This window comes from Mycolicibacterium chlorophenolicum (genome assembly GCF_001044235.1).
Taxonomy (GTDB): Bacteria; Actinomycetota; Actinomycetes; order Mycobacteriales; family Mycobacteriaceae; genus Mycobacterium; species Mycobacterium chlorophenolicum.
In genome coordinates this window covers 1-41,540 of the sequence record NZ_JYNL01000006.1, presented here as the reverse complement: position 1 = coordinate 41,540, position 41,540 = coordinate 1, and the positions used below count along the sequence as shown (strand labels likewise).

Genomic DNA, 41,540 nt, shown 5'->3' with positions numbered 1-41,540 from the left:
CCGCACCACCAGGGCCGGCTACGACCATGCAGCCTCACCCGACCCACCCGGGTCACAGCCCAACGTAACAACACGAAGTAACTGCAACTACGAACTTAAGGACGACCTGTGGGTGAAGCGAAGCGGGACAACGTTCTGCTCGTGCACTGGCACGACCTCGGTCGCTACCTCGGCGTCTACGGCCACCCCGACGTGACCAGTCCCCGGCTCGACGCGCTGGCCGCCGAGGGCATCCTGTTCACCGACGCCCACGCGACCGCGCCGCTGTGCTCGCCGTCGCGGGGCTCGCTGTTCACCGGTCGCTATCCGCAGAGCAACGGGCTGATCGGACTGGCCCACCACGGCTGGGAGTACCGCGCAGGCGTACGCACCCTGCCCCACATCCTCGCCGAAAATGGTTGGCATACTGCCCTTTTCGGGATGCAGCACGAGACGTCCTTCCCCTCGAGGCTCGGCTTCGACGAGTTCGACGTGTCGAACTCGTACTGCGAGTACGTCGTCGAGCGGGCCAGGAGCTGGCTCGCCGATCCGCCGGACAAGCCGTTCCTGCTCACCGCGGGCTTCTTCGAAACCCACCGGCCCTACCCGCACGACCGCTATGACCCGGCCGATCCCGCAACCGTGGACCTGCCGGAGTTCCTGCCCGACACCGATCCGGTGCGTCAGGACCTCGCGGACTTCTACGGATCGATCGCGGTCGCCGACGCCGCCGTCGGCCAACTGCTCGACACGCTCGCCGAGACGGGACTCGACCGCACCACCTGGGTCGTGTTCGTCACCGACCACGGCCCGGCGCTGCCCCGCGCGAAATCCACGCTCTACGGGGCGGGAACCGGCATCGCGATGATCATCCGGCCGCCCCGCGACGCCGCGGTGGCGCCGAGGGTCTACGACGAACTGTTCAGCGGGGTCGACCTGCTGCCCACGCTGCTCGACCTGCTCGGCGTCGAGGGGCCCCCCGAGATCGAAGGGCTCTCCCACGCAGGGCATCTGGTCGAGAACGCGACGCACACCGACCCGGTCCGCACGGCGGTGTACACCACGAAGACCTACCACGACTCGTTCGATCCGATCCGCGCGATCCGAACCAAGGAGTACAGCTACATCGAGAACTACGCGGCCCGGCCGATGCTGGACCTGCCGTGGGACATCGCCGACAGTGCACCGGGCCGTGCGGTCGAACCGCTGGTGCAGACGCCGCGGCCGGAACGCGAGCTCTACGACCTCGCCGCCGATCCGACGGAGTCCCACAACCTGCTCGCCGCGCAGCCCACCGGCAAGGCAGAGGCCATCGACAGAGCGGAGGCGATCGGCAGCGACCTGGCGCTGATGCTCAACGACTGGCGGCAGAAGACGGGCGACGTCATCCCGTCGGACTTCGCGGGTACCCGGATCGCCGCCCGGTACACCGAGACGTATCTGCTGGTGCGTGATCTCGAAATCCCAAGTCGCAGAGCGAATGCCGCCGAACGCGGAATCGTCGACCAGCCGCGATCGGGGCAAGAGTTTCCCTCAGCGTGATTGCAAAATCCGAGGGTGCGCAGCGCTGAAACCTCAGGCTAAGCTCACGCGCATGTCAGCCTCGACGGCATATCTGGTGCTCGCCTCCCAGCGCAGTGGCAGCACCCTGCTCGTCGAGTCGCTGCGCGCCACCGGCGTGGCCGGTGAACCGGGCGAGTTCTTCCAGTACCTGCCGACCACCAGTCAGTCGCCGCAGCCGCGGCAATGGTTCGAGGGCGTGCAGGACGAGTCGATTCTGCGGCTTCTCGATCCCCTCGACGAGGGCAAACCGGATCTCGCTCCGCCGGAGATCTGGCGGGACTACATCCGCACCGTCGGCCGCACGCCGAACGGCATCTGGGGCGGCAAGCTGATGTGGAACCAGACGCCGCTGCTGCTCCAGCGCGCCGAAGGACTGCCCGACCGGTCGGGCACCGGGCTGCTCGCCGCGATCCGCGACGTCGTCGGCACCGATCCCGTCCTCATCCACGTCTATCGTCCCGACGTTGTCTCCCAAGCGGTTTCGTTCTGGCGTGCGGTGCAGACCCGGGTCTGGCGCGGCCGGCCCGACCCGGTGCGCGACGCGCGCGCCGAGTACCACGCCGGCGCCATCGCCCACGTGGTCACGATGCTGCGCGCCCAGGAGGAGGGCTGGCGCACCTGGTTCGCCGAGGAGAACGTCGCGCCGATGGACGTGCCCTATCCGGTGCTGTGGCGCAACCTCACCCAGGTGGTGGCGTCGGTGCTGGAGGCCGTCGGCCAGGATCCGCGGCTCGCGCCGCCCCCGGTGCTGGAACGGCAGGCCGATCAACGCTCCGACGAGTGGGTGGACCGGTACCGCGCCGACGCGGAGAAGGAAGGCCTGCCCACATGAGCCCTGACACCTACGACACCGTCCACGTCGACGAGCTGCGACTGCTGGAGGCCGAGGCGGTGCACATCATCCGCGAGGTGGTCGCCGAGCTGGAACGCCCGGTGCTGCTGTTCTCCGCGGGCAAGGACTCGATCGTGCTGTTGCGGTTGGCGGAGAAGGCCTTTCGGCCCAGTGCCCTGCCGTTCCCGGTGATGCACGTCGACACCGGACACAATTTCGCGGAGGTCATCGAGTTCCGCGATCGGCGCGTCACCGGCGAAGGACACAAGCTGATCGTGGCGTCGGTGCAGGAGTCGATCGACGCCGGGCGTGTTCCCGATCCCGGTCCGGGTGCCTCCCGCAACCGCCAGCAGACCCGCACCCTGCTCGATGCGCTGGAGGCGGGCGGCTTCGACGCCGCTTTCGGCGGGGCACGCCGCGACGAGGAACGGGCCCGCGCCAAGGAACGCATTCTGAGTTTCCGTGACGAGTTCGGCCAGTGGGATCCCCGCGCGCAGCGTCCCGAGCCGTGGTCGCTGTACAACGGCCGGATCCGCAAGGGCGAACAGGTGCGGGTCTTTCCGCTGAGCAACTGGACCGAGTTGGACATCTGGCGCTACATCGAGCTGGAGAACCTCGAGCTGCCGTCGATCTACTTCGCCCACGAGCGCGAGGTGTTCGAGCGTGACGGCATCCTGCTGGCCGTGTCGGAGTATGCCGGACCCACCGACGGGGAGACGGCCGCGGTCGAATGGGTGCGCTACCGCACCGTCGGCGACCTGACCATCACCGGCGCCGTCCGATCGCGGGCCACCACGATCGACGGCGTGATCGCCGAGATCTCCGCGGCCACGGTGTCCGAGCGCGGGGAGACACGCGCCGACGACCGGACGTCGGCGGCGGCGATGGAGGACCGCAAGCGCGAGGGGTATTTCTGATGAGCGCTCGCGCGAAGAAGCGAGGATTCTGATGGGAACACGCCAGCTGCTGCGGATCACCACCGCCGGATCGGTGGACGACGGCAAGAGCACATTGATCGGACGGCTGCTGCACGACACCGACAGCCTGCCGCTCGACCATCTCGAGGCCGTCACCGACGCCGAGGGCATCGCCGACCTGGCGGCACTGTCGGACGGGTTGCGCGCCGAGCGGGAGCAGGGCATCACGATCGACGTCGCCTATCGCTTCTTCTCGACCGACACCCGCAGCTACATCCTCGCCGACACCCCGGGCCACGAGCGCTACACCCGCAACATGTTCACCGGGGCGTCCAATGCACACGTCGCGGTGCTGCTCGTCGACGCCAGGGCCGGGGTGCTGCGGCAGACCAACCGGCACGCCAGGATCGCGAACCTGTTGGGCATCAAGCACTTCGTCGCCGCCGTGAACAAGATCGATCTGGTCGACTTCGACCGCGAACGCTTCACCGAGGTCGAGGCGGAGCTCCAGAAGGTGGCAGCCCGGCTCGGCGGCGCCGACCTCACCGTCATCCCGATCGCCGCCAAGCACGGCGACAACGTGGTGCACCGCTCGGAGCACACCGGCTGGTACGAGGGTCCGACGCTGCTCGACTACCTGGAGTCGGTGGAGCTCTCCGCGCCGCACGCCGAGCCGCGCAGCCTGCGGCTGCCGGTGCAGTGGGTGTCGCGACCGACCCCCGAACAGCGCCGCCGCTACACCGGACGGCTCTCGGGCGGCACCCTGCAGGTGGGCGATGCGGTGCTCAGCCTGCCCGCCGGCACTCGGTCGACGGTCACCGTCGTCGACACCTTGGACGACGACCGCACCACCGCCGTTGCGCCGCTGTCGGTCTCGATCGAGCTGGCCGACGACATCGACGTCGGACGCGGCGACGTGTTCGTCAGCGGGGATGACGACGCAGCGCTGCCGGTGCTGGCCCGCGAGCTCGACGCGACCGTCTGCTGGTTCCGCGACAGCCCCCTGCGCGCGGGTGACCGGCTCGCGCTCAAGCAGGGCACCCGCACGGTGCGCGCCACCGTGCAGGCCCTGCATTCGCGGCTGGACCCCGAGACCCTCGACGACCTGGACAATCCGGTCGAGTTGGTGCTCAACGACATCGGCTCGGTGACGCTGCGGACCAGTTCGGTGGTGGTGGCCGATCCGTACGCCGAGAACCGCGACAGCGGCGCGTTCATCCTGATCGACGAGACCACCAACGACACGGTGGGCGCGGGTACCGTCTCCGAGCCGCGCGAGGTCAAACCGGGCGAGCAGACCCGCAACGACATCCGTTGGCACCCTTCGTCATTGGAGCGGGAGTACCGGCGATCGGCGACCGGACAGCGGGGTGCCACGATCTGGTTCACCGGTCTGCCCGCGTCGGGCAAGTCGACGATCGCGGTCGCGGTGGAGCGCGCGCTGGTGGACTCCGGTCAGGTGGCCTACCTGCTCGACGGCGACAACATCCGCCACGGCCTGTCCGACGATCTCGGCTTCTCGGCGGGCGATCGTGCCGAGAACATCCGCCGGGTCGGTCATCTCACCCGGCTGTTCGCCGACGCGGGCGTCGTCGCACTGGCCTCGCTGGTGTCACCGCTGAAATCGGACCGCGAGATCGCCCGCGCGCTCAACGACGCCGCGAAGCTGCCGTTCATCGAGGTGTACGTGGCGACCCCGCGGGAGGAGTGCGAGAAGCGCGACCCGAAGGGTCTCTACGCGCGGGCCCGCGCCGGGGAACTGAAGGGCCTCACGGGGGTGGATGCTCCGTACGAGCCGCCCGAGGACGCGGACCTCGTGCTCGACACCACCGCCGCCGACATCGACGCCCTGGTCGCCCAGGTGATCGAGCTGCTCGATCAGCGCCGCTGAGTCAGCGCACCTGCGCCACGACGAAGATGCGGCGGAACGGGAAGAAGGTCGTACCGTCGGCCCGCCGCGGATAGGCGGCGGCCAGCATCGGGATCAGTTCGTCCCGGAACCGGTGCCACTGGTCCTCGGAGAGGCGGGCGCGCACGGGGCGCAGCGAGGTGCCGTGGATCCACTCGAGCACCGGATGGTCGCCGGTCAACTCGTGCACATAGGTGGTCTCCCAGACGTCGACCGCACACCCCGCATCGCTGAGCAGGCCCGCGTAGCCGACCGGTGTGCGCACCACCTCGGGTGTGTCGAAGGGCAAGTCGTGCAACAGTTCTGCCCAGTGTGCGCGGTGGGCGAGGTCCCGCACCGCGGTGTGGGACGGGGCCTCGAAGTTGCCCGGCACCTGGACGGCGATCCACGCTCCGGAGCCCAGTTGTCCGGCCCACCGGACGAGTAGCTCGGGGTGCTCGGGCACCCAGTGCAGCGTCGCGTTGCTGATGACGACATCGGTCTCAGGCGTGGGAGCCCAGTCCCGGACGTCCCCCACGCGGGCGTCCACCCCGCGACCGCGCGCCGCCTCCACCATCTCCGGCGAGGAGTCCCAGGCCTCGACCACCGCGTCCGGCCAGCGCGTCGTCAGATCGGCGGTCAGATTGCCCGGCCCGCAGCCCAGGTCGGCGATGCGACGGGGTGCGTCCGCCCCCACGCGTGCCAGCAGGTCGTAGAACGGCCGACCCCGGTGGTCGGCGTAGGCGAGGTAGACGGCGGGGTTCCACATCGTGACAGTGTGGCAGTGCCGGTGTGCGCGCGGTTAGCATGCTGGGCGTGGACTCCACCGTCGCGTCCCCGCAGGAACCCGACGAACTGCCGCTGCCGGTTCCCGACGTCCCCGGGGCGGACGCGACCCGGCGCGGACTGCCGCGAAGGGTCGATCTGACGCTGCGCCAACGGCTGATCGTCGACTCGTCGGCGCTCGCCGACGTGGCGCTGCGCACCTCGATCGCGTCGCTGCTCAGCGTCACGATGGCACCGTCGGTGGCAGGCGCGCTGCGACGCTCACAGTCGGCCGCCGAGCGCGAGCACCTGGCGTTCTACGCCGAACTGGCCGCGGCCAAGGACCCTGAGCTGGCGTTCCCGGCTCCGACGTCGCTGCCGCGAGTGGCGTCCCGCCCGGCCAATCCGGTGGCCGAGTGGGTGGCGCACGGCAATGTGCGCAACATCCGGTTCGACAGCAGCTTCACCGCCGTGAACCCCGCGCTGCGCGAGCAGTGCGCCGGGTTCGTCCGCAACAACGTCGTGCACGCCCAGCACTGGCGCCACGAGGACGGCCCGCGGCCCACCCTGTGCCTGATCCACGGGTTCATGGGCTCGGCGTATCTGTTCAACGGTCTGTTCTTCTCGTTGCCGTGGTTCTACCGCTCGGGCTACGACGTGGTGCTCTACACGCTGCCGTTCCACGGCCGCCGCGCCGAGCAGTACTCCCCGTTCAGCGGGCACGGCTTCTTCGCGCACGGGTTCGCGGGCTTCTGCGAGGCGATGGCGCAGGCCGTGCACGACTTCCGCTCCGTACTCGACTATCTCGAGCACACCGGGGTGGACCGCATCGCCCTGACCGGCATGTCGCTGGGCGGGTACACCGCGGCGCTGCTGGCCAGCGTCGACGACCGCATCCAGGCGGTGATCCCGAACGTGCCCGTCGTGATGCCCGATCGCACCGTGGACGAGTGGTTCCCGGCGAACAAGGTCGTGGCGCTGCGGAACTGGCTCGCCGGCACCGACTCGTCGCTCACCGAGGCGGCGCAGATGTACTCGTCACCGCTGAACTACCGGCCGCTGCCCGCCAAGGAGCGGCGGCTCATCATCGCCGGTCTCGGCGACCGGCTGGCGCCGCCCGAGCAGGCGGAGATCCTGTGGAAGCACTGGGACCGCTGCGCCTTCCACTGGTTCCCCGGCAACCACGTGCTGCACGTCAGCCAGCCCGACTATCTGCGCCGGATGACGCGCTTTCTCGGTCCGTTGATGTTCGACTGAGCTGCGGACCGACGGGCCAGTGCAGATCCGCGAGCACCGCGGGCGGCACCGGGACCGGCGTGGCCGACAGCCGGCTCCCGGACGCGGGGTGCATGGCCGTGAGCGCAGGCAGATGCACACCGCGCTCGAGCGCGAGGCCGGGGAGCGCGGACCCGGCGTCCGGCTTCTCGGGCGTGCGTACGGCGCAGGCCACGGTGACCTCGGGATGCATTCTGCCGCCGGTCAGTTGGAGCACCGTCCAGATCTCCGTGGACCCGGAGGCCCACAGTGCGGCCAGCGTGTCGGCCAGGTCGTCGTCGGCGGCGATGCGGTAGGCGGCCAGAACGCCCCGGTCATCGCGCATCCCCCGCCACGTCTCCACCGCCTGCGCCGACACGGGCCCCACGGGGGCGTCGTCGACGACGACGCGCCCACCGAGTTCGCGCAGATGGTCCGCGAGGCGACGGGCCGCCACCGCCACCGTCTCGTAGACCGGGATCGATGACGAACGCGCCTGCAGCGCAGCGATGTTGCCCGCTGCGGCGAGGGTGAGTCCGATCCAGCTGGTGCGGACCCCTCCGATGTCGCGGCTGACCACGCGCACCGAGTCGAACCGAACACCATAGCGGTCCAGGTACGCGGCGACGATGCGCACGGGCAATGCGGTCACCTCACCGGACTCCACCCGCAGCGTGACGGTGGCGGACTCCGGGGACGGGCGGTCGGACTCGTCGTGACCGCGCCTGCGCCACAGCGCGATCCGCCGGCCGAGCAGCGTGGTCAGGAACAGTCCGCGCCACCGGGTGAACACCACGGCGACGACGGCCACGGCGACGCCGAACAGCCACCAGTCGGTGGTCGACCGCCACGGGTAGGCCATCGCTGCCGGGAGCACGGCGAGCAGCGCCAGGGTGAGGCGGGGGATCATGATGTCGCGTCCTTTCGTGTCGCACGCACGCCGATCACACAGAGCACCAGGAGAATCAGCACGCCCAAGCCGCTGAACGCGACGATGAGAGGCAGCGGATCCCGCGGTGGAGGCGGGGCGGGGGCCGCGAGTTGTCTCACGGCGGCGTCGGCGGCGGTGACCGGTGCGTCGACCGGCACGTCCCACGTCAGTGCCGCCACCGGGTCGACCACTCCGGCGCCGACGAGGTTCGACGGTGACCGTGCCGCGGCGCGTGCGGTACCGGTCAGCCTGCCCGTCACCTCGTCGGCGCCGAGTGTGGGAAACCTGCTGCGCAGCAGCGCCGCCACGCCGGCCACGTAGGCGGCGGCGTATCCCGTGCCGCGGGCGGGGGTCAGTTCGTCGCCGGCGGGGAGGCCGTTGGCCAGCGCGAGCGCCGGGTCGTTGCTCACCGAGGTGATGTCCTCGCCGGGTGCGGCGATCCCGATCCACGGGCCCGCCGCGGTGAAGGAGGACGGGCGGCCGTCGGCCGTCACGGAGCCGACCGCCAGCACGTACGGCTGCCACCAGGCCGGCACCGACAGGCTCGACACGCTGTCCCAGTTGCGCGAGTCGGACGGTCGGGCCGGATCGCTGAGCGGATTCGCCTGGCACGCAGCGGTTCCGGTGTCCCCGGCGGCCGCGACGATCACCGCGTCCTTGTCGACCGCCGCGTACCGCAGCGCGGCACCCAACTCGGCCTGGTCGATGTTCCGGTCGGCGGGCAGGCAGATGGCCGTGGGAATCGTGATGACGCGTGCGCCCAGATCGGCGGCGCGCACGACCGCACGGGCGAGGGCCTGCACCTCGACGGTCGCCCGGGCGAGGGCGGGGTCGGCTCCTGTGGCCCGCGGGGAGTACCTCGGCGAGTTCTGCCGGATCGACAGGATCCGGGCCGCGGGGGCGACCCCGGAGAAGCCGTCGGGCCCGGGCTGTCCCGCGATCAGGCCGGCCACCAGCGTGCCGTGTCCGTCGCAGTCGGTGAGACCGTCGCCCGCCGCGACGAAGTCCCCGCCCGGATCGACGTCCGGCAGCCGCGGACCCGGCGTCACGCCCGTGTCGATCACGGCGACGAGTTGGCCCTCTCCCCTGCTGTGTTGCCAGGCGTCGGACAGGTGGAGCGAGAACGGGTTCTGCGCCGTCGCAGCCGGGTCGGTCCCGGGGACCACCCCGCTGCCGGCGCAGGCGCTGCGCTGTTGCGTCCCGCCGACCGGCCCCGGGGTGCCGCTGGGCGGGGCGGCGACCGGATCGACCTGCGGCGGCGGGATCGCCCCGGCCGGCGGCGCGGCCGCCGCGAGCGCCAGCACCACCGCCAGCGCGGCGCCGGACCGTCGAAATCCCCTGCGCACCATGTTCTAGAAGCCGTTCACGACCCAGGTGAACAGGCCCACGAGGTACGCCATCACCGGGATCAGGGAGGCGTCCAGGCCCGCGGCGACGAACCCCAGCAGCCGCCGCGCCGGCAGCGAGTACGTGTCGGCCCGGGCGATCCGCGGATTCAGTGCGGCCACCACCCACGCCGCGACGAGTCCGGTGAGCACGGCGAGCGTCCACCAGGCCGCCACCTCGTCACCGGTGACGGCGAACGACACGAGCACCACGGTCGTGACCAGGAACGAGTGAACGAGCAGCCAGGCCTTGCATGCGGCGGAGTCCCACACGCGTGCCCGCAGCGCTGCGGCCGCCGCCAGCGCGACCACCAGGTACCACGCCCACGCAGAGGCGCCGCCGCCGTGGAACGCCGGCCACAGCAGCGCGGCCGACCCGGCGACGGCGAGCAGCACGCCTGCGGCCAGGAACCCGGTCTGGTGCGCATCGGTCGCGCGGACACGGCGCGGCAGGTCCTCGAGCACCCGCAGTGGCAGTGCGGACGGCGCCGGGTCGCCGGGCGCGGGAAGCGTGGGTACCGGGAGGCGGGCGCAGAACGCGGACAGCTGCGCGGCCTGCACCGTGAGGAGCAGCGCGGCCAGGATCAGGGCGCACCCGAGCTCGGTCGGCGGCAGCGTCCACAGTGCGGCGGCGGCTGCGGCGGGAAGCACGCCCAGCGCCGTCGCGGCGGTGGCGGTGAACAGCGCCAGGGCCCGCTCCCCCAGCGTGATGCTGATGATCGACCAGGCGGCCACACCGGCCGCACCGAGCACGACGGTCGACGGACCGAAGTCCCCGGGCACCGCCAGGGCGAACGCGGCGCCGACCGGTGGCAGGGCGGCGACGGCCAGCGCTGTACCCAGCCGCGGTGCCCGCGGCCTCGCCGTCAACGCCGCCACGACGCCGGCTGCCGCCACGGCGGCCACGACGAACAGCCCGATCGCCTCCCCGGTGGCCGCGCGGTGCGCCGCCGCGAACGCGGTCGCGATCAGCATCAGGCCCGTCACCGCGGCGGTGGCGCCGCGCCGGATGTCCGCAGTGCCCCAGGGGCGTTCGCGGGAGGCCGAGAAGATCACCGCCGCGTCGGCGATGTCCTCGACGATCCGCGGTGCCGGCGGACCGACCGGGACGGGTTGCAGTGCCAGCAGATCCCCGTCGACCACACCCACGGTGGTCAACGTCGCGTCGAGGCTGAACGGGACGCCGCCGATCGGCGCCAGGCTCACCGGCACGGCGGCACCCGCAGCGTCGTCGGCCGGAGAGACCAGACGCTGCACCGCCGGGATGAGTTCGCGCAAAGGCAGTTCGGCGGGCAGCGCGATGTCGGTCATCCGCGCGCCCCCGCGGTCGTCGGTGGTGAGCACGGCGACGCGCACGATCGGCATCACCGCGTTGCGAGAGGTGGCGATGCCGTCGTCGGCTACAGCGGAGGACATGGTTGCTTCTGCCTTTCGTCGAAGTCTCGGGTGACGGGGTGGTCGGGGAACCACGGCCCGTCGGGAAGTTCGGCGGTCAGGCGCTCGACCGCGGCGGCGATCGCCGGGGCGGAACCGGGTGCGAACGTCGAGATCCATTCGCCGTCGAAGGCTTTCGAGGGACTGACCAGGACCCGGCCCCGTGCGGTGTCCACGATGCTCACACCGACGTCGGTGCTGACGCGGTGGCCGTCGCGGTGCTGCCCCGCGATCACCTCCACCGACGTGCCGCCGTCCTCGAACGCGGCCACCACCACCGGACGTGCGGACGGCGGGATGCCGAGGTGGTCCAGCAGGGCGTGGACCGGGGCGCCGTTGCGGATCTTCTGGTCGGCCGCGGCGCCGGCGCGCGCCGGCAGCGAGAACGGGTCGAAGCGGGCGGGCGGCGCACCGGTCAATCCGGCCGTCAGCGCCGGAACCAACGCCTGCGGGTGGTCGACGTCGACCGCGCTGAAGGTGACCAGGCTGCCGCTGCGCAGCGCGACGACGGTGCCCGAGGCGTCGCGGACGATGATGCCGCGCAGCATCGCCGCGCGAAGCGCGACGTACCGGAGCTCCAGCCACTCAAAAGGGCGACACACCAACCGGATCCAGCGTGCCACCGACGGCTCGACGGCGCCGTCGGGGCGCAGCACCCCCATCCGGCTCAGCGTGTCGGTCTGGTGCCTCTCGAACTCCGCGCGCTGCGACAGATCGGTGTACGGCGGCGTGATCGCGAGCACCCACGGGAAGGATCCGGCCCCGAGAACGTCAGCGAGGAACCAGGCGCCGTCGGCGCTGAGCTCGACGGCGTCAGTGCCCACGAGCCCGGTTCAGCCCCACTTGGCACCCTCGGCCTGGTCGCGCGCCGCCATCGAGGTGGTGTTCATCTCGTGCGTGTTGGCCATCGCCTGGTACGCGCGTACCAGTTCTTCGAGGCTGGTGTTCCACTGCGCCTGCCAGGCCTGGTAGGTCATCCCGGTGTCCCCCTGCCAGGCACCCCGCAGTGCTGCCTGCTCACTGGCGACGTCGGCGCCGACGGCGTGCAGAGCGGCTGCGTAACCGGACATCTCGCCCGCATGGGCCAGCATCGCCGGATAGTTGTACATGATCTGCGACATGGCGGTTCTTCCTCTCGTGCGGGCGGGTCAGACGGCGGTGTAGGTGCTCGCGGCGGCGGCGTCCTCGGCGACATAGGACCCGGCCGCGTCGCCGACGTTGGCCTGCGCGAGGTCGAGCAGGGCGTTGATCTTCGCCGAGACCTCGACGAAGCGCGCGTGTGCGGCCTGGAACGCGGCCGAGGACTCACCCATGTGGAAGGCCTGGGCGGACTGGGCCGCCTGTTCGGCCTGGGAGATGGTGCTGCGCATCAGGGCCGCCTTGGCGCCGAAGGCGATCTCCGAGGCGATCAGCTGCGGAATGTGAGCGTCGAGCAGGCTCATGGGTTTTCCCTTCGGTGGTGGTGGTGTTCCTCGGGTGGAGGTTCGTCGGCCGCCGGGTCCCACGACGCCGGCAGCATCGGGCTCGTGGGCCCGCCGCCGAACGGATCGCCGGCCAGCGTGGTCAGGCCGGCCGCCTCGACCGCACCGGTGTCGAGGGTGCCGGCGAAGCCCATCGGTCCGGCGCCGCGCAACGAGGCGGTGACCGGCGGCTCGTCGGCACGGGCATTGTCGCGCCCGGGTCCGTCCTCGGCGTCGAGGTAGGCATCGGCGTACCCGCGGCCCACCACGTCGTCCTTCTGCCGTCGGCGTCGGCGGCGCCGCTCGGCGGCAGAGGCGGCGATACCTGCCGCAGCCGCGGGGATCGCGGCGGCGGGAGCCTGCGCGCCGGTGCGGTCACGCACCGTCGGGGTGACACCCCCGCCCGGATCCTGACCGGCGACGACGTAGGGCGCGAACGGCGCAGCGGCGGCGGCCGGGGCGGCGGCGGTCGAGACCGGGCCGCCGGTCACCGTGTTCACCACGGTCGCTGCCGTGCCCGCCGGTGCGGGTGAACCGAAGGCCAGCGGGGCCGGCTGCTGCTGCTCGGCACGCCCCGGGGGCGCCTGGGTGGCCGGCGCCTGCTCGGCGGGGGTGTCGGCGGGAGCGGCGGGCAGCTGGTCGAGCAGCTGCGCACCGACGCCGAGCACGATGGCCAGCGTGGTGGCCGCCAACGGCAGCAGGAACAGCGACGGGTACAGGATCGAGGCGCCGATCCATGACACCGCCTGGTAGACGACGGCCAGCAGGAACGGCCCCCAGGTCACCAGCGCCTGCGCGGGGTTGGTGAGGAAGTCGGTGATCAGCGCGATGGTGTTGCCGATCGGGTCGCGCAGGAAGTCGAAGATCGGCTCGAAGAGGAACCGCAGGATCTCACCGTAGGCCCGGATCAGGTCGGCGATGACGTCGCTGAGGTCGAACGCGGCACCGGCCTGCGCGGCCTGCACCTGCGCGGCGGCACCCGACGTGTCGGCCGCCGCCCGGCCCGCTTCCCCCACACCGGGCAGGAGTATCGACGGTGCCGGCGTCGCGGTCGGGGTCGCGGCCAGTGCGGCGCCCGACACCGCCTGGTAGGTGCCCATGGTGGTGGCGGCCTGGATCCACATGCGCACGTAGTCGGCCTCGTTGAGCGCGATCGGAATCGTGTTGACGCCCAGGAAGTTCGTCCCCACCAGGACGGCGTGTGTGGCGTGGTTCAGCGCCAGTTCCGGCAGTGTCGGCATGGTCGCCACCGCGCTCGCGTAGGCCGCCGCGGCCGCCTCGTGCTGCGCGGCGGCGGCCGCACTGTCGGCGCTGCGTTGCGCGAGCCAGGCCAGGTAGGGGGTGTGCGCCGCCAGGTACTGTTCCGAGCTCGGCCCCTCCCAGCCACCCGCCTGCACGGCGGCCAAGACATCGGTGAGTTCTGCGGCTGCAGTGGAATATTCGGCGCTCAGGGAATGCCATGCCGCCGCCGCGGCGAGCAGCGAACCCGGACCGGGTCCGCTGCTGAGCAGCGCCGAGTGCACCTCGGGCGGCAGCGCCATCCACACGGGGGCGGTCATGTCAGCCGCGCGCCGTCAGGTAGGCCGACGCGGCCATCGCGTCGCCACTGGCATAGCTGATCGCGGACTCCCCGACGCCGACGCCGGCGCGCCCCAGTTCGGTGACGCCCTGCGCGGCGGCCGCCTGGTGCTCGGCGCCGTGCGCGCTGAGACCGGCGGCGGTCTGCAGCGACACCGGGTCGGCGGCGGGCGGGACCACGGCGGTGACCGCAGGCGCCGCGGCGGCGTGCACGGCCGCCATCTTGGCCGCGAGCGCCTCGACGGCCGCAGCGGCCGCGGTGAGACCTTCGGGGACCACGCGCAGCGTCATCTACAGTTCCTTTCCTCGGTGCGCCGAATGTGTGCCGGAAGTCGATGAAACCGCCTCGGCTGCAAGCAGATCGACGAGCTGGACGAACGTCGGGGCATCGGAGTGGTTGTCGTCGTCGAGCAGCAGAGCGCGGCCGGCGGGGAGCCGGTGGAACCGGTGCCCGCGGATCTTGCCGCTCTCCTGTGGGTGACCGGACAGCATGAGCGTCGTCGCCTGCAGGTCGTTGAGTCGGCGCAGCAGCGGCGCGGTCATCACCGCGTGGGCCGCACCGGCGGCGCGCGCGGTGACGATCACCCGCAGGCCGAGATCGGAGGCCTGGGCCAGCAGCCCGATCAACGCCGTCCACGGCCGCTGACCGACGAAGGGACCGCCGATGGCCGGCCCGTCCGGGATCTGGTCGACATCGTCGATGATCAGATAGTGCAGGTGGCCGTCGCCACCGGCGCGCCGGAAGTCCCACCCCTGCAGCTGCTGCGCGCTCAGACCCGCAGGGGGCCTGCGCTTCTCGAGCAGTGCCGACAATCCGAGCATCGCGGGCAGGATCCGGTCGATGTTGGGGGTGTACTCGTTGTCGGGGAAGAGCGGCTCGTCGACGAGCTGCAGGCGCCGGTCGATGACCGTGAACGCCACCTGATCCGGACGCGAACTCTCCCGCAGGGTGCGGATGAGATGACGCAGCAGCGTGGTCTTGCCCGTCCTCGCGTCACCGAAGACCATCAGCAGCGGGTTGGCGGCGAAGTCGACGGTCACCGGTGCGAGGTCCTCCTCCCGCGCCCCGATGACGACGCGTTCGGGCGCCGGGTAGAGCGGGCCGAGCTCGCCGGGTGACAGGCTCGTCGGCAGCAACCGCACCGGCGGTGCGCTGCGGCCCGGGTGGCGCGCATTGAGCTGCGGGATGGTGTCGAGCGCGGGTCGGGCGAACAGGAAGTGTTCGGCGGCCATGGTGAGGCCGCGGCCCGGCTGGTCGGCAGGCACGCTGTCGGCGGGCCGGCGCAGCGCACCGGCGACCCGCACGTTGCTGTCGCGCGCGTCGGACAGCTTGAGCTCCAGCCGCAACCCGAGCCCGTCGCGCATGGCCAGCGGCACCTCGAGCCAGTTCGGCGTCGTGACCACGACGTGGATGCCGTAGGCCAGCCCGGTGTTGACGAGCTCGGTCACCCTGGCCAGCAACGGGTTCCGCGTGTTGAACGTGTCCGTGTTGTCGCGGGTGAAGGCGTACAGGTTGTCGATCAGCAGGAAGACCTCGCCGTATCCGTCTTCGTGGTCGGTGCGCTCGGCGGCGCCGCGCTGCCGGCGCGCCCGTAGCAGCTGATCGAGTTCGCCGAAGGTGCGCCGGATGCGTTCGGGTTCCAGCGGGGAGGCCACGCTGCCGACGTGGGCCAGGTCCTGAAGGTCGCGCAGCCGTCCGCCGCCGTAGTCGAGGCAGTAGAACGTCACGTCGCCGGGGGCGTGCAGGGCTGCTGCGGACATCACGAAGGTCTGCAGCGCGGTGGATTTCCCGGACTTGGGGCCGCCGTGGATCACGACGTTGGCCGCCGCGGACGTGGCGTCGAACACCAGGGGGTCGCGACGCATCTCGAAAGGCCGATCGATCTCGCCGAGGGGCCAGCGCCACCGCTGTTCGCGGACACCGGCCCGGGCGAGCAATCCCTCGAGGGGGATCGGCTCGTCGAGCGGGGCCAGCCACAGCTTCGGCGCGCGGGGACCGTAGCGGGCCAGTTGGGCGCCGATCGTGGCGATCAACTTGCGCGGTGTGGGCACCTCGACGTCGGCGCCGTCGTCGACGATCACGGTGTCGGGCTCCGGCTCCACCCGGTCCGCGGTGAACAGCTGAGGCTGCGGAATCGCATGCACGACAACGGAACGGTCGACCCGCGGCGGCTCGTAGATGCCGTCGACGTACGTGCTGCGGAACTTGACCGGCCGGGCGCCGGGGGCGGGCACGAGGTAACCGACCCCTTTGTGGTTGCGGCCCGGTTCGATGTGGAACGCGTCCTCCACGCCGATGATCTGGCGTGACACGCTCGGGCTCGCCACCTTCAGCCCGATCCGGTACGACGTGTTCTTGTCGATGTCCTTGATGCGGCCGACGTCGAGGGTCTGCGACGCGAACAGCAGGTGGATGCGGAACGAGCGGCCCTTGCGGGCGATGTAGTCGAACAGCTCGGCGTACTCGGGGTGGTCCGCCAGCATCAGCGTGAACTCGTCGGCCACCACCAGCAACGTCGGCATCGGCGGCAGGTCATGCCCGTCGGCGATCGCGTTCTCGTACTCGGTCACCGAGGTGAAGGCGCTGCCCTGCACCCGGCGGCCCGCCTCCTTGAGCGCGTGCTCACGCCGGGCCACCTCGCCGCGCAGCGTGTCGGCGAATCGGTCTGCCAGCGAGCGCTTCTCGGCCATGTTCGAGATCACGGCGACGACCTGCGGGAAATCGCGGAAGATGTCGGCGCCCGCTTCGCCTTTGAAGTCGGCGTAGATGACGATCAGCCGGTCGGCCGGATGCGTGGTCAGCAGCGCCAGCAGGATCGCCATCAGGGTCTGCGACTTGCCCGAACCCGTCATGCCGATCATCAGGCCGTGAGGGCCCATGCCGCCCTCGGCTTCGTCCTTCAGGTCGAAGATCAGCGGTTCGCCGGTCGCGGTGACACCGATCGGGACCCGCAACTCGTCGTCCCGATGGCGGGGCGCCCACAGCGCCGCGACGTCGAGTGCGGACGCATCCCGGATGCCGAGCAGTGTCGTGAAGGTCGCGCCGCCGGTGGTGGCGGACCGGCCGTGGCCGGGCTGCGAGTCCCACCGGGACAGGCGGCGGGCGAGGTGCCGCGCATCGGCCGCGCCGAGCCGGTCGGCGGTGTCGATGAAGGGTGCCCAGTCCCCGTTCTGCCAGCGCTGGATCCGACCGTCGACGATGTGCAGGATCGGTCGTTCCGGGTCCGAATACTGTTCGCGGTGCGGCTCTTCGGCGGATCGATGGATCACGGTCACGCCTGCCAGGCCGCGGCCGACGAACGCGGCCGGGTCGGCGTCCGGGTCGTCGAGCACGACGAGAAGGTGTCGGGCCTCGGCGGTCCCGTCCCCCGTGAACGCGGGCCGGCCGGTCAGCGCCGGCGCCAGCGTGCGGTGCAGTTCCGCGGCGTCGGTCGCGAGGTGACGGGCCGGGCCGACCCCGTCGGCCTGGCCGGGGATGTCGGCGTGCGGCAGCCACTTCAGCCAGGACCAGGCATAGGATTCGAGGGCGGCGCCGGCGAACGCGATACCGAGGACCGACGGGTCGTGCCACGTCATCGCCTGCGCGATCCAGGCCCGCAGCGCCGCGGCGACCTCGTCGGGGTCGCCGAGGACGGTGATGCGCGCGGTCGCGGCCAGGTCGATCCCGGCGGGGGCGGCGTGCAGCGTCCGCTGGGTGTCGAACAGTCCGCGAAGAGTACTGTGCGACAACGGTTCCAGGTCGATCTCGTCGGCGGTGTCGGTGACCCGCAGGGCCGCATCGAGCGCCTGATCGTGCAGACCGGCGCGCAGCACCAGGTAGTCGGCGTCGTGCGGGTCGCGTTCCCACTGCCGGCGGGTGCCCGGGACGGCGGACAGCGCGACGGGATCGGGATGCGACCACTCCAACGCCGCTCGCTGCTCGTCGGCGTGGGCACGGACGTTGTCCCGGACCACGGACAGGTACCGCAGATAGTCGGCCCGTTCGGCGTCGACCTCCTCGGTGCGCATCTTGTTGTCCGAGCCGCGGTAGAGCGCGGTGGCGGCCAGCAGCAACACGAACGGGAAGAACAACGTGGTCGGTGAGATCAGCCGCAGGCCGGTCGCGACCAGCGCGACGATCATGCCGACGATGAGGATCACGATCAGATAGGGCAGCGCCCGGCGCAGCAGCGAGGGCGGCACGACGCGCGGCAGTTCCGGTGGCGGTTCGATGGTGATCGTGCCCTTGCGGGTGACCGGCGGCGGCACCCGCTTGCGGTGCTCGAAGATCAACCGGCTCATGGGGTCTCCATCCGGGCCGGCGCGGGGTCGGGCGCCAGCGAGTCGTGGGCGAGCAGCGCGTCGGTGCGCGACAGGGTCGGTCCCGCCGCGAACTGCGAGAGCACCGCCCAAGGGATGGGCAGCGGCGCGGACTGCAGCCCCAGTGCCGCGGCGGTGTCCTCGCCCTCGATGCCGAAGCGCACACCGGTGTCGCTGACCCAGAACTGCGCACCGGCACTGTCGACGAAGTAGCCGCGGCCCGGGGGCAGCACCACCCTGTCGGCGGGGCCGCCGGGCGTTCCGGAGCTCACCAGCTCCACCGCGCGTTGCCCGTCGGGAACGGGCAGCGCCGCCCCGTTCCGCAACGTCAGCGAACTCGTCTCGGCCCCTTCGGGTTTGGCCCACGACGCGCAGATCACCGGGGCGGACGCGGTATCGGTCAGAGTGACCGGATCGGACGGGTACGCGCTGAGGTCGATGCCGCGGGCGGCCGGCAGGCGTGCCACGTCGTCGGCGCCGAGGCGGGGCGGCTGGTCGAGGCCGTAGGAGTCGGTGTTGCGCAGGATCGCGGCCACCACCGGTGAGACGGGCTGCAGTCCGTCGGCGAGGACGACGTAGTGCCGCAGCGTGTTGTCGGTGTCGTAGGAGACGACCACGGCGCCGACGGGCGCGGACACCGGCAGGGACAGTGGGGACGGGGCGCCGGCACCGGGGATGACGGGCGCCCTCAGCGGCGGGGCCTCCGGGATGGCGTTGAACAGTCCGGGCGCGATCGGCGCCGGTGCCGTGTCCGTGTCGCCGAGCCCGAGACCGCCGGTGACCGCGCGGTCGGCGAGATCGATCGCGCTGCGCCTGCCGTTCCACAGCAGCCAGGTGCGGCCGTCGTTCTCGGCGAGCACCGCGTGGCCGCCGGGCAGCGCGGCCGCACGTTCACCGCCCTCGGCGGGCGGGCCCGCGATCACGGTGACACCGGTCGACGAACCGGTCGCCGCATCGCACACCGACCAGTACGCATCGCGCGTCTCGTTGGGGGACATGCGTTCCGGCGCGCCGGGGATGCCGAGCATGTTGCCGCGCGGGAACCGGTCGAGCTCACTGGTCTTGACCAGGGCCGGGTTGTCGGGCCTGCCGGTGATCAGCCGCGCCGAGGTCAGGTTCAGCACCGGGTGCAGCTGGTCACCGAGTTTGACGTAGAGCGCCGCGGTCTCCCTGTCGGCCAGCACCGGATCGGTGCCCACCGCCCCACCGGGGCGGATCAGCGAGAACAGGAAGCAGCCGATCAGGCCGGTGACCAGGATCAGCGCCCCGACCAGCACCGCGCGTGACTGGCTGCGCAGCGGGTCGACGAGCATCCGGGTGTCGTGCAGCGCGACGCCGGAGGCGATGCGGCGCATGACGAATCGCCATCCGGTCACCTGGTGACGGGTGACGAAGCCGCGCCGGCGCGCGGCGGGATCAGGGTTCTCGCGGGCCGGCGTGCGCGAGGTGAACGAGCGCCGGTCGGGCTGCGGTGAGGTCACGGCGCCATCGTCAATCCGAGTCCGCGCAGCAGTGGCTCGGCGGAAGCGGCGACGTCGGCGGCGGTGATCGTCATCAGATCGTCGTCGGTGAAGTCGTCGGATTCGGCGTGGTCGAGCCGGTATTCGCGCTCCTCCTCGGAACGTTCGACGAGGTTGCGCACGAACCGTCCGTTGCCGGCGATGTCGAGGCTGCGCCGCTGCACCCCGTTTCCGTCGGGGGTGGTGGCCTGCGCGAGGTGGGCGAACAGGCGTTCCATGTCGGCGCGGGCCTGCTCCTCGAAGCGGGAGTCACGCTTTTCGGCCATCCGCGTGGCGATCTCGACGAGCTCGGCGGCCGAGTAGGAGGGAAAGTCGATGCTGCGGGTGAAGCGGGAGCGCAGCCCCTCGTTGGTGTCGAGGAACATGTCGAGGTCCTTACGGTAGCCCGCGACGATGACGACCAGGCGGTCGCGGTCGTTCTCCATGCGGGCCAGCAGGGTGTCGATGGCGACCAGCCCGAAGTCGTTCTTCGCGCCGGTGGACACCAGCGCGTACGCCTCGTCGAGGAACAGCACGCCGTCGAGCGCGCTGTCGATGATCGCGTTGGTCTTGGCCTCCGTCTCCCCGATGTGCTGCCCGATCAGGTCGGCGCGGTGCACCTCGCGGACGGTCTCCTTCTTGAGCAGGCCGAGTCCGCAGTAGATCTTGGCGACGACGCGGGCGATGGTGGTCTTGCCCGTTCCGGGAGGGCCGGCGAACACCAGGTGGTTGGTCCGCTGGGCCACGGCGAGGCCGCGATCCTGACGCCGGATCGCCATCGCGACAGAGCTTTTGAGGCGCGCGACCTGATACTTGACCTCCTCGAGGCCGATGAACTCCGCGAGTTCGGCCTCGGCCTCGGCCAGCAGGTGCGCCTTGCGGTCCTTGGCGCCCGGGTCGACGAAGTCGGCCTCCCCCGGCTCGGTCTGCGGATCCCATGGGTTGCTGCGGGCCTCGATGCGGGCGGCGGTGGTGGTGAGGATGCCGTAGGTCCCGTCGGACAGCGCGTCCTCGATCGCGGTGTTGTCGGGGTTCGCGGCGTAGAGCTCCTGCAGCAGCTCGAGGGCGTCCTCGTCCTGCCCCTGCGCGCGCAGGCACAGCGCCTTGGCGAACGCCCCGTCGACCGCGGCCAGGGCGATCGGCCCTTCCGGACGGTCGAGGTGGGACAGGGCGGGAGCGAACATGCCCAGCCGGGCCAGCGCGACGCCGAGGGTGATCCGCGCGGCGTGGCGGTAGGTCTCGTCGAGCGACTCGTCGGCCACCACCGGCGTGAGCAGCCGCACCACGTCGGCCCAGCGCGCCGTCCGGTGGTGCAGCACCACCCGGACCCAGCGGGCCGGCAACCATCCGGGTCGGCGCCCGAGCAGCTGACCGACGAGCTGGTCGGCATCCGCGTAGCCGGCGGCGTCCCCCAGACAGACGGCGTAGGCGAGGGCGAAATCATCGGCAGTGGTGGCACGCAAGCGCAGGTAAAGCCCGGTGTCGTAAGCGAATCCGAGTGCCCCGGGGGCGAGCCCGGTCTCGCGCTGCAGAGCCCCGGCCGAGGCACGGGTCTGCCAGACGTTCTCGATGACTCGCGGCGAGACGTCGCCGGCGGCGGCCAGTCCCGTCCAGGCGTCGCACTGATCGTGGGCCATCCTCGTCAGCGCGCTGAAGCCGGCCCGGGCCGCGCTCAGGTCAGCGGGCCGGCGCCGCTCGTGCACCGACAGGCCCAGCGCGCGGCAGCAGGTGGCGAAGCGGCTGACGACCTCGGGGTCGGGCCGGGACGTGAGGACCGCCACCGGATCACCGGCAGCCGCGAGCGTGTCACGTCCCATGTCTCCCCGTTGGTTATGGTTGCCTTAGCTAACTCGCGCTGAAGTTAGCATTGCATAACCTCACTGTCGAGAGGCACGGGGTGCGACGGCCCGGTGAGCCGGGTCACCTCGTCAGCGCGGCTTGACCGCCCTGACCAGGCTGGTCGTGCTGATCATCGAACCCGCCTCGGAATCCGGTGCGGGCACGGGCCGACCGAGCTCGGCGAGCAGCGCGGGAAGCGGCACGGCCGTGGCGTTCCATCCGCGCTCCCCGAACCACTGCGCGGCGGGCCGATGCTGCTCGTTGTAGACGAGGGTGAAGAACGAACCCTCCTCGCCCCGGGCGCGTTCCTCCTCGCGGGCCGCACGGAACGCCTCACTGTCCATCGGGGTGGATTCTTCGACCGCGACCTCACTGCCCGGCGCGGACAACGCAGCGATGCCGGCGAACAACTCGTCCTGGGCGGCGGCGGGCAGATAGATCAGCAGTCCCTCGGCGATCCACGCCGACGGCTCCGACGGATCGAAGCCGGCATCGCGCAGCGCGCGCGGCCAGTCGTCGCGCAGGTCCACCGGCACCTCCACGCGGGCGGCCCGCGGCGTGGCGCCGTAGTCGGCGAGCACCTGGCGCTTGAACTCCAGCACCCGGGGCTGGTCGAGTTCGAAGACCACGGTGCGCGCCGGCCACCGCAGCCGGTAGGCCCGCGAGTCCAGACCCGCGGCCAGGACCACGATCTGCCGGATATCGGCGGCCGCGGCGGCGGTGAAGTAGTCGTCGAAGAACCGGGTGCGGGCAGCCTGGTAATCGACGAACCGCTCGCCCCACGGTGTCGCGAGCCTGTGGTCGGGCGCGGACCCGTCGAGCAGCGCCGCCCATTCACCGCCGACCGCGCGGCAGAACACCGCCGCGAAGGCGTCCACCGCAACGGGATTCGTCTTGGCCGCCTCCAGCGCGCGGGCGGCCGCGACGAACAAGGCCGTCGAGCCGACGCTGGTGGTGATGTCCCAGGTGTCGTTGTCGCTTCGCACCGGACCGGTTATACGCCCCGATCCTGACAGGACTCAGACCAGCGGGCGGCCGGTGCGGATCCGCCAGTCGACGTCTCTGAGCAGGAGGTTGAAGGGGAACTCCCGCACCACCCGCGGCGAGAAGGCCGTCACGGTGCGCAGTACCGTGATCAGCCGGTCGAACCGCTTCTGGCGCTTGGCATCCCAGGGCAGCCGCATCTCGTCGCGGAAGCGCTGCGGCAGGAAGCCGGTGGTGATCAGCAGGGCCGCTTCCTCCGACCAGCGTTGCATCGGCCCCGGCAGGCGCACCCCCCGCACGCGCGACGCCGCGATGGGATAGAGGTACTCCCGCACGGTGTCGTCGATGTGCACCTTGTCCAGCGACTCCTGCCAGTAGCGGTCGAACGCCGCGCGGTCGGCCGGCCACATGTCCTCGGGCACCTGCAGCATCGTGCCGAGCTTGCGGCCCTGCACGAACAGCTGGTCGGCGGTGTCGTCGTCCAGTTCGCCCACGAAGAGCCGGTGCACGTCGACGACCCCCTTGTACAGGCACGCCCCGACCCACAGCTGCAGGTCCTTGTCGAATGCGTGGTAGGAGACCGGGCTGGAATCGAGCGAGTACACCTGCGCGTGCGCCCGGTTGACGGCGCGCCGGAACGCGGCCTTCTGCGCGTCGGTGCCGTTGGTCGAGACCGCCAGGTAGGTGAAGGTGGTCCGCGCTCGCTTGATCGGGTGCAGGTCGACCCGGCCGCTGTGGACACGGCTCTCGAGGACGCCGTACCCCACGCCGGGGCGCGCGAGCTGCATGATCACGTTCGCGGGACCGGCCAGCAGCCCGAGTCCGAGCATCCCGTCGCCGGTCGTCGTCGCCGTCTTCGAATCGTTCACCGTCATCGACCGCTCCTCTCGCACCCACGCCGAAACTGCGAACGTGCGTTTCCTGATTCTGGTCGCGACGTCGGCCGGGTGTCAAGATGGGGTATGGCCCAGCTCCGCCCGTACCGCGGCGTCGATGCGCAGCAACGGATGGCGCAGCGTCGGCAGCGGCTGCTCGAGGCCGGTCTCGATCTGCTCGGCGGCGGACCCACCCCCGCGGAACTCACGGTGCGCGCGATCTGCGCGCAGTCCGGCCTGGCGGCCCGCTACTTCTACGAGAGTTTCACCGACAAGGACGCGTTCGTGGCGGCGGTGTTCGACCGCGTGGTGGGCGACATCGCGAGCACCACCCAGGCCGCGATGGCGGCCGCCCCGCCCGCCGAGCAGAACCACGCGGCCATGGCCAACATCGTGCGCACCATCGCCGATGATCCGCGGGTGGGCCGGCTGTTGTTCAGCGCGCACCTGGCCAACCCGGTGGTGGTTCGCAAGCGTGCCGAGTCCGGTGCCCTGTTCGCGCTGCTGTCCGGTCAGCACGCCAGCGCCGGGCTCGACATCGAGGCCAACGAGCGGATCGCGGCCGCCGCGCACTTCGTCGTCGGCGGGGTGGCGCAGACGCTGAGCGCGTGGCTGGTCGACGATCTGCGAGTCACGGCCGCGCAGTTGGCGATTCAGCTCGGCACCCTGATCGACCAACTCGCCGACCCGCGCCTCTACACCGACGACGGATAGCCAGAGGTACCGCTAGCGGTAATCACGTTGGCGGCCAGCGTCCATGACACCAGCGGTCGGGTCGGTGAGGGTTGTGGTGGAGGAAGTTCCACCGCAGGAGGATCACCATGACGACACCGCCGACCCCCTTCACCACGTCCCTGCACGAGGGCGACATCGTCGAGGAGAACGACTTCGGTTCGATGCGCCGCGTCAGCGCCGAGCACCTGCCGGTGCTCAAGAACCTGTCGATCAAGCGCCTCGTCCTGAACCCGGGTGCGATGCGCACCCCACACTGGCACGCCAACGCCAACGAACTCACCTACTGCGTCGCCGGCACCGCGCTGGTGTCGGTGCTCGACAACCACAGTAGGTTCAGCACCTTCATCGTCACCGCCGGCCAGATGTTCCACATCGACTCCGGCGCACTGCATCACATCGAGAACATCGGCGACGGCGTCGCCGAGTTCGTCATCGCCTTCCGCAACGAACGGCCCGAGGACTTCGGTCTGGGCGCGACCTTCGGGGCGTTCACCGACGCCGTGCTGGGCAACACCTACAGCCTGCCGGCCTCGGACCTGTCGGTGCTCCGGCGCAGCACCGTCGACCGGAAGTTGGCCGCCCGCAGCGGCGCTCCCGAGATTCCCGCCGTCGCCCACTTCGACGATCCCCACACGTTCGACATCGAGGCGCAAGCGCCGGGTCTGAACTACGCCAGCGGGTCGGCGCGCTTCGCCCGCGATCAGTTCTGGCCCGCCCTCAAGGACATCTCGATGTACAGCCTGCGCGTCGCCGAAGACGGTATGCGGGAACCACACTGGCATCCGGTCACCGCCGAGATGGGGTATGTCCGGCAGGGTCAGGCCCGGATGACGATCATGACGCCGGAGGGACGTCTCGACACCTGGACGATGAAGGCCGGCGACATGTACTTCATCCCGCGGGCCTACCCGCATCACATCGAGAACATCGGCAGCGACGAGTGGCACTTCCTGATCTTCTTCGACCAGCCGTTCCCGGCCGACATCGGTTACCGGGCGTCGGCGAGCGCCTACAGCCGCGAAGTGCTCGCCGCGACGTTCGAGACCCACATCGACGATCTGCCGGACTTCCCGTTCACCCCGGCCGATCCGCTGATCGTCAGCCGCGTCAACCCGGTCGACGCCTGAGCGCCGGCCGCGCTCAGCCGGCGGGGCGCACCACGTGGTTGCGCACGTGCTCGAACACCACCTCGGTGCGGACGCCGGCGACCTCGCGGCGTTTGGTCAGCGAGTCGAGCACGAAGTCGCGCAGCGCCTCGGTGGACGCCACCGCGACGTGCACCAGCAGATCCTCGGTGCCGGTGGTGACGAACAGCTGCAGAGTCTCCGGAAGCTGCCGGACGAAATCGCGGAATCCGTGGATCACCTGGCGTGACTGCGGGCGCAGACGCACGGTGATCATCGCCTGCACCGGGCGGCCGAGGGCGGCCGGATCGACCGTGTAGTGCACCCCGCCGAGTACGCCACGATCGCGCAGCGCGCGGACCCGCTCCAGCGTGGTCGACGGTGACACCCCCAGAGCGGCGGCCAGGTCGCGGTTGCTGCGCCGACCGTCTGCCTGCAGCGCCGCCACGATCGCCGAATCCCATTCGTCCATGCCCCGAGTCTGACATGCGGGTCCCGAATTATGTTCGGCAAAGGGGAGCCAGCGCCTGTTTTACCTCTATCTTCGGCCACTATGACCGAATCAGTGATGGACACAGCGGTGATGCGCCGACCACTGCATCCGACCAAGATCGCCGTCGTCCTGCTCGACACGCTGCCCACGTGGCAGAAGCTGAACGCGACCGCGTTCCTGGCCAGCGGGATCGCGGCGACCGCCGAGGAGTGCATCGGGTCGCCGTACGAGGATGCCGACGGCACGCCGTACACCCCGATGTTCGGGCAGCCCGTCCTGGTCTTCGAGGCCGATGCGGCGCGGCTCTCGCGCACGCTCGACCGTGCCCACCGCCGGGGGATCGTCCCGGCCGTCTTCACCGCCGCGCTGTTCGGCACCGGCAACGACGAGGACAACCGGGCCGAGGTGGCGGCCCGCGGGCGCGCCGATCTCGACCTCGTCGGCCTCGCGGTGCGGGCCGAACGCAAGACCGTGGACAAGATCGTCGACGGGCTCACGCTGCACCGCTGACCGGACCGTGCTTCGTCATCGAAGCACTAGGCTGACGGGATGGCGGAGTCCCTGAATCCGGTGCAGATGCACACCTACTTCGCGTTGACCGAAGCGGTGAGCCTGCTGCAGTACGCGGTACGCCAGCAGCTACAGGCCGAAGGCGGGCTCAGCTACGTGCAATTCGAGATTCTCGCCAAACTGGCCACAGCGGATGGGCGCGCGCTCACCATGACCGATCTCGCGGACGGGGTGGTGTACAGCCGGTCCGGCCTGACCCATCAGGCGGGACTGCTCGAACGCGACGGGCTGATCACCCGGCGGGCCAGTCCTGACGACCAGCGTGCCACGGTCGTCGACATCACCGAGGCCGGCCGGGAGCGGGTCGCCGCGGTCCTGCCCGGCCACATCGACGTGGTGCGCGAATTGCTGTTCGAGCCGCTGTCGGAGCGCGATGTGCGCACGCTGGGCACGCTGATGACCCGCGCCCGCGACCACATGCGGTCACGGCCGCCACGCTCGGCGGCGCCGCGCAGATCCAGGCGCGCCGGCTGACGTCAGGGCTGCGCGGCGGCGGGCACCCGGCGATCGGCCGCGGTCTTCGGCGTGGCCATCGCGTCGTCTGAGGTGAATTTCTTGGTCCAGCAGGCGAATTCCAACGTGATGCCGTCGGGATCGAGGAAGTAGAACGAGCGCACGTAGACGCCCGGGTGCAGCGTCGCCGACACCTGCGCCGGGCTCTCGTCGTGGTTGAGCACCGGACCGACCCGCACACCTTTGTCCTTGAGCTTCTGCCGGTAGGCGTCGAACTGCTCGGCCGGCACGTGGAACGCCAGATGGTTCATCGTGCTCACGGCGCTGACGATGTCACCGATGCCCGGGATCGCCTCCGGCGAGGAGATGCCCGGCACCCGGTCGGGCGCGTCGGCGAACCAGAAGAACGCGACGCAGTCACCGTTGCCGGCGTCGAAGAAGAAATGCTGGCCCATCCCGCCGGGCAGATCCAGCGACTTGATCAGCGGCATGCCCAGCACGTTGCTGTAGAAGTCGACGGTCCTGGCCATGTCCGAACACACCAGCGCGACGTGGTTGATGCCGCCGAGGTGGAATTCGGTGTTGGTGTTCTGCGGCTTGATCACGATCACGCCTCCCTCGATCAGCATCGAATCTAACATCGGCGAGGACAGCAGACCGACGAAAAATCGCGCAGAAGGCCGGACATCGATGAGCGACACCACCCGCGAGTTCGTCGGACTGGACTCGACCACCGCGCACCGTGCGGGCTCCGGCGGACATCCGTGCCAGGGCCTCTACCACCGGGGGGCGGGGCCGCGACCCACGGTGGCGGTGATCGCGACGCACTATCAGATCGACTTCTCCGAGCACTATCTCGCCGAGCACCTGGCGGCGCGGGGTATCGGCTTCCTGGGCTGGAACACCCGCTTCCGTGGCTTCGAGAGCAGCTTCCTGCTCGACCACGCGCTGGTCGACATCGGCGTCGGGGTGCGCTGGCTGCGGGAGGCCCAGGGCATCGAAACCGTGATCCTGCTGGGCAATTCGGGTGGCGGCTCGCTGATGGCCGCCTATCAGGCCAACGCGGTGCACCGCCACGTCACCCCGCTGGCGGGCATGCGGCCCGCCGCCGGACTCGACGACCTGCCCGCCGCCGACGGGTACGTGGCCAGCGCCGCACATCCGGGCCGCCCCGACGTCCTGACCGCCTGGATGGACGCCTCCGTCGTCGACGAGAACGACGCCGTCACAACCGATCCGGATCTCGACCTGTTCGACGATCGCAACGGTCCGCCCTACTCCGCGGAGTTCGTGGCGCGCTACCGCGCCGCCCAGATCGCCCGCAATGACGCGATCACCGACTGGGCGGAGGCCGAACTGACCCGGGTGCGGGCCGCCGGATTCTCCGACCGTCCCTTCACCGTCATGCGGACGTGGGCCGACCCCCGGATGGTCGACCCGACCCTCGAGCCGACGGGGCGGGAGCCCAACTCGTGTTATGCCGGCGTACCCGCCAAGGCCAACCGCTCCACGCACGGGATCGCCGCGGCCGCCACCCTGCGCAACTGGATCGGCATGTGGAGCCTGCGGCACGCGCAGACCCGGGCCGAACCGCACCTGAACCGCATCGATTGCCCGGCGCTGGTGATCAACGCCGAGCGCGACACCGGTGTCTATCCGTCGGACGCGGCACGGATCTTCGACGCGCTGGCCTCGACCGACAAGACGCGGTGCTCGATCGACACCGACCACTACTTCACGACGCCGGGGGCGCGCGAGGACAAGGCCGATACGATCGCCACGTGGATCACACGCCGCTGGTGAGAGTCCTGGCCCACTTCGTTCCCGGTGACAAGGTGTCGGCTTTCCTTGCCCCGCACAAGGATTGGCTCGACATCCGGTACTGCGCCGAGGACGACGACGCGACGTTCTACCGCGAGTTACCCGAGGCCGACGTGCTGTGGCACGTGCTGCGCCCGTTGTCGGCGCAGGACATCGCCCAGGGCGCCCGGCTGCGCCTGGTGCACAAGCTCGGTGCAGGGGTGAACACGATCGCCGTCGACGCTGCCACCGAACGCGGGATCGCGGTGGCGAACATGCCGGGCGCCAACGCGCCCTCGGTCGCCGAAGGCGCTGTGCTGCTGATGCTCGCCGCGCTGCGGCGCCTGCCCGCGCTCGACGCCGCCACCCGCGCCGGCACCGGATGGCCGTCGGACCCCACCCTCGGGGAAACCGTCCGTGACATCGGTGGCTGCACGGTCGGACTGGTCGGCTACGGCAACGTCGCCACGCGCGTCGAGCGCATCGTGACCGCGATGGATGCCAGGGTGGTGCACACCAGCACCCGCGACGACGGCACGCCCGGCTGGCGCAGTCTGCCGGACCTGCTGGCCGAGAGCGACATCGTCTCGCTGCACCTGCCGCTCACCGACGCGACGCGAGGCCTGCTCGGGCGCGAGGCACTGGCTTCGATGAAGCCGGACGCCGTGCTGGTCAACACCTCCCGCGGACCCATCGTCGACGAGGACGCGCTGGCCGAGGCGCTGCGCGCCGGCACGCTGGCCGCGGCCGGACTGGACGTGTTCGCGGTCGAGCCGGTCCCGGCGGACAACCCCCTGCTGACGCTGGACAACGTCGTGCTCACCCCGCACGTGACCTGGTACACCGCCGACACGATGCGGCGCTACCTCCAGGTCGCCGTCGACAACTGCGAACGACTCCGTGACGGACGGGACCTCGCCAACCTGGTGAACCAGGTGGCGGGGTAACCTCGGACCAACCAACCGGTTAGCCAGCAGCCCAACGGAGGGTCCGCCATGCCCATCGCCATCCTCGAAGAGCACAACGACCTCGCCGACTCCGTGCGGTCGTTCGTCGCGCGCGTCGCGCCGTCGGAGGTTCTGCACGAAGCGCTCGAGAACCCGATCCCCAATCCGCCGCCGTACTGGAAGGCCGCTGCCGAGCAGGGACTGCAGGGTGTCCATCTCTCCGAGGACGTCGGCGGTCAGGGCTTCGGAATCCTCGAGCTGGCGATCGTCGCCGCCGAGTTCGGCTACGGCGCGGTCCCCGGCCCGTTCGTCCCGTCGGCCATCGCGAGCGCGCTGATCGCCGCGCACGACCCGAAAGCCGAGGTGCTCACCGGCCTCGCCTCGGGCGAGGTCATCGCCGCCTACGCCATCGACTCCGGCCTGACCGCGACGCGGCACGGCAACGGACTGGTGATCCGCGGTGAGGTCCGCGCCGTACCCGCGGCCGCGCAGGCGTCGGTGCTGGTGCTGCCCGTGGCCATCGAATCCGGTGAGGAGTGGGTGGTTCTCGACGCAGACGCGCTCGAGATCGAGCCGGTGCCCAGCGTCGACCCGCTGCGGCCAGTGGCGCACGTGCGCGCCAACGCCGTCGAGGTCGGCGACGAGCGGGTGCTGAGCAGCGTCAGCCGCGACCTCGCCCGCGCACTGATCACCACGGTGCTGTCGGCGGAGTGCATCGGTGTGGCCCGCTGGGCCACCGACACCGCGTCGGAGTACGCCAAGATCCGCGAGCAGTTCGGCAGGCCGATCGGCCAGTTCCAGGCCATCAAGCACAAGTGCGCCGGGATGATCGCCGAGACCGAGCGCGCCACCAGCGCCGTGTGGGACGCGGCCCGCGCGATCGACGAAGAGCTGCAGGGCAATTCCGAGACGGCGTCGTCCTTCGAGTTCGCCGCCGCCGTGGCCGCGACGCTGGCGCCCGTCGCCGCGCAGCACTGCGCGCAGGACTGCATCCAGGTGCACGGCGGCATCGGCTTCACCTGGGAGCACGACACCAACGTCTACTACCGGCGCGCGATCGTGCTGGCGGCCGCGTTCGGCCGGCACGCCGACTACCCGCAGCAGGTGGTCGACACCGCGACGTCGACCGGCATGCGATCGATCGACATCGACCTGGATCCCGACACCCTCAAGCTCCGCGAGGAGATCCGCGCCGAAGTCGCTGCCCTGAAGGCGATTCCGAAGGAAGAGCGCAACACCGCGATCGCCGAGGGCGGTTGGGTGCAGCCGCACCTGCCCAAGCCGTGGGGGCGGGCGTCGAACCCGATCGAGCAGATCATCATCGCCCAGGAGTTCTCCACCGGCCGGGTCAAGCGGCCGCAGATGGGCATCGCCGCGTGGATCATCCCGTCGATCGTCGCCTACGGCACCGAGGCGCAGCAGCAACGCTTCCTGCCGCCGACGTTCCGCGGCGAGATGATCTGGTGCCAGCTGTTCAGCGAGCCCGGCGCCGGCTCCGACCTGGCGAGCCTGACCACCAAGGCCACCAAGGTCGACGGCGGCTGGCGCATCACCGGCCAGAAGATCTGGACCACCGGTGCGCAGTTCTCCGCATGGGGTGCGCTGCTGGCGCGCACGGACCCGAGCGCGCCCAAGCATCAGGGCATCACGTACTTCCTCCTCGACATGAAGTCCGAGGGCGTCGAGGTCAAGCCGCTGCGCGAGCTGACCGGCAACGCGATGTTCAACACCGTGTTCATCGACGACGTCTTCGTGCCCGACGACATGGTCCTCGGCGAGGTGAATCGCGGCTGGGAGGTCAGCCGCAACACGTTGACCAACGAGCGGGTGTCGATCGGCAGCAGCGAGCCGCCGTTCCTGGCCAGCCTCGACCAGTTCGTCGACTTCGTCCGCGACGGGCACTTCGATCAGATCGAGCAGAACGAGGCGGGCCGGCTGATCGCCGAGGGCCACGCCGCCAAGCTGCTGAACATGCGCTCGACGCTGCTGACGCTGGCGGGTGGGGATCCGATGCCCGCGGCCGCGATCTCCAAGCTGCTGTCGATGAAGACCGGACAGGGCTACGCGGAGTTCGGGGTGTCCTCGTTCGGCACCGACGCGGCCGTCGGCGATCACGGGCAGCCCTCGGGGAAGTGGGCCGAGTACCTGCTGGCCGGGCGTGCGACGACGATCTACGGCGGCACCTCGGAGGTGCAGCTCAACATCATCGCCGAGCGGCTTCTCGGACTGCCGCGCGATCCGTAAGCCGCGTTTCCGGGCCGGCCAGCCGGGAACCCCGCAGTCATGACCAACGACCGCGACTTCGCCGAGAAGCGGTTCGACAGGCCGGGGTCGACGGGCGCGGCGGTCGCCTACACCGCCGTGGTCGTCGCGCTGGCCGCGCTGGCGTTCGCGTTCTTCGCGTTCGGCGCCCGCGACTCCGTGTACGCCGCGTCGCTGGTTCCGGCGTTCCTGTTCCTGGGCGGCCTCGGCGCCTTCCTCCGCACCTACCGCGAGTGGAAGGCCGAGCGCGGATGGGCGGCGTGGCAGGGCGCCGGCTGGTTCCTGATGCTGCTCATGCTCGTCACCCTCGCGGTGCCGGGCTCGGCGATCATGGCCGGCGCCGTCGAGTGACCGCCCGTCAGGGCAGGATCGCGTCGACGTAGCCGCCGTCGACGCGCAGCGCACCGCCGGTCGTCGCGGAGGCGAACGGCGACGCGAGGTAGACGACCATGTTGGCGATCTCCTCGGGCTCGATGAGCCGCTCCAGCAGGGACTGCGGGCGGTGCAGCCGCATGAACTCCCGCTGCGCCTCGTCCCACGGCAGGGACTTGTCGACCAGCTGATAGACGAAATCCTCCACACCGGCGGTGTGGGTAGGCCCGGCGATCACCGAGTTGACCGTCACCCCGCTGCCCGAGGCGTCCTTGGCGAATCCGCGCGACAGGGCCAGCAGCGCCGTCTTGGACACGCCGTAGTGGATCATCTCCGCGGGCGTCACGACAGCCGAGTCGCTGGCGATCTGCAGCACCCGGCCCCAGCCGCGCTCCACCATCCCCGGCAGGTACAGCCGGATCAGCCGCGCGGCCGACAGGACGTTCACGTCGAAGTAGGTGCGCCACTGCTCGTCGGTGATCTCCCGGGCCGGCACCGCACCGAAGATGCCGAGGTTGTTGACCAGGATGTCGACGACGGGCACCTCGTCGTACACGGCCTGCGCCCCGTCGGCGTCCGCCACGTCGGCGGCTACCCCGACGACGTCGCCGTCCAGCCCGGCGACGGCGTCGTCGACGCGATCGCGATTACGGCCGTTGACCACCACCCGCGCGCCGGCCCCGGCGAGTCCCTTCGCGATGGCGAAACCGATGCCCTGCGTGGACCCGGTGACGAGCGCGGTCTTACCGCTCAGATCGATGTTCACGAAGGGGTACTACCACCGGACGGCGCCGGCTATTCCGCGTCCATCTCCCGTAGCTCCCGCTTGAGGATCTTGCCGGTCGGGTTACGCGGCAGCTCGTCGAGGAAAATCACCTCGCGGGGCACCTTGTAGCGGGCCAGATTCTCCCTCACGTACGCCTTGATCGCGTCCTCGTCGATCGAGGCGCCCTCGGCCTTGACCACGAAGCAGCGCAACCGGTGGCCCCACTCCTTGTCCTCGACACCGAGCGCGGTCGCCTCGACGACCTCGGGGTGCCCGCTGACGAGATCCTCGACCTCGGCGGGGAACACGTTCTCGCCGCCGGACACGATCATCTCGTCGTCGCGGCCGCTGACATAGAGCAGACCGTTCTCGTCGAAATAGCCGACGTCGCCCGACGACAGCAGGCCGTCGATGATCTGCTTGCCGCCGCCGCCGGTGTATCCCTCGAACGGGAAGAAGCTGCCGACGAAGATCCGGCCGACCTCACCCTGCGGCAACTCGTTGCCGTTGTCGTCGAAGATCTTGACCTTCATTCCCTTGACCACCGGGCCGACGGTCGCCGGATTGATCGAAAGATGTTGCGGCCCAGCGATGGTCGCGAACGACACCTCGGTCGAGCCGTACAGGTTGTAGATCACCGGGCCCAGTTCCTTCAGCGCCCGGGTGGCGAGTTCGGCTCCGAGCTGCGAGCCGGACACGAACACGATGCGCAGCGACGACAGGTCGGGCTTCGGCGAGGTCTTGTCCAGCTCGTCGAGCATCCGCGACAGCATCACCGGCACCACGACGCACGCGGTGGCCCTGTGCTTCTCGATGTCGGCGAGCACGGTGGCCGGCTTGAATCGCCTGCGCAGCACCAACGTCGAGCCGAGCATCATCGCGATCGTGGCGTGCAGGAAACCCAGCGCGTGGAACATCGGCGCGGGCAGCGAGGTCACCTCCCCGCCCTTGAACGGCACCGAGGACAACACCCCGCCGACCGGGGCGAGCGACGGCGGGGCGCTGCGGTTGGCGCCCTTCGGGGTGCCGGTGGTGCCGCTGGTCAGGATGATGATCGAGGAGTGCCGCGACACCTTGGGCGGTGGATTCGAACTGGTGCGCGCGATCAGTTCCTCGAGGGTCTCGCAGGTGCTTTCCGACGGCTGGTCGGGCTTGTCCGGGTTGACCGGCAGCGCGCGCAGCTTGCCCAGCGCGGGCTCGGCCTGCGCGACGGCGGCGGTGTACTCGTCGTCGTAGATGATGAGTTTGGCGCCCTCGCGTTCCGACACCTCTTTGATCTGGGGGCCGGAGAACTCGCTGTTGAGCAGGATGATGCGGGCACCGGTCTTGGCCACGCCGAACCACGACACCAGGAACCACCGGTGGTTGCGGGCCAGGATCGCCACGCCGTCACCGCCCTTGACGCCCTTGGCGAGCAGCCCGTTGGCCACCGCGTTGGCCGCGTCGTCGAGCTCCTTGAACGTCATCTCTCCGAAGTCGTCGATGACGGCGGGCCGGTGCGGGGTGCGGCGGGCGTTGAGCGCGGGGATCATGCCGATCTCACCCCAGCGCCGGATGTCAGCGACGAACGCGGCGATGTCCTGCGGCGGCTCCAGTTTCAGCGCGCCGGCCTCGAACATCTTGCGGGCGTAGTGGAGTTCGGCCGTACCCCGGTCCCAGTACTTGCCGACCGACTGGTGAACCTTGTCGAACGCCTGCGACGGCAGGTCGGTGAGCTTGGACATGGGTCAACTTTATGTGACGACGGTCGCAGTGCGGCCGGGAACCTACGATGAGGGAATGGCTGCTCGGGAGTCTGTCGAGATCGGCGGGCAGCGGGTGCCGATCACCAATCCGGACAAGATCGTCTTCGGCGACCTCGGGGTGACCAAGGGCGACCTGATGGACTACTACAGCGCGGTGGCCGAGGGTGCGCTGCGCGGCGTGGCCGATCGCCCGATGATCCTCAAGAGATTCGTCAAGGGCATCGCCGAGGAAGCGGTGTTCCAGAAGCGGGCCCCCGAGAAGCGGCCCGACTTCGTCGACGTCGCCGAGCTGAAGTACGCGTCGGGAACGTCGGCCAAGGAGGCGGTGCTGCACAGCCCGGCCGGGCTGATCTGGGCGGTCAACCTCGGGTGCGTCGACCTCAACCCCCACCCGGTGCGCGCCGACGACCTCGAGCACCCCGACGAACTTCGCGTCGACCTGGACCCGATGCCCGGGGTGGGATGGCGGCAGATCCTCGATGTCGCGTTCGTCGCGCGGGAGGTGCTGGAGGACCACGGCCTGGTGGCCTGGCCGAAGACGTCGGGCTCGCGCGGGTTCCACATCTACGCGCGCATCCACCGCCGCTGGCCGTTCAAGCTCGTCCGGCTGGCCGCCGAGGCCGTCGCCCGGGAGGTCGAACACCGCGCCCCCGAATCCGCCACCGCGCGATGGTGGAAAGAGGAGCGCCACGGCGTCTTCGTCGACTTCAACCAGAACGCGAAGGACCGGACCGTGGCGTCGGCCTACTCGGTGCGCGCCACCCCGGACGCCCGGGTGTCGACGCCGCTGTTCTGGGACGAGGTCGCCGGATGCCGGCCCGAGGAGTTCACGATCTCGACCGTGCCGCGGCGCTTCGCCGAGCACGGCGACCCGTGGGAGGGCATGGACGATACGGCCGGCGGGCTGGAGTCGCTACTCGAACTGGCCGACCGGCTGGGCCCGGCCGAGAAGGCCCCGCGGGGCGCGCACCGCTCGACCGACGGCCGGCGCCGATCGACCAAGCCGTTGATCGAAGTGGCACGCACCAAGACCAAGGACGAGGCGATGGCCGCCCTCGCGCAGTGGCGGGACAAGCACCCAGAGGCCGCCGAAAAGCTCGAGCCGACAGACATTCTCGTCGACGGTATGCGCGGCCCCAGCTCCATCTGGTACCGCATCCGGATCAACCTCGAGCACGTCGCCGAGGCGCAGCGGCCACCCCAGGAGGATCTGCTGGCCGACTACAACCCGTGGGTCGGCTACACCGGGTCGCAGCAGCAGCGCCGCGGATGAAAGTTACCGGCGAGTTTGCTGGCGGCCCTGAAAGCAGTTCTTAGCGAAGTATTAGTCGTTACTCCCCACCGCCTTAAATTGGCTCACTACCTTGAGTCATGTCAGGCCCGACGACGGGCTTGGATCAGCACTTGATCGAGGGAGGCGGCGATGTACGGCAATCCGACGTTTGATTGCGGTGGCGCCGACATTCGTGCGCACTGCCGCCAATTGGCCACCGTGGTCACGATCAGGGGCGCGCTCAGCGATGCCAACATCGCCCGCGCCACCGAGTACACGCGCCGCTTCGTGCTTGCGGAGAAGCCGTTCGTGCTCGACCTCAGCGAGATCACTTCGTTTGACACCGAAGCGATTTCGCTCCTGTTCACCGTGGACGACGCCTGCAGCGCCGCCGGGGTCGAGTGGTCGATGGTGGCCAGTCGCCCGGTCGAGCAGACACTGCGTGCGCACGGCATCGACTTCGATGCCGCCGGCTCGGTCCCCGAGGCCCTCAATCACTTCGCCGACGCGATGGTCGCCCGGCGTCAACTGCTTCCTCTTCTCACCAAGACTGCGTAAGGATCACTGTGTTACTTGATGTTCGGTGGCTCCGGTACCTCCTCCAGCGTCGCCACAGGTTCGAGGCCGAGCGCTTCGCGCTGACTGCCGGCTAGACGTTCCACCCGGGATCGCTAAGGTGCTCTCATGGGCACTGCCGTCGATGCTGACCGGGTAGCCGAAGCCGCGCACCGGGTGGTCGCGGAGCACGATCCGCGCACGGTGCCGATTCCTGAATTCCTCGGCGCGTGTTTCGACGCCGGCCTGTCCTGGGTGCACTTCCCCGAAGGTTTCGGTGGGTTGGGCGTCTCGCGGGGCCTGCAGGCCATGGCCGACCGCATCCTCCAGGGCGCCGGCGGCCCCGTCCCGCTGGGCCTGAACCCGATGGGCTACGGCATGGCCGCGCCGACGGTGCGGGAACACGCCCAGACCGACGACGTCCGCCGCCAACTGCTGCGTCCGCTGGCCACCACCGAGGACATCTGGTGTCAGCTGTTCTCCGAGCCGGGCGCCGGTTCGGACCTCGCGGGACTGGCCACGTCTGCCGTGCCCGACGGGGACAGCTGGATCGTCAACGGCCAGAAGGTCTGGACGAGCCTGGCGCACCGCGCCCGGTGGGGGCTGCTGCTCGCCCGCACCGATCCCGACCTGCCCAAGCACAAGGGGCTCACCTACTTCGTGCTCGACATGCACGCCCCCGGCGTCGAAACCCGCCCGCTGCGGCAGATGACCGGGCATGCGGAGTTCAACGAGGTGTACATCAGCGACGCCCGCATCCCGGACACCCACCGGCTCGGCGGCGTGGGTGACGGCTGGCGCGTCGCGATGACCACGCTGATGAACGAGCGCAGCGCGCTCGGCGCGAGCGGCAGCAGGCGCGGCGCCGGCACGATCTCCGATGCGGTGACGCTGTGGGCGTCGCGTCCGGACCTGCACACCCCGGTACTGCGCGACCGGCTGACCAGCCTGTGGCTGCGCGCCGAGGCTCAGCGACTCACCTCCGAACGGTCCCGCGCCACGGCGATACGCGGGGTGTCGTCGGTGCTGGCGTTGTCGGCGATCGTGATCCGCGCCNCATCTACGAGTTCTGCATGGACCTGCTGGGCCCCGAGGGCGTTCTCTACGACGGCTACGGCATGGGTGACGGCGACCCCGACGACTACCGCGGACCGATCCAACAGCGGTTCCTGCGCAGCAGGGCCAACACCATCGAAGGCGGGACCTCAGAGGTGATGCGCAACATCCTCGGTGAGCGGGTGCTCGGACTACCGGGCGACCTGCGGGCGGATGCGGGAATGGCGTGGAAGGAGATCCCGCGTGGCTGAGGAGCTTGCGGATCAGCCCAAGGGCGCAGCTGAGTCTCTGGCTGGCGACGAGTTCGTGTTCACCGACGAACAGCAGCAGTTGCGCGCCGCGGTGCGCGGCTTCTGCGCCGAGTACGTCGACGAGCGGGCGATCCGCTCGGCGATGGATTCCGAACCGCCATGGGACGCGAAGATCTGGTCGCGGCTGGGTACGGAACTCGGCGTGCTGGGTCTGGCCGTGCCCGAGTCGGCCGGTGGCGCCGGCGGCTCGTTGATCGACCAGGCGGTGGCGGTCGAGGAACTCGGCGCCGCGCTGGCGCCCGGACCGCTTTTCGGCACGGTCTATCTGGCGATTCCCGCGCTCGTCGCCGCATCGCAGGCCTCCGACCTGCTCGGTCCGCTGGCCGACGGAACCCGGACGGCCGCCTTCGCCGTCGGTGATGTCGCCGCAGCGCGTGAGGGTGACGGGTGGACTCTCACCGGCACCGTCGAGCGGGTCGTCGACGCCGGCGCCGCCGACGTGGTCCTGGTCGCCGCCGACGCCCCGGACGGCACCGCGCTGTTCGCCGTGGACACCGATCACCCTGGGGTGCAACGCATTCCGTTGACGACGTTGGACCCGACACGTCCGCAGGCGACGGTCGGTCTGGTCGACGCGCCCGGGCAGCTGATCGCCGGACCCGAGGAAGCCGACCGGGTGATCGCCCACGCGCTGCACGTCGGCTCCGCGCTGCTGGCCGTCGAGCAGGTGGGCGCCGCGCAGCACCTGCTCGATCTGAGCGTCGACTACGCGAAGAACCGGCTGCAGTTCGGCCGCCCGATCGGCTCCTTCCAGGCGGTCAAGCACCGTCTTGCCGACGCGCTCGTCGCGGTCGAGCACGCGCGATCGACCGCCTACCACGCGATCTGGGCGCTGACCGACGGCTCGGACGATCCCGCGCTCGCCGTCAGCATCGCCCAGGCGATGTGTTCGGCCGCGTTCACCCGGGTGGCCAACGACACCATCCAGGTGCACGGCGGCATCGGCTTCACCTGGGAACACCAGGCCCACCTGTATTACAAGCGGGCCTACACCGATGCCGCGCTGCTCGGCAGCGCCGAGGAGCACCGGGCCCGCGTTGCCGAGCTGGTGCTCGACATCGCACCCGACAAGGCCGCGCCGCGCGTCGCCACCGGTATGCCACGTTGAGAGGGGACGGGAAGTGACTGGCACACAACGACTTCTGGGAGTGGCGGCGGCCGCCGCGGCGGCTGTGGCCGTTCCGCTGGCCATACTCGCCGGCCCCGCGCCGCAGACCGCCACCGCACAGCCGCCGGGATCGTGCCCGCCCGGTGAGACCGGTGTGATCTACGGCTGCACCCCGTTCTGCCTGCCGGGCAAGGCCCTGGATCTGCAGACCGGTCTGTGCCTGCCGGTGCCGCCGCCACCACCGCCCGCTCCCCGGTACTGAGAGCCGCGCATGAACCGAGTGGACCGCTTCTTCGAGATCACGGCCCGCCAGTCCACCGTGGGCACCGAGATCCGCGGCGGACTGGTCACGTTCATCGCGATGGCCTACATCATCGTGCTGAACCCGATCATCCTGTCCAGCCCGAAGGACGTCACGGGCCAGTCGCTGAACTTCGCGCAGGTGTCGGCCACCACCGCGCTGGCGGCCGGCACGATGACGATCCTGTTCGGGCTGATCGCGCGGCTGCCGTTCGCGTTCGCCGCGGGTCTGGGCATCAACTCGTTCCTGGCCACCACGGTCGTCGGCGAACTGACGTGGGCCGAGGCGATGGGCCTGGTCGTGATCAACGGCGTGATCATCGTGCTGCTGGCCGTCACCGGGCTGCGCCGGCTCATCTTCGACGCGGTGCCCATGCAGCTCAAGCTCGCGATCACCGCCGGCATCGGCCTGTTCATCCTGTTCATCGGGCTGGTCGACTCGGGCTTCATCGCGTCGACCAAACTCGCCTCGCCGCCGGTCGGCCTCGGCGCGGGCGGGCTCGGCTCGCTCACCACGGTGCCGACGCTCGTGTTCGTCCTCACCCTGCTGCTCACCGGAATCCTGGTGTCCCGGCGGGTGCGGGGCGGCATCCTGATCGGCCTGGTGGCGGGCACCGTCGTCGCCGTCGTCATCGAGGCGATCTGGCACCTCGGTTCGGCGACCGAGAAACCGGGCGGGTGGGCACTGTCGGTGCCGACGCTGTCCGGGTCGCCGTTCGCGGTGCCGGATCTCGGGCTGGTGGGCGACTTCAGCCTGAACAGCTTCAGCCGGATCGGCGTCATCGCCGCGGTGATCCTGATCTTCACGCTGGTGTTCGCGAACTTCTTCGACGCGATGGGCACGATGACGGGCCTGTCCCGCGAAGCAGGACTCTCGGACGCCCAGGGCACGTTCCCCCGGCTGAAGTCCGCGCTGATCGTCGAGGGTGCCGGTGCGGTGGTCGGCGGTGCGACGTCGTCGTCGTCGAACACGGTGTTCATCGAGTCCGGCGCCGGCATCGAGGAGGGCGCCCGGACCGGGCTGGCCAACCTGGTGACCGGCGTGCTGTTCCTCGCGGCGATGTTCGTCTCGCCGCTGGCCTCGATCGTGCCCACCGAGGTGGCGGCCGCGGCGCTGGTGATCGTCGGCGCGATGATGGTGTCGCACCTGCGGCACATCGACCTGTCGGAGTTCTCGGTCGCCCTGCCGGTGGTGCTCACCGTGGCGGTGATGCCGTTCAGCTACTCGATCGCCAACGGCATCGGGGTCGGCTTCATCTCCTGGGTGGTGATGCGCACCGCGGCCGGGAAGGTACGCGAGATCAGCCCGCTGCTGTGGGTGGTCGCCGTCGGGTTCGCGATCTACTTCGCCCGCACGCCGCTGGAGTCGCTGCTCGGGGTGTGACCCGCGCCCCGCTCCGCTGCCACGCCGAGGATGACCGCGCGGATCTGCCGGGCGATGTCGTCGCGGCTCATCGAATCCGGTGAATCGTTGGCGAACCCGAAGACCAGCCCGCCGAGATAGGCCAGCAGCACCGAGGTCTGCTCGTCGCACAGGGCGCGGTCGACGGGGGCGCCGTTGCCGGTCTGGATCGCGATGACCAGACGCTCGGCCAGGGCCCGGTAGCTGTCGGCCATCTGCTGGAACTCCGAGGCGATCCCGATGTCGCGACGGGCCGACATGGTGAGCTCGAGCCGGGCGCGCGTGCGGGAGCGTTGCGGCTCCTCGCGGATCGCCAGGATCTGGCCGGCCAACGTGCGGGCGATGGCGGTGCCGGTGCTGTTGGGTGCGTCCTTGAACGCCTCGGTGAAGGCCTCGGCGTCGTAGCGCACCAGCTGGTCGGCGACGCCGTGCAGCAGCGCCGCGCGAGTCCGGTAATAAAAGGACGTCGTCCCGTCGGGCAGCCCGGCGTGCCGGTCGACCTTCAGGTGGCTCAGCCCGCGCGGACCCTCGTCGGCGAGCAGCTCGATCGCGGCGTCGCACAGGAGGCGACGCCGCTCGGCGGCGTTGTGTTTCCGTTTGCTCTCGACACTGGGGATCCTACGTCCGGTCCGCCGAAACTGTATTCCACGCGGTGTTTCCGCCCCGAAGCGCGCGCGGAATACAGTTTCGGCGGGTCAGCGGTATTTGTTGACGTACTCGGTCATCGTGGCGAGCTGGTAGCGCGAGACATCATGGGCGGCTTCGTCTTCGGCGAACACGCTGGAC

The 41,540-nt window shown here is 70.4% G+C and carries 38 protein-coding genes and 2 pseudogenes; 20 read left to right on the top strand and 20 right to left on the bottom strand.

All coding sequences use genetic code 11. The features are described from left to right. Positions 1 to 108: 108 nt before the first annotated feature. The 4 genes from MCHLDSM_RS02895 to cysC are packed head-to-tail and all read left to right on the top strand — an operon-like array spanning position 109 to position 5,182. Positions 109 to 1,521, top strand: a complete 1,413-nt coding sequence (locus MCHLDSM_RS02895; protein WP_048468787.1) for a sulfatase family protein — start codon at positions 109 to 111, stop codon at positions 1,519 to 1,521. Positions 1,522 to 1,573: 52 nt separating this feature from the next. After that, positions 1,574 to 2,374 (top strand): trehalose 2-sulfotransferase, encoded by an 801-nt coding sequence (gene stf0 / locus MCHLDSM_RS02890; protein WP_048468786.1) that lies wholly within the window; start codon positions 1,574 to 1,576, stop codon positions 2,372 to 2,374. Beyond that, positions 2,371 to 3,291 (top strand): sulfate adenylyltransferase subunit CysD, encoded by a 921-nt coding sequence (cysD, locus tag MCHLDSM_RS02885; protein ID WP_048468785.1) that lies wholly within the window; start codon positions 2,371 to 2,373, stop codon positions 3,289 to 3,291. Before stf0 ends, cysD begins: the two co-directional genes overlap by 4 nt. A 31-nt stretch (positions 3,292 to 3,322) precedes the next feature. Then, complete coding sequence (cysC, locus tag MCHLDSM_RS02880; protein WP_048468784.1) at positions 3,323 to 5,182, top strand: sulfate adenylyltransferase subunit CysN; 1,860 nt, start codon at positions 3,323 to 3,325, stop codon at positions 5,180 to 5,182. A 1-nt stretch (position 5,183) separates the two neighbouring features. Here cysC and MCHLDSM_RS02875 read toward each other — a convergent pair whose 3' ends face one another. Continuing rightward, positions 5,184 to 5,948 carry a trans-aconitate 2-methyltransferase gene (locus MCHLDSM_RS02875; RefSeq protein WP_048468783.1) on the bottom strand — a complete coding sequence of 255 codons (765 nt, stop codon included), beginning with the start codon at positions 5,946 to 5,948 and terminating at the stop codon, positions 5,184 to 5,186. A gap of 47 nt (positions 5,949 to 5,995) precedes the next feature. Between MCHLDSM_RS02875 and MCHLDSM_RS02870 the strand changes: the two genes are divergently transcribed. Beyond that, positions 5,996 to 7,201 carry an alpha/beta hydrolase family protein gene (locus MCHLDSM_RS02870; RefSeq protein ID WP_407661966.1) on the top strand — a complete coding sequence of 402 codons (1,206 nt, stop codon included), beginning with the start codon at positions 5,996 to 5,998 and terminating at the stop codon, positions 7,199 to 7,201. On the opposite strand, the gene eccE is transcribed toward MCHLDSM_RS02870, so the two are convergent. From eccE to MCHLDSM_RS02805, 13 genes are all read right to left on the bottom strand, one after another. After that, complete coding sequence (gene eccE, locus MCHLDSM_RS02865; RefSeq protein WP_048468781.1) at positions 7,140 to 8,108, bottom strand: type VII secretion protein EccE; 969 nt, start codon at positions 8,106 to 8,108, stop codon at positions 7,140 to 7,142. The two genes, MCHLDSM_RS02870 and eccE, sit on opposite strands and share 62 nt — an antisense overlap. After that, positions 8,105 to 9,478, bottom strand: a complete 1,374-nt coding sequence (mycP, locus tag MCHLDSM_RS02860) for a type VII secretion-associated serine protease mycosin (RefSeq protein WP_048468780.1) — start codon at positions 9,476 to 9,478, stop codon at positions 8,105 to 8,107. Before mycP ends, eccE begins: the two co-directional genes overlap by 4 nt. 3 nt (positions 9,479 to 9,481) lie before the next feature. Beyond that, positions 9,482 to 10,930: a type VII secretion integral membrane protein EccD gene (eccD, locus tag MCHLDSM_RS02855; protein WP_048468779.1), complete on the bottom strand. Its 1,449-nt coding sequence runs from the start codon at positions 10,928 to 10,930 to the stop codon at positions 9,482 to 9,484. Then, entirely contained in the window at positions 10,915 to 11,772 is an 858-nt protein-coding gene (locus tag MCHLDSM_RS02850) for an ESX secretion-associated protein EspG (RefSeq protein ID WP_048468778.1), read from the bottom strand. The genes eccD and MCHLDSM_RS02850 overlap by 16 nt, the downstream gene beginning before the upstream one ends. 9 nt (positions 11,773 to 11,781) lie before the next feature. Further along, positions 11,782 to 12,069: a WXG100 family type VII secretion target gene (locus MCHLDSM_RS02845; RefSeq protein ID WP_048468777.1), complete on the bottom strand. Its 288-nt coding sequence runs from the start codon at positions 12,067 to 12,069 to the stop codon at positions 11,782 to 11,784. Positions 12,070 to 12,096: 27 nt separating this feature from the next. Then, positions 12,097 to 12,390 (bottom strand): type VII secretion system protein EsxG, encoded by a 294-nt coding sequence (gene esxG, locus MCHLDSM_RS02840; RefSeq protein WP_048468776.1) that lies wholly within the window; start codon positions 12,388 to 12,390, stop codon positions 12,097 to 12,099. Then, on the bottom strand, positions 12,387 to 13,967 hold the full coding sequence (locus MCHLDSM_RS02835; RefSeq protein ID WP_048468775.1) for a PPE family protein: 1,581 nt from the start codon (positions 13,965 to 13,967) through the stop codon (positions 12,387 to 12,389). Before MCHLDSM_RS02835 ends, esxG begins: the two co-directional genes overlap by 4 nt. Before the next feature lies 1 nt (position 13,968). Then, complete coding sequence (locus tag MCHLDSM_RS02830; protein ID WP_048468774.1) at positions 13,969 to 14,277, bottom strand: PE family protein; 309 nt, start codon at positions 14,275 to 14,277, stop codon at positions 13,969 to 13,971. Further along, a complete protein-coding gene (gene eccCa / locus MCHLDSM_RS02825; protein ID WP_048468773.1) occupies positions 14,278 to 18,267 on the bottom strand; it encodes a type VII secretion protein EccCa in 3,990 nt (1,329 codons plus the stop codon). It abuts the gene before it with no gap. Continuing rightward, positions 18,264 to 19,766, bottom strand: a complete 1,503-nt coding sequence (gene eccB / locus MCHLDSM_RS02820; protein WP_048468772.1) for a type VII secretion protein EccB — start codon at positions 19,764 to 19,766, stop codon at positions 18,264 to 18,266. Before eccB ends, eccCa begins: the two co-directional genes overlap by 4 nt. Next, positions 19,763 to 21,601 carry a type VII secretion AAA-ATPase EccA gene (gene eccA, locus MCHLDSM_RS02815; protein WP_082168670.1) on the bottom strand — a complete coding sequence of 613 codons (1,839 nt, stop codon included), beginning with the start codon at positions 21,599 to 21,601 and terminating at the stop codon, positions 19,763 to 19,765. The genes eccB and eccA overlap by 4 nt, the downstream gene beginning before the upstream one ends. A gap of 111 nt (positions 21,602 to 21,712) precedes the next feature. After that, the gene (locus tag MCHLDSM_RS02810; RefSeq protein ID WP_048468771.1) at positions 21,713 to 22,609 is read right to left on the bottom strand and encodes a class I SAM-dependent methyltransferase; all 897 of its coding nucleotides are present in this window, start codon (positions 22,607 to 22,609) and stop codon (positions 21,713 to 21,715) included. 33 nt (positions 22,610 to 22,642) lie between these two features. Further along, on the bottom strand, positions 22,643 to 23,482 hold the full coding sequence (locus MCHLDSM_RS02805) for an oxygenase MpaB family protein (protein ID WP_082168669.1): 840 nt from the start codon (positions 23,480 to 23,482) through the stop codon (positions 22,643 to 22,645). Positions 23,483 to 23,569: 87 nt separating this feature from the next. On the opposite strand from MCHLDSM_RS02805, the gene MCHLDSM_RS02800 reads away from it, so the two are divergent. Further along, positions 23,570 to 24,196 (top strand): TetR/AcrR family transcriptional regulator, encoded by a 627-nt coding sequence (locus MCHLDSM_RS02800; RefSeq protein WP_048468769.1) that lies wholly within the window; start codon positions 23,570 to 23,572, stop codon positions 24,194 to 24,196. 107 nt (positions 24,197 to 24,303) lie between these two features. Then, complete coding sequence (locus MCHLDSM_RS02795; RefSeq protein ID WP_048468768.1) at positions 24,304 to 25,344, top strand: cupin domain-containing protein; 1,041 nt, start codon at positions 24,304 to 24,306, stop codon at positions 25,342 to 25,344. Positions 25,345 to 25,357: 13 nt separating this feature from the next. Here the strand turns inward: MCHLDSM_RS02795 and MCHLDSM_RS02790 are convergent, their stop codons facing one another. Further along, positions 25,358 to 25,813, bottom strand: a complete 456-nt coding sequence (locus MCHLDSM_RS02790; RefSeq protein WP_048468767.1) for an Lrp/AsnC family transcriptional regulator — start codon at positions 25,811 to 25,813, stop codon at positions 25,358 to 25,360. 81 nt (positions 25,814 to 25,894) lie between these two features. Here MCHLDSM_RS02790 and MCHLDSM_RS02785 point away from each other — a divergent pair, with 81 nt between their 5' ends. Together MCHLDSM_RS02785 and MCHLDSM_RS02780 are read left to right on the top strand one after the other, a co-directional pair. Further along, a complete protein-coding gene (locus MCHLDSM_RS02785) occupies positions 25,895 to 26,344 on the top strand; it encodes a PTH2-like family protein (protein ID WP_234713837.1) in 450 nt (149 codons plus the stop codon). 39 nt (positions 26,345 to 26,383) lie between these two features. Further along, positions 26,384 to 26,878, top strand: a complete 495-nt coding sequence (locus tag MCHLDSM_RS02780) for a MarR family winged helix-turn-helix transcriptional regulator (protein ID WP_048468765.1) — start codon at positions 26,384 to 26,386, stop codon at positions 26,876 to 26,878. A 2-nt stretch (positions 26,879 to 26,880) separates the two neighbouring features. On the opposite strand, the gene MCHLDSM_RS02775 is transcribed toward MCHLDSM_RS02780, so the two are convergent. Continuing rightward, positions 26,881 to 27,462: a VOC family protein gene (locus tag MCHLDSM_RS02775; protein WP_048468790.1), complete on the bottom strand. Its 582-nt coding sequence runs from the start codon at positions 27,460 to 27,462 to the stop codon at positions 26,881 to 26,883. 85 nt (positions 27,463 to 27,547) lie between these two features. Here MCHLDSM_RS02775 and MCHLDSM_RS02770 point away from each other — a divergent pair, with 85 nt between their 5' ends. From MCHLDSM_RS02770 to MCHLDSM_RS02755, 4 genes are read left to right on the top strand one after another with little or no spacing between them, the layout of a single operon-like run. Continuing rightward, positions 27,548 to 28,660, top strand: coding sequence for an alpha/beta fold hydrolase domain-containing protein (locus MCHLDSM_RS02770; RefSeq protein WP_048468764.1), 1,113 nt, complete (start codon positions 27,548 to 27,550; stop codon positions 28,658 to 28,660). Further along, positions 28,657 to 29,604: a 2-hydroxyacid dehydrogenase gene (locus MCHLDSM_RS02765; RefSeq protein WP_048468789.1), complete on the top strand. Its 948-nt coding sequence runs from the start codon at positions 28,657 to 28,659 to the stop codon at positions 29,602 to 29,604. The genes MCHLDSM_RS02770 and MCHLDSM_RS02765 overlap by 4 nt, the downstream gene beginning before the upstream one ends. Before the next feature lie 48 nt (positions 29,605 to 29,652). After that, complete coding sequence (locus tag MCHLDSM_RS02760) at positions 29,653 to 31,848, top strand: acyl-CoA dehydrogenase family protein (RefSeq protein WP_048468763.1); 2,196 nt, start codon at positions 29,653 to 29,655, stop codon at positions 31,846 to 31,848. A gap of 39 nt (positions 31,849 to 31,887) precedes the next feature. Beyond that, positions 31,888 to 32,217 carry a hypothetical protein gene (locus MCHLDSM_RS02755; RefSeq protein ID WP_048468762.1) on the top strand — a complete coding sequence of 110 codons (330 nt, stop codon included), beginning with the start codon at positions 31,888 to 31,890 and terminating at the stop codon, positions 32,215 to 32,217. Positions 32,218 to 32,224: 7 nt separating this feature from the next. Here the strand turns inward: MCHLDSM_RS02755 and MCHLDSM_RS02750 are convergent, their stop codons facing one another. Then, positions 32,225 to 33,004 carry an SDR family NAD(P)-dependent oxidoreductase gene (locus MCHLDSM_RS02750; RefSeq protein WP_048468761.1) on the bottom strand — a complete coding sequence of 260 codons (780 nt, stop codon included), beginning with the start codon at positions 33,002 to 33,004 and terminating at the stop codon, positions 32,225 to 32,227. 29 nt (positions 33,005 to 33,033) lie between these two features. Continuing rightward, on the bottom strand, positions 33,034 to 34,728 hold the full coding sequence (gene fadD2 / locus MCHLDSM_RS02745; protein WP_048468760.1) for a long-chain-fatty-acid--CoA ligase FadD2: 1,695 nt from the start codon (positions 34,726 to 34,728) through the stop codon (positions 33,034 to 33,036). Between the two features lie 55 nt (positions 34,729 to 34,783). On the opposite strand from fadD2, the gene MCHLDSM_RS02740 reads away from it, so the two are divergent. The 7 genes and pseudogenes from MCHLDSM_RS02740 to MCHLDSM_RS02715 all read left to right on the top strand — a co-directional run bounded on the left by MCHLDSM_RS02740 (position 34,784) and on the right by MCHLDSM_RS02715 (position 40,736). Continuing rightward, a complete protein-coding gene (locus MCHLDSM_RS02740; protein ID WP_048468759.1) occupies positions 34,784 to 36,022 on the top strand; it encodes a DNA polymerase domain-containing protein in 1,239 nt (412 codons plus the stop codon). Positions 36,023 to 36,172: 150 nt separating this feature from the next. Then, positions 36,173 to 36,580 carry an STAS domain-containing protein gene (locus MCHLDSM_RS02735; protein ID WP_048420737.1) on the top strand — a complete coding sequence of 136 codons (408 nt, stop codon included), beginning with the start codon at positions 36,173 to 36,175 and terminating at the stop codon, positions 36,578 to 36,580. 126 nt (positions 36,581 to 36,706) lie between these two features. Further along, positions 36,707 to 37,633 (top strand): annotated as a pseudogene (locus tag MCHLDSM_RS02730) (acyl-CoA dehydrogenase family protein); the annotation flags it as partial. Position 37,634: 1 nt separating this feature from the next. Beyond that, on the top strand, positions 37,635 to 37,884 hold a 250-nt coding region (locus tag MCHLDSM_RS38940), incomplete at its 5' end, for an acyl-CoA dehydrogenase family protein (protein WP_268780964.1). Continuing rightward, positions 37,877 to 39,052 (top strand): acyl-CoA dehydrogenase family protein, encoded by a 1,176-nt coding sequence (locus tag MCHLDSM_RS02725; protein ID WP_234713836.1) that lies wholly within the window; start codon positions 37,877 to 37,879, stop codon positions 39,050 to 39,052. The genes MCHLDSM_RS38940 and MCHLDSM_RS02725, both read left to right, overlap by 8 nt. A gap of 13 nt (positions 39,053 to 39,065) precedes the next feature. Beyond that, positions 39,066 to 39,314 carry a hypothetical protein gene (locus tag MCHLDSM_RS02720; protein ID WP_048468758.1) on the top strand — a complete coding sequence of 83 codons (249 nt, stop codon included), beginning with the start codon at positions 39,066 to 39,068 and terminating at the stop codon, positions 39,312 to 39,314. 9 nt (positions 39,315 to 39,323) lie between these two features. Continuing rightward, positions 39,324 to 40,736, top strand: coding sequence for an NCS2 family permease (locus MCHLDSM_RS02715; protein ID WP_048468757.1), 1,413 nt, complete (start codon positions 39,324 to 39,326; stop codon positions 40,734 to 40,736). Here the strand turns inward: MCHLDSM_RS02715 and MCHLDSM_RS02710 are convergent. After that, positions 40,694 to 41,296 (bottom strand): TetR/AcrR family transcriptional regulator, encoded by a 603-nt coding sequence (locus tag MCHLDSM_RS02710; RefSeq protein WP_048468756.1) that lies wholly within the window; start codon positions 41,294 to 41,296, stop codon positions 40,694 to 40,696. The two genes, MCHLDSM_RS02715 and MCHLDSM_RS02710, sit on opposite strands and share 43 nt — an antisense overlap. Before the next feature lie 153 nt (positions 41,297 to 41,449). Continuing rightward, positions 41,450 to 41,540: pseudogene (locus MCHLDSM_RS36930) on the bottom strand (sugar phosphate isomerase/epimerase); the annotation flags it as partial.

Coding starts and splice junctions, on each gene's coding strand:
- MCHLDSM_RS02715 (WP_048468757.1), top strand. CDS start 39,324: ATGAACCGAGTGGACCGCTTCTTCGAGATCACGGCCCGCCAGTCCACC.
- eccD (WP_048468779.1), bottom strand. CDS start 10,930: ATGTCCTCCGCTGTAGCCGACGACGGCATCGCCACCTCTCGCAACGCG.
- eccCa (WP_048468773.1), bottom strand. CDS start 18,267: ATGAGCCGGTTGATCTTCGAGCACCGCAAGCGGGTGCCGCCGCCGGTC.
- cysD (WP_048468785.1), top strand. CDS start 2,371: ATGAGCCCTGACACCTACGACACCGTCCACGTCGACGAGCTGCGACTG.
- MCHLDSM_RS02780 (WP_048468765.1), top strand. CDS start 26,384: ATGGCGGAGTCCCTGAATCCGGTGCAGATGCACACCTACTTCGCGTTG.
- stf0 (WP_048468786.1), top strand. CDS start 1,574: ATGTCAGCCTCGACGGCATATCTGGTGCTCGCCTCCCAGCGCAGTGGC.
- eccE (WP_048468781.1), bottom strand. CDS start 8,108: ATGATCCCCCGCCTCACCCTGGCGCTGCTCGCCGTGCTCCCGGCAGCG.
- MCHLDSM_RS02805 (WP_082168669.1), bottom strand. CDS start 23,482: ATGACGGTGAACGATTCGAAGACGGCGACGACGACCGGCGACGGGATG.
- MCHLDSM_RS02790 (WP_048468767.1), bottom strand. CDS start 25,813: ATGGACGAATGGGATTCGGCGATCGTGGCGGCGCTGCAGGCAGACGGT.
- MCHLDSM_RS02735 (WP_048420737.1), top strand. CDS start 36,173: ATGTACGGCAATCCGACGTTTGATTGCGGTGGCGCCGACATTCGTGCG.
- MCHLDSM_RS02835 (WP_048468775.1), bottom strand. CDS start 13,967: ATGACCGCCCCCGTGTGGATGGCGCTGCCGCCCGAGGTGCACTCGGCG.
- mycP (WP_048468780.1), bottom strand. CDS start 9,478: ATGGTGCGCAGGGGATTTCGACGGTCCGGCGCCGCGCTGGCGGTGGTG.
- MCHLDSM_RS02755 (WP_048468762.1), top strand. CDS start 31,888: ATGACCAACGACCGCGACTTCGCCGAGAAGCGGTTCGACAGGCCGGGG.
- cysC (WP_048468784.1), top strand. CDS start 3,323: ATGGGAACACGCCAGCTGCTGCGGATCACCACCGCCGGATCGGTGGAC.
- MCHLDSM_RS02785 (WP_234713837.1), top strand. CDS start 25,895: ATGACCGAATCAGTGATGGACACAGCGGTGATGCGCCGACCACTGCAT.
- MCHLDSM_RS02830 (WP_048468774.1), bottom strand. CDS start 14,277: ATGACGCTGCGCGTGGTCCCCGAAGGTCTCACCGCGGCCGCTGCGGCC.
- MCHLDSM_RS02760 (WP_048468763.1), top strand. CDS start 29,653: ATGCCCATCGCCATCCTCGAAGAGCACAACGACCTCGCCGACTCCGTG.
- eccA (WP_082168670.1), bottom strand. CDS start 21,601: ATGGGACGTGACACGCTCGCGGCTGCCGGTGATCCGGTGGCGGTCCTC.
- MCHLDSM_RS02770 (WP_048468764.1), top strand. CDS start 27,548: ATGAGCGACACCACCCGCGAGTTCGTCGGACTGGACTCGACCACCGCG.
- MCHLDSM_RS02845 (WP_048468777.1), bottom strand. CDS start 12,069: ATGTCGCAGATCATGTACAACTATCCGGCGATGCTGGCCCATGCGGGC.
- esxG (WP_048468776.1), bottom strand. CDS start 12,390: ATGAGCCTGCTCGACGCTCACATTCCGCAGCTGATCGCCTCGGAGATC.
- MCHLDSM_RS02800 (WP_048468769.1), top strand. CDS start 23,570: ATGGCCCAGCTCCGCCCGTACCGCGGCGTCGATGCGCAGCAACGGATG.
- MCHLDSM_RS02740 (WP_048468759.1), top strand. CDS start 34,784: ATGGCTGCTCGGGAGTCTGTCGAGATCGGCGGGCAGCGGGTGCCGATC.
- MCHLDSM_RS02795 (WP_048468768.1), top strand. CDS start 24,304: ATGACGACACCGCCGACCCCCTTCACCACGTCCCTGCACGAGGGCGAC.
- MCHLDSM_RS02875 (WP_048468783.1), bottom strand. CDS start 5,948: ATGTGGAACCCCGCCGTCTACCTCGCCTACGCCGACCACCGGGGTCGG.
- fadD2 (WP_048468760.1), bottom strand. CDS start 34,728: ATGTCCAAGCTCACCGACCTGCCGTCGCAGGCGTTCGACAAGGTTCAC.